This is a genomic window from Carnobacterium inhibens subsp. inhibens DSM 13024 (assembly GCF_000746825.1).
Lineage (GTDB): Bacteria > Bacillota > Bacilli > Lactobacillales > Carnobacteriaceae > Carnobacterium_B > Carnobacterium_B inhibens.
In genome coordinates this window covers 2,200,857-2,258,527 of record NZ_JQIV01000006.1, presented here as the reverse complement: position 1 = coordinate 2,258,527, position 57,671 = coordinate 2,200,857, and the positions used below count along the sequence as shown (strand labels likewise).

Sequence of the window (57,671 nt, the reverse complement as noted above, 5' to 3'; positions counted from 1 at the left end):
ATTCCGAGGCTAGCCCTAAAGCTATTTCGGAGAGAACCAGCTATCTCCAAGTTCGATTGGAATTTCTCCGCTACCCACACCTCATCCCCGCATTTTTCAACATACGTGGGTTCGGTCCTCCAGTGCGTATTACCGCACCTTCAACCTGGACATGGGTAGATCACTTGGTTTCGGGTCTACGACCACATACTCATTCGCCCTATTCAGACTCGCTTTCGCTACGGCTCCGTCTCATCAACTTAACCTCGCATGGGATCGTAACTCGCCGGTTCATTCTACAAAAGGCACGCTATCACCCATTAACGGGCTTTAACTATTTGTAGGCACACGGTTTCAGGGGCTATTTCACTCCTCTTCCGAGGTTCTTTTCACCTTTCCCTCACGGTACTGGTTCACTATCGGTCACTAGGGAGTATTTAGCCTTGGGAGATGGTCCTCCCGGATTCCGACGGAATTTCTCGTGTTCCGCCGTACTCAGGATACTGATCAGAGTGGATGTGGTTTCGGATACAGGGCTTTTACCTTCTTCGGCAGACCTTTCCAGGTCGCTTCTCCTACCAAATCCATTTATGACTCTATGTGTTCAGTCCTACAACCCCAGAAAGCAAGCTTTCTGGTTTGGGCTATTCCCGTTTCGCTCGCCGCTACTCAGGGAATCGATTTTTCTTTCTCTTCCTGCAGGTACTTAGATGTTTCAGTTCTCTGCGTCTACCTCTACTAACCTATGTATTCAGTTAGCAGTAACATCCTATCAAAGATGCTGGGTTCCCCCATTCGGAAATCTTTGGATCAAAGCTTACTTACAGCTCCCCAAAGCATATCGGCGTTAGTCCCGTCCTTCATCGGCTCCTAGTGCCAAGGCATTCACCGTGCGCCCTTATTAACTTAACCTATGGTTAATCGTTAATGTTCAATACTCATCTTACGATGAGAACCTTAAAAAACTCATTTTTAAAACTTTTCGGTGTGTTTCTGGTTTCTTACTTGAATTACAATTTTTTAACTTTATCCAGTTTTCAAAGAACAACATCTATCTATTGAGAAGATTAGACCTCTCAAAACTAAACAAAGTAAGTACGAATGTGTGGGTTTCCGTTATATTCCTTAGAAAGGAGGTGATCCAGCCGCACCTTCCGATACGGCTACCTTGTTACGACTTCACCCCAATTATCTGTCCCACCTTAGGCGGCTGGCTCCCAAAAGGGTTACCTCACCGACTTCGGGTGTTACAAACTCTCGTGGTGTGACGGGCGGTGTGTACAAGACCCGGGAACGTATTCACCGCGGCGTGCTGATCCGCGATTACTAGCGATTCCGGCTTCATGCAGGCGAGTTGCAGCCTGCAATCCGAACTGAGAATGGCTTTAAGAGATTAGCTTGGCCTCGCGACCTTGCGACTCGTTGTACCATCCATTGTAGCACGTGTGTAGCCCAGGTCATAAGGGGCATGATGATTTGACGTCATCCCCACCTTCCTCCGGTTTATCACCGGCAGTCTCACTAGAGTGCCCAACTGAATGCTGGCAACTAATAATAGGGGTTGCGCTCGTTGCGGGACTTAACCCAACATCTCACGACACGAGCTGACGACAACCATGCACCACCTGTCACTTTGTCCCCGAAGGGAAAGCTCTATCTCTAGAGTGGTCAAAGGATGTCAAGACCTGGTAAGGTTCTTCGCGTTGCTTCGAATTAAACCACATGCTCCACCGCTTGTGCGGGTCCCCGTCAATTCCTTTGAGTTTCAACCTTGCGGTCGTACTCCCCAGGCGGAGTGCTTAATGCGTTAGCTGCAGCACTGAAGGGCGGAAACCCTCCAACACTTAGCACTCATCGTTTACGGCGTGGACTACCAGGGTATCTAATCCTGTTTGCTCCCCACGCTTTCGAGCCTCAGCGTCAGTTACAGACCAGAGAGTCGCCTTCGCCACTGGTGTTCCTCCACATATCTACGCATTTCACCGCTACACGTGGAATTCCACTCTCCTCTTCTGCACTCAAGTTCTCCAGTTTCCAATGACCCTCCCCGGTTGAGCCGGGGGCTTTCACATCAGACTTAAAGAACCGCCTGCGCTCGCTTTACGCCCAATAAATCCGGACAACGCTTGCCACCTACGTATTACCGCGGCTGCTGGCACGTAGTTAGCCGTGGCTTTCTGGTTAGATACCGTCAGGGGATGAGCAGTTACTCTCATCCTTGTTCTTCTCTAACAACAGAGTTTTACGATCCGAAAACCTTCTTCACTCACGCGGCATTGCTCCGTCAGACTTTCGTCCATTGCGGAAGATTCCCTACTGCTGCCTCCCGTAGGAGTCTGGGCCGTGTCTCAGTCCCAGTGTGGCCGATCACCCTCTCAGGTCGGCTACGTATCATCGCCTTGGTGAGCCATTACCTCACCAACTAGCTAATACGCCGCGGGTCCATCCATAAGCGGTAGCCGAAGCCACCTTTTTTCCATCTGTCAGGAGACAATTGGAAATATGCGGTATTAGCATCCGTTTCCGGATGTTATCCCCCTCTTATGGGCAGGTTACCCACGTGTTACTCACCCGTCCGCCACTCTTTTGTCTCGGTGGGTGCAAGCACCCGGTGAAACAAAAGCGTTCGACTTGCATGTATTAGGCATGCCGCCAGCGTTCGTCCTGAGCCAGGATCAAACTCTCATATAAAATGATGCTTGAAGCTCATTATTGATTGCTAGCGAATAATTATTCACTATATTTGTTACTGTTGACTCAGCACTGCTGAGTCACCCTCACATTTGGTTCGTCTTACTTTGTTTAGTTTTCAAAGGTCTAAAGCTTGTTGTTTTGTTTCTGACAACTTCTAAATTATAGCAGTTGTTTTTCAACTTGTCAACAACTTTTTAAATAAATATTTTTTTATTTGAATATTTATCCATTTGCCAGCTCAGTTATTTCATGAGGACTTTAGTAGAATAACATATTTCTTTACATTCTGTCAACATTATTTTTATAATAACATTTTCGAACTACTAGGTCTATCACGTATCTCTCTTAGCGACATCAATTACTATAACAAGTTTTTTAAGACTGGTCAATAAAAAGATTTCCTTTTTTTTACTTTTTTTCAAAAAACGTATATTTTATCATTTTATTGCATTTTAATTTGCCTTACATAAATCAAAGGTATACAAAATTAAGTATATTTTAAAAAATGGCTTTAGGATTGTTCGCTTTTTCCGAAAATCATTTTATTACATATTGATACAAATTAAAGTCATTTATTTGTTCTCCTGCATTAACATCTTTTACACAATCAATAAAATCAAATTTTTCTTGTTGATACATTTGATTTAAAAATCTATTTTCAGCAATGCAATCTAACCGAAGTGCTTTTTTTCGTTCTTGTTTCGCATATTCTTTTGCTGCATTGATCATCAAATGCGGAATACCCATTCCTGATTTATTTCTTTTTATATTTAATCGATGAAGGTAATAAAAATCATTACTTGAATCTGCTCCCCATAACGTAACATCCCACTTACTTTGGCAATCCCATAAAATGAACATCCCTGCTAGTTCATTATCAACTGTTCCATAGAAGACCTCTCCTCTTAAAATTGCACTTGCTGTATCGTGGTTATCTTTGCCATCTAATATTCCGTTCCATTGTAAAGAACCTTTAGCTTTTAACCATAATGCCGTTTCTTTAAGTAGCCCTTCAATCATTTCGAAATCTTCAGGCTTTGCTTGATGTAATATAAAATTTTTGTTCATATTATTCTCCTTTCTTCTATATAAGAGTAAATCACAACTATTTTTTGATTATTAGAATACTTTACTATAGACAAACTCTACTATTCAACATCTTTTTCACTTTTTCTATTTATATGTTGGCTTATTTAACAAAAAAAATAACTAGGCAAAACTATATGCCTGCTCAAATAAACTATTAAAAAAATGTTCGATGTGTCTTTTACAAATAATACTTGCTTTCTTAATAAGTCAGCTAATAAATAGCATAACGCTAAAAGTACACCCAAATATAAGAAGCTTAAAAAAAACTCCTAAACCACTGATCAGAATAAAAGAACTCGCGAGAGATTTAAAAATTAGATTAAGTGCAGGAAAGTTTAACCTGGTTTGGATCATAATTTTTATAGACAGTTCAATAAGCTTACAATAATCCGAATAAAATAGCAGCTAACTTTTATAATTAATCCGACTTCAATTTCTACTTTTCTTTATATTCTATACTAACTTAAAGAAATCATTTATTCTAACCCATTTAACTAGCTTCACTAAATTAATTTCCCTAGTTAATATTACGTACAAAAAAAGCTTTAATATCTTTCTTCTATATTAACGATAGAAAAAGATACTAAAGCTTTTAACTGGTAACTATTTTTTATATGATGCTAGATTACAGACGTGCATTTAATTCTTTACCTAATTCTTCAAAGCCAGGTTTTCCTAATAAAGCAAACATATTTTTCTTGTATGCTTCAACACCTGGTTGGTCAAATGGATTAACACCATTTAAGTAACCAGATAAACCGATTGCGATTTCAAAGAAGTACATCATGTAGCCTAAAGTATAAGCATCTTGTTGAGGAATCGTTACAATTAGATTAGGTACATCTCCATCAGTATGAGCCAATAGAGTTCCTTGGAATGCTTTAGTATTTACGTAGTCTATTCCTTTTCCTTCTAAATAGCCTAAGCCGTCCAAATCTGCTTCAGTAGCCGGAATAGCAATATCAAATTTTGGTTTATCTACTTTAATAACCGTTTCAAAGATATTACGTTGTCCTTCTTGGATGTATTGACCCATTGAGTGAAGATCAGTAGAGAAGTTTACACTTGAAGGATAGATTCCTTTTTGGTCTTTACCTTCAGATTCTCCAGCTAATTGTTTCCACCACTCAGAGAAGTATTGTAATGATGGTTCATAATTAACTAAAATTTCAGTATCTTTCCCTTTACGGTAGAAGACGTTACGCAATACTGCATATTGGTAAGCTTCATTTTCTTCAATTTTATCATTTGATAATGCAACTGACGCATCTGCAGCACCTATCATCAATTGATCAATGTCTGCTCCGCTTGCTGCGATTGGCAATAAACCTACTGCTGTTAATACAGAGAATCGTCCGCCAACGTCATCAGGAATGATGAATGATTCATAGCCTTGTGCATTTGCTTCTTGTTTTAAAGCTCCGCGTTCTTTATCTGTAGTAGCATAAATACGTGATTTAGCTTCTTCTGCACCATATTTCTTTTCTAATAATTCTTTAAATACTCTAAAAGCAATAGCTGGCTCAGTAGTCGTACCTGATTTAGAGATAATGTTTACTGAGAAATCACGGTCTCCAATTACTTGGATCAAATCATGCAAGTAACTTGAACTGATGCTATTTCCAGCAAACAGAATTTGTGGCGCTTTACGCGTTTCTTTATCTAGTAAGTTAACAAAAGAATGATTTAAGAAATCAATGGCAGCTTTTGCTCCTAAATAAGATCCACCAATTCCGATAACAACAAGAATTTCTGAATCATTTTGAATTTTTTTAGCTGCTTCTTTGATGCGAGCAAATTCTTCTTTATCATAATTTTTTGGTAAGTCGATCCAACCTAGGTAATCACTACCTGCTCCAGTCCCTTTGCGCAACATTTCATCAGCAGTAGTTACCTGTTGTTGTAAGTTCGCGATTTCATGTGGTTGTACAAATTTCTCAACATTTGAATAATCAAATTTAATATGACCCACTTAAATCCCTCCAATTAATTGTCTTAGAGAATAAAAGTACTATTCCCATACCTTTTAACTTTAGTTGTTTTACTGAAAAAAAGCAAGAAAAAAACGGCATTTCCTATATGAGAAATACCGCTAAAGGTTAATATTATTTAAATTGTGGAACTCCTGAGATTTCCCAATTTTCTAAGGTTTTTGTAAGATCATCAGAATGTAGCCAAGATAAAGAATGTTTGTTGTTTTCAGTCAAAAGACTATGGTCTATTTCTTCATTATATAATTCGAAAACAAACAACGGGATACGTTTATCATTAACTACTGCATTTGTCAGTTCGTATAAATTCAAATCAGAGGCATCAATGGGTAAAATTAACTTTAACTGGTCTATTATACAAGCTAACCCTGTTTTAGCATCACTGATTTCTGTGGTAGGGAAAGAGTGCAACTCAGCTTCTTCTTTTACCAAGAATACATATTTTCCTTCTGGTCCTTTTGCCATTATCGTCCCAGCTACCCATCTTTTTTCTATCATTAGTTTACACCTCTACCTATAGTTTTAAGCTCATTTATTTTGTTTACAATAGGTCAATCATTACCTTAATACACTAATTTCTTTTTTTCATCTTCTTTTGCTTCTTCAATCCATTTAGGCATTGCTTCCTTTATTGTAGCGAAACCAATTTTATCGGATTTTTCATGGTGTTGACGTCTTTTCTTAGGATGATATTGATAGGTCGTACTTTCCTCTAACGCTCTTAGAGATAAACTGATTTTTTTTGTGTATTCATCAATGTCTAATACCATCACTTCAATATCGCTGCCTACTTCTAATACTTCACTTAAGTCTTTAACAAAACCGTGTTTGCATTCTGAGATATGGATAAGTCCTTGTGTTTCATTGTCAAGAGAGACGAATGCTCCATAAGGTTGAATTCCAGTAACTGTTCCTTTGATTACCATACCAATTTTGTACTCCACCCCTATCACCTCACTTATACGTTTTAAAAAAACTTTTTATTTATGTTTTTATTCTAGCACAAATAATATTAACGTGTGTTCAGAATACGTTTTCATTTTAACGTTACCTTAATTTTTTTATGTATTTAGTATAGATAGAGCGAATATTAGATATCTATTAATTTTATCAGTATACTAAATTAAAAGGCATTGACTATCTATTTGAACGGAGGAACAGCTAAATGAAATGGAATTTTGATGATATTATTGATCGAAATGGACAACATAGTATTAAATGGGATTATGCTAAAAAATTATTTGAAAACGAGGATGTTTTACCTATGTGGGTAGCCGATATGGACTTTGCCAATCCCCCCACAGTTGTCGATGAATTGAAAAAATTAGTAGAACAACAGATTTTAGGTTACTCTTTTCCATCTGATTCACTTTACAAATCTATTATTGACTGGCAAAAAGAACGCCACAATTTGCATTTGAAGCCTCAAGATATTTTATTTTCACCTGGCGTTGTTCCAAGTATTGCACTCATTATTCAAACATTCACTAAAGAACAGGATGCTGTGTCGATTCACGATCCCGTCTACAACCCATTTGAGCAAATGGTAACGTTGAATAACCGCAGAGCCATTCGTTCTCCACTGCTCATTGAGGATAATTTATTTAAAATGGATTTTGCAGCTATTGAACAACAGTTTAAGCAAGAAAAGGTCCGTTTAGTTATTTTAAGTAACCCTCATAACCCTGGTGGCCGTGTCTGGACAAAGGAAGAATTGATTCAATTGGCTACCTTATGTCAAAAGTATCATGTTATTTTGTGTAGTGATGAAATACATGGAGATCTTGTTTACAAATCTGAGAATTTCGTTTCTGTTGCGGCTATCGATGAACACTACCAAGACTTCGTTATTACACTTACAGCAGCCACTAAGACTTTCAACTTAGCTGGCATTAAAAATTCAATGATATTCGTTCAAAACGAAACATTGCGCAATGCTATAAAACACGTTCAAGCAAAAACAGAACAAAATAGCATCAATACATTTGGATACATTGCTACAGAAGCTGCTTTTAAAACTGGCGGTCCTTGGTTAGAAGATCTCTTAGCCTATTTAAAAATTAATTTAGAAACTATTTGTACTTTTTTTGATACAGAATTGCCTCAAGTCCATTATATGAGACCACAAGGCACTTACTTATTCTGGTTTGATTGCTCTACTTTAGGTATTCCAGATGAACAATTAATCCATCACTTTGCACAGGTGGGAAAAATTGGATTAAATGCTGGTTCAGCATATGGCCCTAAAGGAACCCAATACATGCGGTTAAATTTTGCTGCTCCTCATGCAACTGTTATAGAAGGATTGAACCGTATCAAGATTGCTTTTGACCATTCAAATAGATAAAAAAAAGAAGTTGAGAATACTATTCTCAACTTCTTTTTTTTTAACTTATTACAATGCTTTCAATAACGATATCATTTACAGGTTTATCTTGAGGTCCGCGTTTAACATTTTGGATGCTGTCTACAACGTTCATGCCTTCAACTACATGACCAAAAACAGTATGACGGTTATCTAACCATGGTGTTCCACCATTCTCTTTATAAGCTTCAACAACTTCTGCTGGGTATCCGGCAGCTTCCAATTGGCCTACCATGTTTGGTGGTGTTTGAGAAGCTGATACAATAAAGAATTGACTTCCATTTGTATGAGGACCTGCATTAGCCATTGAAAGAGCACCTTTAAGATTGAAAGCTTTATCTGAGAATTCATCTTCAAAAGAAGTTCCCCAAACACTTTCTCCACCCATACCGGTTCCAGTTGGGTCTCCCCCTTGAATCATGAAATCAGGAATAACACGGTGAAAAATGATTCCATTGTAGTAGCCGCTCTCTGCTAACTTAACAAAGTTTTCTACAGCTTTAGGAGCAATTTCTGGGAATAATTTAACTTTCAACTCACCCATAGTTGTTTTAATAGTTGCAGTTTTTTCATTGCTTGCTACTTCGGTTGATAATTGTGGAAATTCAGACATTTTATCGTCCTCCTATTTTTTATATTTTCTTCTCTATCATACCGAAATCTTACTTGTATTGCTATTTTTTTTAGCTAATTTATACTGGAGCGCAAAAAAATAGATGACCGATGTATTTTTTTATCTCTTGTGAATACGTTTTTTACCAAAGTAAGAGGGGTTTCATGTTATGATATGAAAAAAGACTATTGATTTTTTTAAAGGATGGGACACTATGCTTATTTTATCGAATTATCCGCTTGTTGCAGCATTTGCAGCAATTACATTTGCACAATTTATTAAAGTACCAGTAGCTTTTCTATTAAGAAGAAAGACAACATGGGCGTTAGCTACTTCTACTGGCGGGATGCCTAGTTCCCATTCAGCAGCAGTATCAGCATTGATTACAGCCTTAGCTCTAGAATACGGAGTTGCTTCTCCATTTGTAGCTATAGCAAGTACTTTTGGAGCCATTGTTATGTTTGATTCTATGGGTGTACGTCGACAAAGTGGAGAACAGGGAATCTTGTTAAATCAATTGATGGTTGATTTTCATACGTTGAGTAAAAAAGTAGTGAAACTTTCTCATGAATCAATGTCACTTGTAGATGAGAAAAAAGAGCGTCACTTAAAGGAATATCTAGGACATAAGCCTATCGAAGTCTTTTTTGGGATTCTGACAGGTATTGGAGTGGCTTTTATTACACGAGCTATACTGACCTACTTTTCATTTTTATAATTTTCACTAGTCCTTTACTTGCCTTGAAAAAGGAGTTGGTTAGAGGACTATTTTTTATTGAAATCTATGATTACCCTTGTCTTATATGCTATACTTTAAGACAATTTGATTGATAAAATTGTACTCTTGGAGGAATTCAGTTTTGAATACGACTAAAGAAGTCTTTGACATTACGATTATTGGTGGCGGTCCTGTTGGCATGTTTGCTGCTTTTTATGGAGGTATGCGAAATGCAAAAGTTAAGATTATTGAAAGTTTACCACAATTAGGCGGACAATTAAGTATGTTATATCCTGAAAAAGATATTTATGATATTGCGGCTCTTCCAGTAGTAAAAGGACAAGAATTGATTGATAATCTTTCTGTTCAAATGTCGCGTTTTGACCCAACTATCTGTTTAGAAGAAGAAGTCACACAAGTCATTAAAAATGCTGATGAATTATTTGAGATGACCACAAAAAAAGGGATTCACTATTCAAAAGCTATTATTATAACCGCCGGAAATGGAGCCTTTCAACCAAGAAGATTAGAGTTGGAACACGCTGCTGATTACGAAGGCAAAACGCTTCATTACTATGTCAACAATATTGAACAATTTAAAGACCGTACTGTGGCTATTTGCGGCGGTGGCGATTCTGCTGTGGATTGGGCATTGACGCTTGAACCCATTGCAAAAAAAGTTTACCTTATTCATCGTCGGAATAAGTTTAGAGCGATGGAACACAGTGTTTCTTTATTAGAACAATCTAGCGTTGAAGTGATTACCCCTTATATTCCGGTTGAGTTAAAGGGTGATCATCCTCAAATCCAATCTGTCCACTTGAAAGAAGTCCGAGGTGACGATGAAAAAGAACTTAAAATTGACAATTTCTTAATCAATTATGGTTTTACTTCATCTATTGGACCAATGAAAAATTGGGGGTTTGATGTTAAACGAAACGAGATTCCAGTAAACACTAAAATGGAAACTAGTGTTTCTGGTATATATGCCGCTGGCGATATCTGTACTTATGAAGGAAAAATTAAATTGATTGCGACAGGATTTGGTGAAGCTCCTACGGCTATCAATAATGCAATGAGTTACATCAATCCTGATGAACGTGTTCAACCAATGCACAGTACCAGCCTTTTTTAGTTTTTATTTTTCTTTAGCTGAAAAAGGCAACTTTTCATAGTAGACTTGGATGGTTATTATAAGTCATTTCTTCTCCTTTCTAGTATAATTAACTTATACTTAAAACGGAGGGATAGAAATGGTAAAAGATACAAATGAGTTACATGAAAAAGCTTTAGCCTTATTAAACCAACGTGGAGTCCAATTAGATGATATTGCTGAATTGGTGATGTTTTTACAACAATCTTATATCGATGATTTAACTTATGAAGTTTGTTTAGAAAACGTAAAAGCTGTTTTGAAAAAAAGAGAAGTTCAAAATACGATTCTGACTGGAATCCAGTTAGATATTTTAGCTGAAAATAAAGAATTAATGAACCCTTTATTGGATATCATCGTTGAGGATGAGGGTCTATATGGAATAGATGAGATCATGGCTCTTTCAATTGTTAACGTCTATGGTTCTATCGGCTTTACAAACTACGGATACATCGACAAAATCAAACCTGGTATTTTAAAAAAATTAAATAGTCACAATGATAATGAAGTTCATACATTTTTAGATGATATCGTTGGAGCTATTGCGGCTGCAGCAGCTAGTCGTTTAGCGCATGCTCATCCAACGAAAAGCGACATTACAAAATAAAACTACTTTTAAAGTAAACAAGAACGCACTGACAACTATTAGATGTCAGTGCGTTCTTGTTTAATTAAAGGCCTTTTTTTTAGTATAGAAATACCCAAAAATAAGTTGAAGTTCAATCAGGACAAAAGCCAAAATAAAACAGTGCATGAAGAATGTTTCAGGCAAAGCTAAAATAATGGGATCTGTAGAAGGATTAAACAACCAAGCATCATTATTAAAAAACAATTTATGAAATGCTACAAATAACTGATCAAAACTCACAGCTATCATAAAAAACACCACTAAAGGAACCATTATTCCAACTTGGAATGGACGAACCAACTTCCAAAAAAGCTGATTTTTCTTAATGTAACGAATATAGAAAAACGAACCTACAGCAGTAATCACCATGGTGACATAATCCACCATGAACAATCTCTTAACTTCATAAAAGTGAAACAACCCGCTTTGGGAACTTGGAAAATCTGGAAAATTTAATTCTGACACCCATGGCAAGTTTAAATAGTTAAGCAGCACACGATAGTTTTCCATTAATGCTTCTTTAGGTAACCCTACTTTTTGTGGAATATTTAAGTAATCTATATCAAATGCGTATAATGGCGTCAAATTAATTGTCAACGCTATAGCAAACGATAGAATAAATAAAAACAAGCCAATCATTCCTATAAGGTGAATGCCTTTTTCTTTCACTAAAACACCCACTCATCCAGTGAATTCAATAAATAGGTAGGTTGTTCTTCCACAAGTGTTAAGTCCTCTTTTGTTGTAAATCCTGTTAATACTAATAAAGTATCCACGTCGTTATTGATGCCAGCTAAAATATCCGTTTCATAATTATCGCCTACCATAATGACTTCTTCTTTTGTTAACCCAATTGTTTTAATGGCTTCTTCCATAATAATAGCTTCAGGTTTACCGATAAACGTCGGTTGAACTCTTGTTGATGCAATCAATAAAGCCACTAATGAACCGGCACCAGGTACCATCCCTTTATCACTTGGTAAATTTGTATCTTTATTTGTTGCAATAAAACGAGCTCCTTTATGAATGGCTAAAGTTGCTATTTCAAAATCATGATAGGTAACTTGACGATCGATTCCTACAACCACATAATCTGGATTCTCTTCATCTTCAACAAACCCTGCGTTTTTCAATGCAGTTCTGATACCTGTTTCGCCTATTATATAAACCTTTTTTCCTCCGCCTAATGAAGTTAAGTAATCAGCTGTTGCCAACGAACTAGTGTACACTTCTTCTGCTGACGTTTGGACATCAAAGTTTTGAATCAAATTATCCGCTACTTCTTTTTGTGTTTTAGAAGAATTATTGGTAACAAATAAATAAGGAATCTTATTTTCTTGTAATCTTTTAATGAACCGTGAAGCTGCAGGAATCGGTTCTTTCCCTCGATACATCGTACCGTCTAAATCAATTAAATATCCTTTATACTTCATCTAGTTAACCCAACCTTTATTGTCATTAGTTTATTTCGGAACAACTTTTCTTCTGATGCTGTATTGTCGTTTTCCTTTAGCATCTTTAACAGTCTCAACCGTTTCTTTAGAAACACTTTTTTCAACTGTTTTTTCAACTGGTAAAACTTCTTTTTTAACAAAGTCTTTTTTTGGTTTCATTCGATCTGACGATCTCTTTTTATTAGATGCATTCGTTTGTTTTGCATTTGTCTCTTTTGATTGGACTTGTTTGACTACTTTTTCATTTGTCAAACTTTTACTTTTTTGTGTTCTGCGTTTTTTTGGTTTATTGGGCTTAGTGCGTTCCTTTTTGTCATCCATTCGTTGCAAGACAAAATAAGGACAACCAAAATTACAATACTCATACAAATAATCTTGAAGGTTCCCAATTCGTTGATCTTGAGGGACTTTGCGATTTCGGTTGTCATAGAAACCTTTTAAACGAATTTGTTCAAATCCCCAATCCGCAACAATATAATCGTACTTATTTAAAATTTCACTGTATCGCTCACCCAATCGTTCTGCATCAAACGCATCTCGGTAATCTTTCACGATTTCAAACTTTTTGTCTTCAATCCTGATCGTTGTAGCATCAATTCTTTGGACGATTGGCTCTTCAGTTGTCGTAATCAATTGAGTGACTTCTTTTTCTAAAGAAAGATTCATCTTCTCTTCAGTCTCATGCTTTTCTTCTACTGGAACAGTCTGTGATTCTTTTACTTGTTTTTTTGGCCTTGGCTTTGTTTGGCGATTCTTTGACGAAAAAGTCTTTTTAGATAAATTCGAAGCTTTCGTCCGTTCTTTAGTTGTTTCTTTTTCGCTTGTCATTTCGTTCACCTGCTTTCTTTCCATTCATTCTGTTACGTTATCTGCGGGATAATGTTTCTTCAAATATTGTCCTAAGACATTTCGGATAAAATAAGGAAACAACACTTCATTTTCCCCTTTGATCTCAATAGTTGGGAAAAACGGAATAAACATAAAATGATCTACCGTAGCAAATGTGTAGTGCTTTGTTTTTTCTACTGGCTTTCCTAACCAAGTAACTTCACCGGTCATTTTATCATACGCTACTCCATTGTAACAGATTTCACCAAATATTTTCCCTCTAAATCCAATTCCTTTAATCGGAAAATTCCGTAAAAACAAACGATTTTTTTCCATCTCATAAATGACTCGGATCAGATTTTCTCCATCTAATGTGCATCTTAAGATACGCATTGGATGCGGCAAAACCTGATGTAGCTCATCTTTTGTCACCGTTCCTTCAATCAAAGGCTGCATAAACAAACCTGCATTTAAAATTGCCGCGTCTGTATTAGCATATTCTTTAAGGGCTTTTAATCCAACATCAACAAGTTCAGAACTCCCTTGCCAACTAACAGGATAATTAGAAGGAATTGAGGCAACAATCTGCTCATTCAACAATTGATGTCCTTTTATTTCGTAGCCTTCAATCAGTTGTTCCTCATTCAGAGGTGCTTTTATCGTTACCGTTTCCTTAACGGTCGCGGTAGCTTTTTTAATTCGATTATCCTCTATCTCTAATTCAATGTGACCAACATATTGCCCATATTTTCCAGCTGCAGCAAGCAATGTATTTCTAACGACTTTTCCATGTGGCAGTAAATGATGCGTGTGTGATCCGATGATAACGGAGATCATTGGATACAATTCAGCAATTCGCTGATCTTCACCAATTCCTAAATGAGACAGCAATATAACGGAATCAACTAGAGGAGTTAGCAATTCTAAAATGTCTCCAATCACTTCATCCGGATTTTTCACGTTCCATCCAATTGGTTTATAGCTCGTAGGAAAAGGAGCGGTCAGTCCAAATAAACCAATCTTATAACCGGATGCTGTCTGAACGATGTGGAAGACTTTTGCCCATTCTGGGGGGAGTCCTGTATTCTCATCAACTAAATTTGAAATAACAACAGGAAAATTAGCCTCATCGTATAAATGGTTCAGCTGATTTTTAGAACTTCCAATTCCTTCATTATTCCCAATCGTAACGGCATCATACCTTACTTCATTTAGTAATTGGATGTTTGCTTTTCCATCGGTAGCTTCTGTCAAAGGATGGACTCGATCACAGGCGTCTCCAATATCAAATGAAAATACTGCTTCATTTTCTTTTTCCAATCGTCTAGACTCGTCACGTAAGTAAGCAGAAATTCTCGGCCAATTTTCAAAGTGAGAATGAATATCGTTTGTATGAAAAATGTGGATACGTTCCATTTGCTTCATCCTTTATTTCTGAAATTTATACTGCTTATATTATACCAATCTTCAAAAAAAATATCTTGTGTATCTAAAGAAGATACACTGATTAATTAAATTATCCTACAATTGTTCTAGATAAGCTTTTGTTTCGCTTGAAAAAGCGAAACAATTTGCAAAGCTTCTTCTTTAATGATAAAATTCTCAGGGCTACCATGATTGTAAAATTTCGCATAAAAGATTGGCTATCTTCCTATCATATGAATTTATCAAAAAAAGCAAAGTCTTCTGACTTTACTTTTTCAAAACTATTCTTCATAATTATGAAGACTTCTATTATATCCCTACTTCTTTATACCTAAAGTTTTTTTTCATTTTAATTGAATGCTTTCTGGACGTGCATTCTTTCTAATAGAACCGTTGGTTTATAAAAACAGAATATTCTATATAACTACTGCAAGCATTAGAAAATTCTCTACTCGTTCTAAGCTTTTTTTAGTGCTCAAAAACAAACTTTTGTTATTCCGTCAGGAAGTATGAAAGAGGACCTTCCTCTTTCATACTTCTTAATTTAATTACTTAAAGAACAACATAGAAAATAAGGAGTGTGTCTAAATGATTGAATTTAAAAATATCGAAAAGTATTACGGTGAATTTCACGCTTTGAAAAATATCAATCTTACCTTTAATCAAGGTGAAGTTGTGGTTGTCATCGGACCTTCTGGTTCTGGTAAGAGTACAATGCTGCGTTGCATCAATGGATTAGAAGATATCTCTGAAGGAGAACTACTGATCAAAGGTAAAAATCTTCATGGTAAGAATACAAATATTAATGAGATTCGTAAAAATGTCGGGATGGTTTTCCAACATTTCAACCTCTACCCACATAAAACGGTTTTAGAAAACATTATGTTGGCACCTATGAAGGTCTTAAAACAGTCTAAAGAAGAAGCTCAACAAAACGCTGAGAAATTTTTAGATAAAGTTAACATGTTAGACAAAAAAGATTCTTATCCTTCTAATTTATCAGGTGGACAACAACAGCGTGTTGCGATTGCAAGAGGTTTAGCTATGGGGCCAAGTGTTTTATTATTTGATGAGCCTACCAGTGCACTAGATCCTGAAACGATTGAAGATGTACTTGACGTTATGAAAAAATTAGCTAAAGAAGGTATGACGATGATCGTCGTTACCCATGAAATGGGATTCGCGCGTGAAGTTGCAGACCGTGTTATTTTTATGGCAGACGGAGAAGTCCTTGAAGACCGTGAAACAGTTTCGTTCTTTGAAAATCCAAAAGATGAACGTGCAAAACAGTTCTTAAGCAAAATTATCAATCATTAATTTTATAGGAGGATTTTTCAGATGAAAAAATCAAACAAACCATCTCTTTTTCTTCTCTTACTCCTGCCTGTTTTATTTCTTGCTGCTTGTGGTTCTAAAAGTGCAGCTGAAATAGATATAACAGAACGGATAAAAGAAAATCCGACCCTAACTTGGGGCGTAAAAGTCGATACCAATCTTTTTGGTCTTTACGATATTCAATCTAGTGAGATCAGAGGTTTCGATATCGATATTGCCAAAGCTATCACTAAAGAAATTACTGGAAACGCTGATAATGCAGAATTTGTTGAAGTAACTTCTAAAACACGGATTCCTTTATTAAAAAACGGAAACATCGATGCTATTATAGCAACGATGACCATCACAGAAGAACGAAAACAACAAGTAAACTTTACAGATGTTTACTTTGATGCTGGTCAAGCCTTGTTGGTTCCAAATGACAGTTCTATCCAAAATTTAGAGGATCTATCTGCTGAAACAACTGTATTGGCCGTTAAAGGCTCAACTTCAGCACAAAATATTCGTGAGTTGTCTCCTGAGGCAAATGTATTAGAATTAGAAAATTATTCTGAAGCCTTTACTGCTTTACAATCTGGCCAAGGAGATGCTGTTACAACAGATAATGCTATTTTATTAGGGATTATCGCGGATAACCCTGGCTACCGGTTAGCCGGAGGAAACTTTACTCAAGAACCTTATGGTATTGCAATAAATAAAGGACAAGATATTTTCTTACAAGAAGTCAATAAGGCCTTGGATACCATCAAAGCTAACGGCGTATACGATGAAATTTACGCTAAATGGATCCCTGAATTGGACTAATCATTTTCAAATTACACCCTATAAGCAGGAATTTACTGCTAAGAAATAATAAAGCGAGGTGCACCTATGCTAACGATCTTAACAACCTACTCCGATGTTTTAATCGATGGGTTTCTAAATACACTGTATTCAAGTATCATTGCCTTATTTTTCAGTCTGATCATTGGGACATTAATGGCAATCTTTCAATTATCTAAAACAAAATGGATCAAAGGTTTGGCAAATGCTTATGTTGAGTTCTTTAAGAATATTCCTCTTTTGATCATTGTGATGTTCTTTTATGTAGTCGTGCCTTTATATTGGTTCTCTATTGATGGTTTTGTAGCTGGTACGATTGGTTTAACAATCTACACTTCTGCATTTATTGCAGAAACGGTTCGTGCCGGAATCATGGGCGTGCCAAAAGGTCAAACAGAAGCTGGACTTTCAACAGGGTTGACTCAAAATGAAACGATGCGTTATATTATTTTACCGCAAGCCTTCAAAATCGTTATCCCGCCGCTTGGCAATCAATTTATTAATTTAGTAAAGAACTCATCTGTTCTAGCAATGGTTACAGGTCTAGACTTGATGTATCAAGGTGATCTGATCGCCAGTGAGACATTTAATACGTTTGACTCGTATATTTTAATTGGTTTAATTTACCTCATCATTACATTACCTTTAACTTACTTGATGAGTTATATCGAACGCCGCTTAAATGTAACATCTTAAAAGGAGGAGAAATCATTTGACTATTATAGAAGCTTTTTCATGGATGAACATCCGCTTCTTACTGGATGGACTTCTCGTTACAGTAGAAGTAGCCTTACTTTCCATTATTTTCAGTTTCATTATTGGAGCTATTTTAGGATTGCTTCGCTATATGAAAATTCCCGTTTTTTCGAAAATCGTCGGGGCTATCATTGACTTAATACGTAATTTACCATTATTATTAATTATCTTTTTTACTTATTTCGCCTTACCACAAATTGGTATTCGTTTAGATATCTTTTGGTCAGCCGTAGCTGCTATGACGATTTTTGAATCTGCTATGCTTTCAGAAATCATTCGTGCTGGTTTAAATTCTGTTCCTTCTGGACAGATGGAAGCTGGTCGTTCAACTGGATTAACTTATCTACAAACCTTGTGGATTATCATTATTCCACAAGCCTTTAAAGCTATGGTACCACCTATTGTCAGCCAATTAGTATCATTGATCAAAGATACTTCATTAGCAACCATTATTTCTTTGCCTGAGTTGACACATAACGCTAGAATTATTTATGGTCAAAATACCACCTATGTGATTCCAATGTTCATCGCTTTAGCGTTCTTCTACTTCATTGTTTGTTACGCATTATCAAAAGTAGCCAAACGTTTTGAAGCAAAATTATCCTAACCAAATAGCCGCTCACTAGCAATAATTTTAGTGGACGGCTATTTTTTTGTCTTATTTTCGGTTACGATAGAAGAAAGTTGTTTATGTTAGAAGACAGAAAGGACTATTTTCATGACTCCCTTTACAAACCGTGTTATCAAAATCATCCAATCGATTCCAAGTGGAAAAGTTATGACATATGGTCAAATAGCTGGATTAGCTGGAAATCCCCGCGGAGCAAGACAAGTAGTTCGTATCTTGCATTCAATGAGCCAGAACTATAACTTGCCTTGGCATCGAATAATCAATGCTAAAGGTGAAGTTGTTATAAAAGATGCTGAAGGAGCTTTTACTCAAAAAGACCGTTTATTATCAGAGGGTATCGCTTTAACAAAAGCTGGCAAAGTTGATTTAGCCTTTTACCGCTATACTCCGCAAATCGATTGGGACCTAGAAGACCAATAAAAAACGGATTCAACTTATACTCTTTTCTAGTTGAATCCGTTTTTTTATTTTAAATTATCAGTCTTAACAACTTTTGTACATAAAAACAGTTTTATTAGACATTTTAAACCCTAGCTTCTGATAGAAGACGTGTGCGGGTACCATTTTATCTGTTAGTAACGTAATATCTTCAAGGTCATTTTCTTTGCAGTAGACTTCTAAGTGACGCATCATTTCTTTTCCAATACCTTTTTGTTGATAACTTGGATGAATAAAAAATTCATCCACATAAACTTCCTCTCCAGACCAAAATGTGCGCTCAACACCGAATAAGACTCCCACAATAGTCGTTTTGTCCACAAAAACATAGCCAAATGAACGCATTCGGTGGATAAGCTCGGTTAAATGATTGCCAGCGGTCATTTTTGTCCACTTTTCATTCCAAGGCTCTCGGTTATACACAGTTATCAACAGTTCCGTACAAGCTTCTAAATCTGATTCTGTAAACTTTCTAATGGCCATCACGTTTCTCCTTTTTAAATTTGAGTTTCTTCAATAATGAGCATTTCATTCTCATCGAATTTCCAACTAGGTCCGTAAGCAACTTCCCAATAATAACCTTCTATATCTTGAAAATACCCACTATATCCTCCCCAACTTGTTCTCACCGGATCTTTTACGATTTCTCCACCATTCTTCTTTACGCGAGCCATCATATCATCTACTTCATTTTTTGATTTCACATTACACGCTAAAGTTATCCCATTAAATCCACGTTCTTGGATCATCGGAGGCGCTGCTTCATTAATATCCTTTGCTAATTCTTCGATTGGAAATAATTCTAACTTACTTCCTTGATTATTGAAAAAAACGATAGCTGGTTGTTCCGTCTTTTCGAACGTTTGAAAGCCGATACGCTTATAAAAATCTAAAGCAGCCTTCATATCTCTTACCCCTAGACAAATTAAATTGATTCGGTTCATTTAAACGTCTCCTTTTTTCTTTTATTTCCCTATTTAGTTGTTTATATAGATGACGAAAAGCTTATTTAAGCCTGATCACTTAAATAAGCTTTTCAATTATAAAGACTCAATTATAAATTGATCTTCTTTTGTCAATTCAAAATCAAACAATTCTAAATTTGACGCTTGTCGTTCTACGTTATGAGACTTTGGAATAACCACTACACCTCTTTGGATTTGATAGCGCAACAAAACTTGTCCCCAGTTTTTTCCATAATTCTCAGCAATTTTATTCAACTTATCGATTTGTTCTTGGGTTACTTTACTTAATGGTCCCCAAGCTTCTGGGACAATGTCATTTTTAAGCAGATAGTCAATCAATTCATGGTTCCAAGTATGTGGATTAGATTGAATTTGGTTTACTACTGGTTGAATACGAGCAAAGTTATGCACAGTTTCCAACAGTTCAATGGTAAAATTCGATACACCTATCGATTTAATTTTCCCGTTGTCCACAAAAGATTCTAATACTTGCCAAGTCTGTTTCAATTTTGCTTCATCTTCAATGGGTTGATGGATCAAATAGAGATCAATAAAATCTGTTTTTAGATTTTTCAAACTGTTTAGTACGGTTTGTTCTACTAGTTCTTTTGAACCAATATAAGCATCATCAGCAGGAATTTTTGTAGTGATATAAAATTCTTCACGAGGAATGCCACTTTCAAAAATTGTCTTTCCAACTCCCGCTTCATTTCGGTAAGAAATAGCCGTATCAACCAGTCGGTATCCAGCTTGAATAGCTGACTTCAATGCACTAAAGTCTCCATTCAATTCTCCATTGTATTGATTGCCTTCTTTTCCATAGGTGTTCGTTCCTGTTCCGACTACGGGTATTTCTATTCCATTAGCTAATGTGATGGTTTGCATTGGCTCATTCCCCTTTACTATTTCGTTGAATTCTTTTTCTATTCTCATACTAAGGATTTTTATAGTTCTAAGTCAAGTTTTAACAATTTTTCCCCACTAAATAATTTCTAAATAAAATTTAGCAGCTGAAATGTTTAGAACAAAAAAACATCCTGCCTCTTTGTTAGATAGAGACAAGATGTTTATAAACGATTTAGTTAATTTATTCAGCTACAGTTGTTTCTCCAGTTACAGTACCTGCATCTAATACTGCAGAATCCATTAATTCTTGAGAATCGAATGTAACATTTCCTTCAACTGTTGATTCAGCAAGTTCGAATCCTTCAGCTTTTACTACAACATCTCCAACAAATGTTCCATTTTGGATTTTAAAGTTTGGAGATTCAACAGTCATAGTTGGTGCTGTTAAGGTAAATTCATCTGTTACATTATGGTCATCATCTTGTGAGTACAAAGCTAATTTACGGTAAATATCTCCGCTTTCTTCACCTTTGTCATGGAAAGTTCCTGTTACAACAAGATCTTCAGATAACGTTACATCTTCTGTGATTGCATAGATCCAAGTACCATCTGCACTAAGTCCTGCCATTACATCTGCTGGATCATTACTAATAGATGCTGTTGTTACAACTTCTGTGCTTTCAGCAACTGAAGAAGCTGTTGATTCTTTGTCAGCTGTATCTTCATTATTTCCACAACCTGCTGCAAAAATGACAATTGATGCACAAGCTCCTAAAAATAGCGCTCTTTTTTTGTTTGATTTAATCATAATATATCCTTACCTCCAAATTTTTTTATGCGTTTCCAAAGCTACCAACACCATTTATTAAGAAGAATTGATCCGCCTTAACAACTACAAATATAGTGTACAACATCTTTGTGAATTATTCAACTTGTTTTGTTAAAAAATTGAAAAATAATCATTTTGTGACCAAAATTTGTATGAATAATTATTTTCCTCGTTGATATTTTTAAATTTCATTAATAAATCTAAGCTATTCAAGACTTAATTTCTTTTCCATCATTAAATTGAGTATCTTTTTCAATTTCTCCATTTCGATGGTAACGAACCCACTTACCGTCTTTACTATCATTGTTTAAGTGGCCCACTTGCCATAATTCTCCAGTTTTTCGGTAGAAACTCCACTCCCCTTGCATCTTCCCATCAAATGGACCCGTTGCTTTAACTTTCCCATTTTCGAAATAATGAGTACGTATCCCATCTTCAGTCAGTTGTTTTAGTTGACCGTTCTTATAATACCCTTCCATATTACCCCTCCTTGTGAATTAGTTTCAAATTCTCTTTAATAAGTACCTTTTAAATTAAAATGGCACTTACTTTCTTCATTTCTACTGTTGTTCTTGTTCAAAAATAAACGGACTATAAACTATTTCAATTTTTTTATCTAAGGTGAACGATAGGCTGTCTACAAAATGAGGCAATGAATGGATTCGAATGGCATCTTCTGATAAATCAATAACGATAGGTTCAATATTTCCAAAGTTTTTTGACTTGAGAATAACAGCAACTTTACCATCTTTATTATCCAGTATATCTACCTTATCACACAAATTTATTTTCCATCCTTTAGTTAGTTCATAAGTAGTTGTTCGTTCTTCTTTTTTCTTGGTCACTATACACTTCACTCCTCTAAAAGCCTTTTCATTTAGTATAGCTTAAATATTAATTAATCCCAATAATAAGTTACTCTTAAAATGATTGGTCCATCAAAAAGGCCCAAAGGTTAATTACATCTCACTTTTGGGCTTTTAGCTTATTTATTTATGAAATATATTCCAACACAAAATCTTGAACTTTTTTCTTATAGTCTTCTTTATTCTGTTCATATGATTCTGCATGATCAGCATTCGGTGCAATATATAGTTCTTTAGGTGATGGATTAGCTTCATACACATCATACACCATTTCTGTTGGTACAAATTTGTCATTTTCACCATGAATAAACAACATAGGAACGGTATTTTTTTTAATTTGTCCTACTGTATCAGCTTCTCCAAACCAGTAACCCGAACGAATCTTTGTTACTAAACTGGTTACAGGAATCAAAGGAAATTCTGGCAAATCGTACATATCTTTTAATTGATACGCCAATTCTCCATTTAGAGAGCTGTATCCACAATCTTCCACGATCACCTTAACATTATCTGGCAACTCTTCTCCACTGACATTCATGACCGTAGCTCCGCCCATACTGATTCCAAATAATGCCAATTCAGCATCTGTACCGACCTTATCAAGCATCAGTTGAATCCACTGCAAATAATCATTTCGCTCGTGCCAGCCAAAACCAATATAATCCCCTTCACTTGTTCCGTGTCCACGGGCATCCGGTACTAATACATTAAACCCCATATCATGATACAGTTTAACATACGGTGCCATTTGTTCTAGGTTTCCTGCATATCCATGGGCCAATATAGCTACTTTTTCAGAATTAGGATCGCCTTCAATATAAATTCCAGAAAGCTTTAAACCATCCTCAGATTCAATAGATACTTCTTCACGCTCTATCTTATCGTACCATTTCTTTTCTTCCAGCCATGGATCTTCTGGATCATAATCTCCGTCTACATCAGCTGCTTCAATAAAATCCTTTTGGTTGATGGCTACAGCTACATCATAGAAATAATTTCCTGCGAAACCCAAACCAATCACAACTAAAATTACTAAAACTCCTAAACTTATCCAAATTTTTCTTTTCATTTACTCACACTCCACTTTTTTGTTGATCGAACCATATAACCATTCAGTTTATTCTACCCTTTTCTTCTATCAATGTGTACAACAAAGACAAAAAATAAAAAGACACGCATTATTCGAACTGTTATACTCAAAATTGCTTACTAATCTTCTAAATAATTAAGCAGTTTAAGGGTTGTATTTCGATTCCTTATGGTTACCTTTTTATAGAATGTTTGGTGGGCCAGCTTCGAATAATACGTTTTACTGTAATTATTTTTAAAAGCAGAGGACCAAAAGATAGCATGTTTTCCTATATAGACTTTTTCATAAGTAGTATCAATAGCCGATAATAGTTCAACAATTTCTTTCTTATTTGCTGAAGGCAACAAAAATAACGCATTGTGTTTGTAATCTGCATCTTCTCCCCACCATGTTGGTATACCTGCTAATTCCATTTGGTATTTCTTACCAGAAATAATCACGATATCAACTGGAAAAGCAAAGTAACTCGCTAAGATATTTTGGCATTTCACCAAAATATCTTGTTCCGTTCCTTCTGCACTATCAACAATCAAATTGCCACTGTTAATGTGTGATCTGACATTTGTAAAACCAGTATCAATTAGATACTGCTTTAAAACACTCATTGGCACTCTATTTTTCCCACCAACGTTGACTCCTCGTAATAAGATAATAAATTGCATACTGCCAACTCCTTTTTCTGTTTAAACACTTAGTTAATAACAGATGGCTTTTTCGTAATCATTACCTTTTTTATGGTGTTCCCCATAAAAAATCAGCAACCGCTTTATCTACTTGGCTATTTTCATGCAGCTGACTATGAGAAGCTTGTGATCCAGTAACGATTTCCTCACTATAATTCATTTCATTTATTTGCATTAAGTGCCCTATGGATAATCCACTTCTAAGAGAAACAGTTCCATCTCCATCTGACCCATCTTGCACATCTCCAACGATATTCAACAATGGTGTCTCTTTGGGATACTGTTGGATGCCAGCAGCAAAATCACTATATCGCTGACTGATGACTAATGGACCATCCTGGATCAATGCATCAAGTGACTGCTCTTCATTACCTGTTACAAAATCATTAAATGGTGCTCCAATTGCAACAAATCGATTCACTATTGGCAGTGAATCGTCATCTCCGTATGTGACTAGATAGCGAAAACTGCTCACTCCACCCATTGAGTGACCAACTAGATTTACTTCTTCGATCTGATACGTTTGTTTTAAGTAGACTAAAACAGCTTTGATCCAATCTGCTTGATTCCATTCATTATTTTTATTGTCTGTAAATAGCACCTGAATCAATGGATTATCAGATTGGTTATCCCAAGTACCTGTATCCAAAACACTGCCATCCGGTTGAACCGTTACCGTTAAACTTTTTTTCCCCCAACCGCTTGTTTCAAAACGAGACAGCATACCACTAAAACTTCCTTCAGTTCCACCATAACCATGAATAAAGAGTGTTGGAATGGTCGTTTGATTTGTAGTTAATGGATCCGTTACGTCACTGCTGGAAGTACTAGGTTCACTAGGACTATTTGACTTCGATTCACTAGTTGGATCACTTTCTTTAACAGTTCCAGCTGTTTTTTCATTTCCACACCCTACACTTACTAAACTAAGCACTAGGATTAGGAAAGAAAAAAAGAACGTCTTTTTCATAGCTCTTTACTCCTCACTATTTTTTACTATACTACCAAAAATAATCTAATTTCCTTGAATTGGTCCTATTTTATTATTTTTATAATGTATCAAGATTAAAATCTTTCTTCATTATAATTCTTATCGCTTCCTTTTACTATTACCAATCATTGCAAAAAAAATAAACCCCTACTATTTCCATAGAACAGTAGGGGTTTATTTTTCACTCTCTTAGAAAGTCAATTAGTTATCCAGCTCAACCTTATATTTTTCAATTTCCGGTTGGTTTGCCCATACGAAATGTCCCTCTTTTATTTCTACAAAAGAAGGCTTTTCTACAGAATAATCGTGGGTGGATTCATCATAAACAATCAAAACTTTTTCTTTTTCTATTTGAGGATCTGGTATAGGTACTGCAGACAACAGAGATTGAGTATAAGGATGTATCGGATTTGTAAATAACTCTTCTGCTTCTGCTAATTCCACAATTACTCCATGATGGATGACCGCTATTCGGTCAGAAATAAAACGTACAACCGATAGATCATGAGCAATAAACAAATAAGTAAGATTTTTTTCAATTTGCATCTTTTTTAACAAATTAAGTACTTGAGCTCGAATGGATACGTCTAATGCAGAAATAGGCTCATCGGCCACTACTAATGTTGGATCCATAACTAAGGCTCTGGCAATTCCGATACGCTGACGCTGTCCACCTGAAAATTCATGAGGATAGCGAGTTAAATGTTCCGGCAGCAACCCTACTTCTAAAATGATCTCTTCTACTTTTCTGATTCGGTCTGCTTCATTTTCATAAAGATGAAAATTATGCAGCCCTTCTGAAATAATATAATCGATCGTAGAACGTTCATTTAACGACGCAGACGGGTCTTGAAAAATCATTTGAATACTTCGTATGATGTTCGCATTTTCTTTACGGGACAATTTTTTATTGATTTTTTTTCCTTCAAAAAGAATATCTCCATTCGTTGTTTCATTGATTCGAATAATGGACCTTCCAATAGTTGTTTTTCCTGAACCAGATTCTCCAACTAAGGATAATGTTTCTCCTTTATAGATATCAAAGTTCACATGATTAACCGCTACAAATTTATTTTTTCCTTCTCCAAAAGTCACTTCAAGATCTCTTACAGACAACAAAACTTCCTCTTTTGTCTTTACCTTTGTCTCATTCAAGAACTGCTCCTCCTTCCTTATTACTGCCATAGCCTGTATTTCTCACCATTGCTTTCATCTTTTCATTCAGGTTCTGAATAGCTTCCGGCATTTCTACTTTAGGTGAACGAGGGTCCAGCAACCATGTTTTAGCATAATGTTCATCATTCACTTTAAAGAAAGGCGGTTCCTCTTCAAAATCGATCTGCATAGCATAAACATTTCGTGGTGCAAATGCATCTCCTACTATTTCTTTATACAGCGACGGTGGTGTCCCAGGGATCATGCTAAGCGACTCTCCTTTAATACCTAATTGGGGCATAGAAGAAAGTAAACTCCATGTATAAGGATGTTTTGAATTATAAAAGATATCTTCAGCTGTTCCATATTCTATAACTTGCCCCGCATACATAACCGCTACTCGATCTGCAACTGAAGCTACTACTCCTAAATCATGAGTGATGTATATCGTTGCGAAAGAAAATTCTTCTTGCAAGCTTTTGATTAACGTCAATATTTGAGCTTGAATCGTTACATCAAGCGCTGTAGTAGGCTCATCACAAATCAAAATTTTAGGACGGCAAGCCAACGCAATAGCAATGACGATTCGTTGTCTCATACCACCAGAATATTGGAAAGGATATTCATTAAACCGTTCTTTTGCATTGGGGATTCCCGTTTTTTCCATTAATTCAATGGCTAGTTTTTTTGCTTCTCCATTACTCTTTTTTTGATGTTTGATGATCACTTCTGTAATTTGGGAACCGATTGTCCGGATAGGATTAAGGGAAGTCATCGGATCTTGAAAGACAGTTGCTATTTCAGCTCCTCTTATTCCTTCCCATTCACGGTCATTTTTTAGTTCTAATAAATTTTTCTCATTGTATTCAATTTCTCCATTTGCAACAAAACCGTTAGAATCCAACATACCAGTAAACGTCTTTGTTAGTACTGATTTCCCAGAACCTGACTCTCCAACTATCGCTAACGTTTCATTCTCGTATAAATCAAGTGAGATATTGCGAATAGCGGTTAGTACTCGATCGCGAACATTAAATTTAACAGTAATATTTTTTGCTGAAAGGACACTTTTTTCTTTTGACATTTTTCTACACCTCACATGTGTGTTCTAGGATCGGATGCGTCAGCTAATGTTTGACCGACAATATAAAGTGAAACGGTAACAAGAGCTAATACGATAACTGGTATCCAAAATAAATAAGGAAAATTGTTCATATTTACAGTATATTTTGAGATGATTCGTCCTAGAGAAGGAATATCAGAACTTAAACCCACTCCTAAAAAGGATAAGAATACTTCATAGGAGATGAAACTTGGCAAAGCACGTGATACATCCGTTACAATAACTGAAATAAGATATGGTAATATATTTTTTAAAATCATTCGATGCAAAGGTGTCCCTAAGCATTTAGATGCTAGATTATATTCACGGTCTCTCATGATCATGACTTGAACACGAATAAAATGAGCTGTCCCTATCCAACTTGTCGCACACATTGCAAACAGTAAATTCCAAAATCCACTACCAAATGCATACGATAAGACGATAACAATCAGCAAAGTCGGAACATTAGAAACCACGTTATAGATCTCAATCATAACACGGTCTACCGCTTTTGAGCTTCCCCAGACGGCTCCTACGACAACGCCCACAACTGTTGTAATGAGGGTTGCCAGTAAGCCAATTGAAATAGAAGTCCTGGCCCCTGCCCAAACAGCATCAAATAGAGATTGTCCATTTGAATCCGTTCCAAACCAATTTCCTTTAGAAGGCCAGTTGTAACGATTGGAAAAGTCATTGATGCCTTCCACATCCATAAAATCATACTGACTGATTAGTGGATGAATAAAAGAAAAGCCTAAAATGATAAGCAATACGATAAGCATGCTAATAGCAACTTTACTGCTGAAAAATTTTCTGCCTACTGATTTCCAATACGAATATTTTGGTGCATCGATTCTTTCAGACTTTAAAGAATCCAACGCTACAAATTGAAACTTGTCTGTATTTGTATTTTGTACCATCTTAATGGCCTCCTTTTTTCGATAATAAGCTGATTCTAGGGTCAATAATGGTCAACATGATATCCCCTAACAGGACAGCTAGAATCGATAAAGTAGTAAACACAAATAATAAACCAATAACCATAGGATTATTATGTGCAATGATCGCATCTGGCAACATTTTACCCATACCTGGAACTGCAAAAATCGTTTCTGTGATCGTTGCACCTTGGATGGTCAAAATAATGGTTCCCGGAATTCCACTCACGATTGGAATCATCGCATTTTTAAAGATATGTTTCTGTGAAATTTCTTTTTCAGATAATCCTTTAGCTTTTGCAAATTTCACGTAATCAGCAGATGCCTGATCAATCATAAATCTTCTGATCCAAATAATCAGTCCTGAAATGGATAACAGTCCTAAAATGACGGTTGGAAGAATATACGATTGAATACTTGCTGCACCTAGTGTCGGGAATGAATCTGGTAACCCGAAGAATGTACTTCCAATAAAGCGGAAGAAATAAATAAAAGCCAAACTTGGTACGGAGATAAGAATCGTAACTAATCCTACCCCAAATCGGTCAATGAGTTTTCCTTTATGGCGTGCCATCAGTACAGCCAATGAAATACCGATCGTATAAGAAATAACAACGGAAATCAAACCAGTGATCATAGAGATTTTGATCATTGACGGATCCTGATAGTTATCTTTAGATTTAACGTAACTATCGTTATAGCGTTCAGTTTCCAAACGGTCCAATGAATCTGGTGTTTTGTACTTTCTTGAATGCAGATCTGCTGGTGACTTTTCAGTCAATCCAGTTTCATAGGTGACTTCTTCTGGTTTTACCTTTCCTTGACCGCTAGAGATGACATCGGTCACACTTCTACCACTATATGTTGGATATGAAGTTCCTAGATTTAATTTGACAAAGTTCTGGTGAATAAAAGGGAAAGAAGAATCAAAGTAAATCAAATATTTAGATCTCGTTCCAGAACCTGTTAATGTTAAGCCAGCCGATTCAGTGTATTCAAACTTTAGATATCTAGGCAGATCAGGATTCTTTGGATCTTGTACCGCCCATGGATGGTCAATTTGAATCAATTTTGAATAAAATCGCCCAACTCTTTGCAAAATTGGAATTTCCCTTACAGCGTAGTAAGTTTTGGATATCGGCATTTGTTCCAGTTTCCAGCCTTTACTCCTATTTTGTTCTTGCCATTCCTCAAAAACTTGACTATTTTCTTCGTTCATAAGGGCAGCGTACTCGTCATCATCTTTAGCTATTTCCGAAATAATATCACTGCTTTTATAATAATCAATGTACCCCATACGTTTGTATGTACTATTTTCATAATCGACTCTTTCATCTGGACTTCCTTTTAAACGACTGTACACAGGATCACTTTGGAAAATCGTATATCTCGGCACTAAAGAAAAAATCATGATATAACCAATAGTCGTTACCAAAAAAATACTGATGATTGAACGAATAATTCTATAGAAAATGTATTTTTTCACTTTATTTCCTCCAGACCTATAACAAAAAAGGATTAGTTTTTATGCTAATCCTCTTCAGCATTCCTATTCATTTTATTCATAGATTTTTTTATTTTTCTTGATTCCGCTCATCATTCCATTTATCAAGAGCTTCTTGATATTGGTCTGTTGTTACAATGTCTTCTTGCAACTGAACATATTTCAATTTGTCAGCAGCAATTCCTGACCAGCTATATGGAGCGCTAAATGGAACAACCGTCGTTACACGCGGCAGGCCACCACCAGCATAGATTGGAACTTGAAGAGCATTGTTCAATAACCAAGCTTCAGCTTTAGCATAAGCTGCGTAACGTTCATTTTCATCTAAAACTTTACTCGCTTCATCTAATAAAGCATCGTATTCATCAAGGTTAACGGCTTCTTTTGCACTAGCAGTTACATCTTCACCTTCAACAAGTTCACTACCATCAAGTCCAAGAGTTGTAAGCATATCTCCAGTTCTTGAGTTGTAAATGTTCAAGTAAGTTGATGGATCTTGATAGTCAGGGCCCCAACCAGAAGCTGTAGAGATGTCAAAGTCACTAGCTATACCAGTTGTTGCTTGGTATGTTGCAGCCAAGTAAGCATCATCATTAAGCAATTGGATATCAACAACTACATTGTCAGTTCCTAAAGTATTTTCAATTGAGTTCTTCAATGATTTTGCACTATTCACATTGATTTCGCTTGTTTCCATAATTGGAATATCCAAATGGATTGGGAACGAAACATTTTCAGCAGCCAAAGCCTCTTTGGCTTTTTCTAAATGCTCAGCCGCTTTATCTTTATCAAAATACTCATCATGTCCATCAGCTAAATCAATATCTGCCCACGTTTCAGCATCAAGAGCTTGAAGTTCAGCTTCAACAGTATCTCCGTAATCTTTGCCGTCAATTGCTACAAACGTAGGAGGAACTAGTGTATTTCTTAAAGCTTCGCTTGATGTTTCTTCTCCCACACTTTGTGCATTATAAGAGGCACGATCAAAAGCAAATTGAATAGCTAGTCTAAAGTCACGATTTAAGATAGCAGCTTTTGTAGAAGATTTCTCTTTATCAGTCGTCTTACTTGTTGCGTTGTAAGATTCCCGATTCAAGTTAAATGACATATTGTAAGTCGTACCATTTGTTTGAGAGAAAGTTACACCATCTGGATACGTTTCTTGAACTTCTGCATAACCTGCTGAGTTAGGATAAACTCTAGCTAAACTCAAATTGCCTTCTTGGAAAGAAGTAAATAAACCATCTGGGTCACTTCCGTCATTATACGTATATTTCACATCATCAAGATGTACATTTTCGCTGTCCCAATACATTTCGTTCTTTTCATATTCGATAACTGATTTCGCTGTGTTATTGGTTAAAATGAATGCTCCATTATAGAGAATTGAATCTGGAGAAACAGAACCAAAATTTTCACCTTGAGAATTCAAAAATTCTTCATTAACAGGATAAAGAATACCGTAAGTAGTTTTTGAATTCCAATAGGATTCTGGAGTGTTTAATGTATACTCAACTGTGTAGTCATCGATTGCTTTAACTCCTACTGTACTGAAATCAGTAGTTTTCCCACTAGCATAATCTGCCAATCCTTTTACACTATCAGCTACTATGTAAAGTGTTTCTGAGTTAATATCGGCTGCATGTTTTAATCCTGTTACAAAGTCGTGAGCTGTAACTTCTGCATATTCTGTTCCAGAATTCGTTACCCACTTAGCACCTTCACGAAGTTTATAAGTATAGGTTAATCCATCCTCACTAACTTCCCAGTCTTCTGCAAGAGCTGGAATTAAGTTTCCTAATGAATCATTTTCAAGTAAACCATCCACAAAGTTTGTATAATGTACACTGTTGGTCTGACGACTCGAAAAAAGATAATCTAAGGTCGCAATATCAGTAGAGTAAATGTAGTTATAAGTTCCTCCTTCAACTACTGTAGTTGAATCAGTGCTAGCTTTGCTTTCATCATTAGCCCCCGCACATCCCGCCAATGCAAATGAAGTTGCTAGAAATAATAGTATTGTTTTTTTCAAATTTACTCCTCCTTTTTAATAAACTTCTAGATATTTTTTTGTTTAAAAGATTATTATTATGTGTTTAACCTACTGTTTTCAAAATAAAATCTAACAATTTTTTATACAGATAATGAGAACGATTAAAGATCTTAAATTTAGTATTAATTATTCCCCTTCTTTCTTCTTCTTTTTTATGTTTATAAAGTATTTATATACTTTCTCTAAACATGAAGTATAATCTATAAACGGAAAATGATAATCCTCATAGTTTTCTAATTATCCAAAACTCGTAGGGGGAAATAATGAATGCATTAGTACCATAGGAAAACCACTTTCCTGATTATAGTTAGAGTATGCTTTTTAAAAAACACTCTATATGTTTTAACTATTTCATCATAATAATCTAATTGTTTTATAATGTCAATAGCATATATGTAATTTATGTAAAAGTTCTGATAATTGTATACAATGATTATTTAATTTATTCCACCTCTTATAAAACACAAAAAAAACCTAAACATTATAAGTCTAGGTTTTCTCCTTTTTAAAAAATTAAGCCATTTAACGGCTCCCTCATTGAAGGGGCAAAAGCTACTCCCTTATGAGACCATTTTTGAAATAATCATACCAATCTTTTATCCTTTACAATTATTCTTGTTCAGATTTTAAATATCGGTATAAATTAAAGCCAAAACATCCAAACGCACCTATTAAATGCCTTTATGAATTGTGTCATCTCTTCGTCATCAATACTGACAGTTGCTCTGCGATATATTCAGAGCTGTGATGTTTGCCATCACGTATCCACCACATTAATATACCTAGGATCGAAGCCGCGATGATATCTTCTGAAATGATCACATCTTTTGTTGTCATTTTTTGCATACCACGCCTCACTTGCACTAATTCTATAATAAAATTATGGAGCTTCTTTTGAAAACCCTGTTCCTCAAAAAGCACGGATAAATACTTTCGATGTTGATAAAAGTAATCCAAAAAGATAAGCAGCTGTTCATCTACAGCCATTTTTTCTAAAGACAAGATTAAAGACAATTGATCAGACAAATCGTCAAAAATATCATATACGACTTGTTTCAATAAATCATGCATATCTAGATAATGTAAATAGAATGTAGCACGATTCAATTCTGCTTTTTCTGTTACTTTTTTAACGGTTAACTGTTGTATATCTTGCGATTCTACTAATAGCGCTATCAATGACTCTTTCAAAATACGTTTGGAGCGAACAGCACGCGGATCCTCTTTTTTAGCAGACATTTTAATCCTTCTTTCGTCTATTAAATATTAGCCTTTAAATATTTAGTGAATGTATCGGAAGGATCAAAAGCAAAATTAGATATCGTCAGTGTCACTCTTTCAACACTTGGATTTGGTCTAGTATTATTCGGATTTAGCAGTGCAGGTAATCGTGTTTGGGGTGATACACTAGTTTTAGCCTCTATTATCATAGGAGTTATATCATTAGTGTTATTTTCAGTACGTCAATTACGTTCAAGAGATCCATTCTTAAATCTACGTGTTTTTAAAAATAAAATCTTTACGATGACATCTTTCATCAACATTATTGTAACTATGATGTTATATGCAGATATGATTTTATTGCCAATGTATTTACAAACCGTACGCGGTTTTTCTGCGTTTGATTCAGGGTTATTATTGCTGCCTGGAGCCCTTATTAATGCCATTTTGTCTCCAGTTGTCGGAAAATTATATGACCGATATGGTGCGAAGCCATTATTCATTATTGGATTGCTTTTTGTTATTCCTTCAATGTGGGTCGTTACTAGTTTAACAGCTTCAACAACCTTTACATTCTTGATGATTCGTACGATTTTCTTACGTATTGGTTTAAGTTTTATTACAATGCCACTGAACACGGCAGGGTTAAATGTTTTACAAAAAGATCTTATTAATCATGGTACGGCTGTTAACAACACCGTTCGTCAAATTGCAGGAGCGATTGGTACAGCTGTTGTAATAACGATTTACTCTTCAAAAGCAACCCTTTACGCAGGTAATTTAGCAGCACAAGGTATAACAGAAAACATCAAGTCTTTAACATCCATTTTTGCTGCAAGTAAAGCCTACTACTTTATGACGATTTTAGCAGTTCTTGCATTGTTTCTTACTTTCTTGACACCATTGAAGAAACCTACTCCAGTCATTGAACAAATAGAAGACTTAGAGTATTAGTAAGTTGTTCTATTTTATGACTAACCCTAAGTAAAAGAAGAGCTGCTAGTTGAATACACTAGCGGCTCTTCTTTTACTGTATCAATTTTGATAGAGATAACGTTACTTTTTCTTTTTACCCACTGATTTAAACGCACGTTTCATAACCTCAAAAAAACTTAAAGACTTTACCATATATTGTGGATCAACATATTCTCGTATAGCTCTGAGAACTTCCTTAGGTTTCTTAGAAGAAAAGGTAAAAGTTCCTGATTTTTTCGTTTTAATCGCATACCGTGGAATCCATTTTCCTCTAAACATTACTGAAGCAATTACACTTTCTACTTCTTCCCAAGGAATTTGAATGAATTTACGTGGGTCACGGGAATTAAAAAATTCAAAACCTTGATCGCCAATCATAATTTTTCCGTAATCCGTCAATCCTGTAAAAGCGGTGGCATCTATTACCAAGTCTACCTTTTTATTAATTGATTCAACCATTCTATCCGCTCCATTTCATTTTATCCTGCTTAATTATTATAGATTGTTTCAAGTTCTTAGGTCAATAAAAACAGTAAAGATATGACCTAAAATTTTTTTATATATGAACTATTATTAGTTCACCAATTAAAAAAACTTTTTTACTTTTTTTATAAAAGCCATATCACACATTCAACTACATTTTAAAGAATAAACAATTAAATGAACGGATATACATCTCCAGCATGCTAAGCAACATACAATAACCTTCCAAAATATTGATTCTCACTAAAATTTTTTTTAATTAATAACTACTTTAGATCATTAAGACTTTTAAAGAATAATCAACTAAATACTCATAATAAAAGCCATAATATCGCTGTCTTTAACAAGTTGTATTTCACTATCTGTAGAGAGTTCACTAGCAATACATATAAAATTTTCCCTAAGTTGATAATATTCAAAATTGATGGCAGGGTTCCTTCTATCAAAGATTTCATCATTAATATAGAACAAATCTGTATAGGGAGCAGAATACCAATCCTCATTTAACAATTTACTTAAGGATTCTTTTACTGTCCAAAATATAGTTCTTAAAAATGGTTTTAACATAATCTGACATTGTTCACTCGACGAGCACACTATATCTATAATTTCTTGGTCAATTTGAAAACAAGACTCGCTATCAATCCCAACATTCTGATTTGAAGTTACAATAGCAACTAAATTATTTGTATGAGTAATAGAAAAATAGTCAGATTCAATAGAATCAGAAATAAAAGGTTTTCCATTTTCCCCCTGAAATATTTCACCAACGGGATGACCCTTTTCCATACAAAGCAAAATATAGGCCATTGCCACATTATACCGATCTTTTTTCTGATGAAATTGTATTGCATATTTATATCGAAGTGGAGCAAATTTTTGAACAAACTCTAAGACCGGTTGATATAACATGTCATTTGAAAAATGAATCATAACTTTCTTCATTTTTTTTTAACTTCTTCAGATGTAAGACGAAGCTGTTTTTTTATGAATAAACACGTCTCTTTTTCTATAAATAAATAATCATGTCCTGAATATACATCTTTAATTGAAACATCCTCAAAGATAGATTTGATTTGATAATCAGTCAAAGGTTTTTCTTCAACCATACTTCGAATAAAAACAGTAGGTACCAAAGTTTTTTTAACTTCATAATTAAATAAATCTTCAAAGACTCTATTGTTATTTTTAATCAAATGTTCAGTGGTAATATTTTTTTTACCAATTCCTTCAAAAATATGAGTTTCATTGAAGTATTTTCTATAATATCCATTTCTTTCTCTTTCTTGAGCTAACTCAAAATCAGACTGTTCCAAATAGAAAGGCGAATCAATAATAGTTAACTCATTAATGAATTTACTACTTTTCTTATTTTGTAATTGATAACAAATCTCACTTGCTATCACACCACCATAACTCCAACCCATAAGATTAAATGTTGAAATTTCTTTTTCGGGAGCAAAATCTTCAATAAGCTGTATGTAATACGCTGCTATATTTTCAACTCCATTAATTCTTTCACCAGTAGTAAGAAGATTATGTGGCTCAATAACATATATTGGAAATTTTGGTGAGTCTATATCACTAAATAATGGCTTATATACATCACTTCCAGTATTTCCAGAATGAATCACAAAAAGTGCAGGAGTATCTTTCATGCATTCATCTCTCATAACAAAACTATAAATTGGTTGAAATTGATTGTCTTGCTCTAAGAAGTTTGCCATATCATTAAGCTTCGTGTGTAAATGTAAATCAACAAAATTTATTTTTTTATTCAAATCTTGTAATATTTTCACACCTAGTTCCATTATTTGAAGAGAAGTTGCACCAAGTTTCTTAAAATCACTATCATGTCTTATATTTTTTATTTCAATATTTAAAATTTCACTCCAAGTATTTTTTAGATATTGTTCATTTTCTTTTTGTACACTAGTGATTATACGATTATCTTCTAACTTATTTTGATGTTCCCATAATTCAAGTAATTTTGTTTCATCTGTTTTACCATTACTATTCAATGGAAATTTTTCTAGTTGTATCATCCGAGATGGAACCATAACCGATGGTAAAAGATTTTTTATTTTTTGTAGAATAATTTCATCATTAACTATTTCTTTACTAGTGAACCAACAACAAATTTGATTTTTATTAATCGTTAAATGACTCTGTTTTAGATTTGGAATAAGCTCGCGAATAACTTTTTCTATTTCTGTCAAATCGATACGTACACCATTAATTTTATATTGGCGGTCACGTCTTCCATGATATTCTATATTACCATTCGGTAATATAGATGCAAAATCTCCCGTACGGTATCCTCGTATATTCTTTCCTAAATATTGAAAGTCAATAAATACTTCCTTTGTTGCTTCTTTGTTTAAAAAATATCCAATTGCAACTTGTGGACCAGAAATAAATAATTCACCAACTTGTCCGTCCAAAAGAACTTGGTGGTTATCACCCAAAATAAAGGCATTCATATTTCCTACTGGTTTTCCTAAGGTAATTTCTTGTTTTATTGGATCAATTTCACAGATAGTTGTAGCTCCACACTCTGTATTTCCATAGATATTGAAAATCTTATAAGTTACGTGCTTTAGATCAATATTTGGAAATCGTTGTCCAGATAAAGTTAAGAGACGTAGACTAGGAATATTCATTGTCCGAATCACAAGTTCACCAATTGTAGCAGTTGCATTCATAAATGTTATTTTATTTTCATTTAGATAGTTTTCCAATGAAACCAAATCGTGACGTAAATTTTCAGTAAGAATATACAAAGTTCCTCCGGAGTATAGTGTAGAGAAAAGTTCAATATAGCTGATTGCAAATGAATAGGGGGTGAAACATGCAACACGATCCTGCTCATTTAGTTGAAAAGATTTTTTCTGCCATACAACCGTATTCTCTACATTTTGTCGAGGTATTTCGACAGCTTTTGGTATCCCAGTTGAACCGGAAGTAAAATAAATGGCCCATGCATCTGAGGAAACATCTCTATCCTGCTCAATTTCTGTAAATACGTATTTTCCCTCATGTAATGAGATTATCATTTGAGCTTTTGCCAACTCTACCATTTGTTGCAATCTAAGTTTCGGTTGTGTAACGTCTTGAGGTATGAATGTGATATTCTCTTTAGTTAATGCAAGTACAATAATTGGAAAATAAACACTTCGAGGAATTTGCAAAACAACAACTTTCCCTTTTAATTTATGGTGATGTATTAATCCAACAACTTCGTCAATTGCAATTTTCAACTCAGAGTATGTCAATTGAATATGTTCATCCACTAAAGCATTTTCATGAGGATCTGTTTCTGCAAAGCTTAAAATTCTTGTCAAAACATCCATGTTTTTCATAATCAAATTTGTATATTTAGATTTAAATATACTTCTCCTTATATTTAAATTTGTGGGTAGCTCCCACATAAGCCTCAAATTATTTAATACACTTGAGATAGTACTATAGGTTAGTTTTTTCTCCATCACTCTTTATAAGAGATTGTTTGGTAATGAAATCTTTAGCCGCAGCTATTTATTATTTTGATGTAACATTAATGATTGATACAAGTAAAGTTAAAAATTTTTTGCCGGAAAAAATCAGTTAGAACCTTTATTTTCCATACGTTTTCATTTTATATTATTTTCCAATTACTTTTTCAATTGATACTCAATATAATTTATCTTTCAATAGATTAAACTCTTGATAGTTACTCTTTTTCCATCAAAAATACTAGAGTAAAACAAAATTGAATTAGACCTACCATACATATATAATTTGTCCTATCACTCAGGTTTATCTTTTTTCTAGCGATTGATAAGCGTTCGCAACCACTTGGCATAATTCTTCTCCGTAGTCGTATTTTTGTCGATGATGTAAAATTGCATTCAACAATTCTAAGTTTACTATATCAAATTCGTTTTTTGCAAAATAGCAGCTTAACTTGGGAAGTAAAGATTCCGGTGTTTCTCCATTCGTATCAATTCCGATGATTTTTGCTACTTCACTCTGTTGTTCATCAAATATCGTATTAGTAGCATTAGAAAGCACGGCTGCTAAAAATGCGTTATCCGCGTTTATATTTTTATTTTTTGCTAACTCATAAGCCTTAAACCCCATCTGGAAAGCATACTGGAATTGTGAAACAATTTCATTTAAATAATACTTTTCCCTTACCTCAGAACTTATTACTGCATTAATATTTTGCCTAGTTATAACAGGAAATTTTTTTTTCTGAATATAAAAACTATAACTACGTTTCAAAAACGGGTGAACTACGTAGAGATCAGAATCCCAAAGCCACTCAAGAAAATATTTACATCCTTCATCTAAAGAAGAATTTAAAGCACTAAGGAGGCCTTCTAAATATGGTGGATCACCATTACGATCCCAATGAATTTTATCAGCAAGGAAAACAATTTTCACAAGCGGAGATGCTTCATCTATACAAGTTGTATGATAAAGAATCGCATCTAATATATCTGTATTTTCAATGTCAAATAAAGCTTGTGCAAAATAAGCTCCTTGTTTTGCATGAATAAGCATTGGAATCTGATATTCTTCATCAGTTAACGCTATCCCAAAAGATTCTGCTACAGATATTCTATCAGAAGTTGGGATTGCACCACCTAAATCATGGAGACTGCCTGCAATAAAGGCAGTCTCTGGATTAATATTATTTTTTAATGCAAGTTCAAATGCCACTTTTCCTACTCCAAAAGCATGTAAGAAATTTTCAGTTACTGGTGTTAAGAATCCACGTTCTTTCATAGATTCTTCAATTCTTCAGTTAATAGCCCATACTTTTCATATCTTACTTGTTTTTCAATTCGATTGTCATCATCAACTAATACAACATAAGGCTTTACTTTTTTAGCTTCATTAATTTCCAATTGTCCATAACTCATAATAATGATTTTATCACCAACAGAAGAACAACGAGCAGTAGCACCATTCAAGCAAATCATACCTGAATTACGTGGTCCAGCAATAACATAAGTTTCAAATCGTTTTCCATTATTAATGTCAGCAATTTGAACTTTTTCATATTCAATAATGCCACTTGCTTCCATCAACGATTCATCGATCGTAATACTTCCTACATAATTTAATTCTGCTTGTGTAACTGTTGCACGATGGATTTTTCCTTTTAGCATTTCAATTAACATACAATTCCTCCTAAATTAATTCTTCAATTTTTATATCGATATTATTAATCAATTTCTTCAATATTTTTTCATAAATATCAGCGAAATATTGAACTCTTTCAGTTTGGAATAATGATTTAGAATAGTTAAAGTCAATATTTTGTCCCCAAACAAAAATTGTTAGATCACTAAATGCATCTTTTTCAGAAAGTTGATTCATTTCAGATATTTCATCAAACAAGTTCGATTGTTTTAGTGCTTCACCTTTAAATCCTTGAATACCGAAATAGAGTGTATTTCCTTTTAATTTGATGCCAATTTCTTTGATTACCTGTTCTAATGGAATATCTTGATTACTTTGAGCAGCAATAATTTTCGCATTTAGTTTCTCAACAAATTTTACAAATGTTTGATTTCCATCAATTGTCATTGTCAGTAAGAATTGATTAATAAATAGACCAATTAGATTTTCCGTCCCTGAAATATTTCGATTAACTGTAGGAATAGCAATTGAAATATTCTTTTGTTGGCTTACATGTGCAACCATTAGATAATACGTACTTAATAACACATTGTGTAACGTTAATCCTCTCTCTTTAACAATTCGAATCATTTTTTCATAAACGTCATCATTAAGATGAAGATAAATATCTCCACCTTTTTTAGTATCCACACCCAAATTTTCATCTTTAGATAGGTATATTCCTTCAAACTTTCCAAATTCTTTTCGCCAATATTCTAGCTGAGGCTCTTTCTTATCTCCAGATAAAAAATCGTGTTGACACTTCGAAAAATCTTTATATTGATACGGTAATTCAGGTAAACCCTTTTCAAAATAAAAATCTTCTATATCTTCTAAAAATAACGATGTGGACCACCCATCAAAAGCAATATGGTCTATAACACAAGTAAATTCTCCTTCATAGATATTTACCTTAATTGGTATTTCCTTCTTTAAATCAAAACTATATGAAAAATAGTTAGTTCGATCGATTTTATTACTTGTTACTACTAATTGAGTATCATCTACAATTTGGTATTTATCGTAAAGCTTTGTGCGTAGTACTTCATGTCGATTAACAGTAGAAATCACTGCTTGCTTCAATCGTTCGGCTTCTATCCCTTCTTTCAAACGGAAAAACATTTTAATATTACTATATGAATTTAATGGTGTTTCCATATACTTCTGCTGTGCAAAAGATAATTTTTGTTCTGAACATTCAAAAAAATCTTGTTTGCTAACCGTTAACTTATTCAGCTCATTATAATTTACTTTGTTTTGAAGAACTTGAGCAATTTCTTGCGTTGTTTTTACATCAAATATTTCCTTGATAGTTATTTTCTTATCAAATTCCTTTTTTAATATATTCACAAGTTTAATAACCTTAATTGAATCGCCACCAATCGCAAAAAAGCTTTCTAATACTGATACTTCATTAGTATTTATTTCAAGTAATTTACATATAGTTTGAAGTACAAGTTGCTCTACTTCATTTCTTGGTGCTATATACTCAACACCATTTTTATATGAAATAATTGGAAGCGTTCTTCGGTCAATTTTTCCATTAATTGTTAATGGAAACTCCTTCACGTGTTGATACCCCGCTGGCATCATGTAATCTGTTAGATATCGCGATAACACCTTTTCGATTTCAACACGTGGTATTTCTTTATCGCTTTGATAATAAACACCTAAATACTTGCTTCCTTCTTCTCCGAGCGCTAAAGCTAATACTTGCTTCACGCCATTTACTTTAAGCATAGCATTTTCAATTTCACCTAATTCGATACGAAATCCTCGAATTTTCACTTGAAAATCATTTCTACCAATTAATTCAAATTCACCATTTAGTAATACACGAACAACATCCCCCGTTTTATAAATACGGCTATATTCAGTAAGTCCCCAAATATTGTAAGGGTTTTTTACAAATGTGCTTTCAGTTAGATCTTCTTGTCCGTAATATCCACGTGATAGCTGTGGTCCACCAACATACAATTCACCTATCGCTCCATTTGGAAGAAGTCGCATTTTATCGTCTAAAATAAAATGTGAATAACTTTGAAACGGATTTCCAATATTTGAATAATTATCGTCTACCTTTTTCAATGAGGTCCAAACAGTTCCTTCCGTTGGACCATATATATTGATTAGATTAATGTTTCCAAAACGTTTTACAAAGGAATCATTCATCTTTTCACCACCAACTAAAATTGTAGTTAACGAAGTCGAAAGGATTTCTTTATCGTTATCTTGGAATAAATAACTAATTTTCCCAGGAGTTGATTGTAGAGTCGTAACATAATGATTTTTCATGAAATTCGGAAATTCCTCTGGTGTTCCTGTAAATAAGTTTACAGGTTTCCCTCGCAATAATTGTCCAAATACTTCTGTTCCAAAAATATCAAAAACATATTCCGAAATACATGCAAAATCAATCTTATCTGTTCCAGTTCGTTGTATTGAAATAAGAACATTTTCTAGATAGCAGATGAAGTTACGATGTTCAACCATCACTCCTTTAGGATGTCCTGTAGTTCCTGAAGTAAAAATAATATATGCTAAATCATCCGATTGAACAGAAATATTAAGATTAGTAACATTCTGAGAAAACTCTTGATTCATAAATTTTTCATCAATGAGCAGTTTCGATTTCACTTGTTCTTTAATATAATTGATTCTTTCATGCGGAAAATTTGGTGACATAGGTACATAAACTGCTCCAGCTTTTAATATTCCAAGAATAGCAACAATCATCTTCTCTGATTTCGATAGTAAGAGAGAGATTCGATCTCCTGACTTAATATCAAAATTTTCCATAAGCGTATATGCTACTTGATTAGCCTTTGAGTTCAATTCGGCAAAGGAATAATTAACATTAGTAGATTTTAAAGCTATTTCATCTGGATAAAGACGCACTTGTTTCTCAAATTCTTCTACAATCGTTGTATTAGGATATTCAGACACCCCAAAATCTGGGACAGAATCAACATAGTTAAATTCTTCTACGTCCTGAACCACCTGGTCAACCAAGTACTTCATAAAATTAAACATCTGATCAATAGTTTCTTCTGAAAATAATTCACCAGCATATTTCATGTGGAAGCTTAAAGATTTTTTACTTTCGTGTAAAACAATAGTTAAGGGATAATCTAATTTTTCTTGACCGGTCAGATTGGTAATTTTCAGGTTCTCTTCATTATTATCTTCTTCAGGTAACGGATAATTCTCATAAATGAATAGTGTATCAAAAAGGCGCATACCATTTGATTGCAACCTTGCAAGGCTAACATTATTATTCATCATACATTCATTATTAATATTTTGTAGATGTAAAAGCTGAGTTAAAATAGGATCATTTGTATGCACAAATTGTATAGGTAAAGTTCGGATATATAAACCAACACTTTCTTCTATACCTTCTATAGGCATACTTCGACCTGCATTTACGACACCGATAGTTGTTTCTTTTATTCCACCATATACACTCAACAATTTATGCCAAGCATATTGAGCTATAATATTTAGTGTTAAACCTTTATTTCTTGCTATATCAATAAGCTTAGTATATTCGTCACCTTGAATCTCATAAACTTTGTCTTTCGGTTCTTCTATTCTATTTAGATTTTCAAGTTTTGTTGTTCGACTTTCTTTTTTAAATAACCCACCTAAATCAGGATGAGCTACTTCTCCAAGATAATTTTTCCAGTAATTATTCGAATCATTTTTTGTTTGTTCAAGATATTTTTGAGATTTTATATATGCTTTATCTTCATTAATATAAATTCGCTCACCTTTACATAACTTGGCATAAACTTCATGAACAAAATTAAGCATTACTGGATTTGACCATCCATCCAAAATAGCATGATGATTAGTAAGGATACAAGTATAATGATTTTCATTATGTTTAATAAGACGTACTCTAAACAAGCTGCCAGCATTCAAATCGAACGATATCGTCCTTTCAAATTTAACAACCTCATCCACAGAAGTATCTTCCAGAATTCCAAAATCTAATTTTCCTTTTTTAGGAATTATTTGAAGAATTTCTCCATAATCGGTATTTAAAGACAACCGCAAGCTAGGATACTTACTTTGCGCAATTGACCATGCTTTCCGATAATTTTCAACGTTGATCATTTGTTCATAATCAAAAATAAATGAACAAATATATGCATCATCATTTGTATCATTATTTAAGGCATGAGAAACGAAGCCTTCTTGTAAAGTATTTGCTGGAAGAACTATTTCTAATTCTTGATTTTTTTGTAACTCATCAAGTTGTTGTTGTGAGACTACTTGATCAATATCGTCACTTGTTAAGTAGGTTCTTCTATAAGAGGAAAGTTCTGTTATAATATTTTCTAGCTCTGTTTGGTATAGTTCAGCAAATTTTTCTATTCCATTAAGTTTTCCACTTAATTCAAAAGTTAATTTCTTTTTAAATATACCTCCGTTAACAGTCAAATAGTCATTAAAAGCAAAATCAGTTGTTTCTCCTAAATCGCTATGAACAATTGACCACTCTTTGAGTGCACCATTATCCATTTGCCCTAAATAATTGAACATAACTCGTGGCAAATCTTTGGAATGAATACCAAATTTGGTACCATAACCAATTCCATAATCTTTCACCACATTAGTATAATGCTTTGTTTCTAAGATATCAGTTGAGATGGTTTGAGGATAAATAGCTGTGAACCAACCAACTGTTTGCTGAATATTTATATTTTCGCTTACTTCAGCACGACCATGTGATTCTAATTTAATGTAACTAATCTTTTGGTTATAGATTGATTTCAATGCGCGTGCAAAAGCGGTAAGTAAAACATCGTTTACTTGTGTATTATAAACTTGATTCACTTGGGTAAGTAACTTATTCGTAAATTCCCTATCAATGGAAATATTGACTTTCTTGTATTTATCTGATAATTCAAATAATTGGTTGTAGTTATTAAAATCCACAAAAACAAAGTCAGTATTCCTTTTTTGAATCTCTTCAGACCATTGGCGATAACTAGTTCCTTTTTCAGGAAATATATCCCCTTCGTAAAATCTTTTTAAATCTGAAGCAATGATCTGCCAAGAAACACTATCCATAATAAGGTGATGACAAATTACTGCTAAAATATTTTCGCTTCTCTTTATCACAAAGCGATAAAGTTTACCGTCAAGATTAAAGCTTTGTTGTATTGCTGAAAATTCTTCAGGAGTTTCAGCGAAAACTAGTTCAATTTCTTCAATCTTAGGTGTATAATATTGTTTTATTTCTCTAAAAGATATTCGAAATGCATCATGATAGTTGATTAAATTAATTAGAGCCTTTTTTAATCTGTTTAAGTCAATACCTTCTGGTAAAGAAATTGCAAATGCTTGATTAAAGTAGCCAGAATTATATTCTTCAAAGAACCACTCTTGAATTGGAAGTAACCTCACTTCACCAGTTAATTCACCTTGCTCATTTATTATTTCCATTTTTTTACTTTTACCAATAAGTAGTGAAATGTTACGAACAGTTTTTGCATCAAAAATTTGTTTAATTGTAATTGTTTGGTTTAATTTTTGTTTGATTCGATTACTTAATTGCATGGCTTTAATTGAATCTCCACCTAAATAGAAGAAACTTTCTAAAACATTAACATTACTACTTTTCAGGCCTAAAATTTCTGAAACAATTTCTTGAATTTTCACTTCAACTTCATTTTCTGGTTGAACAAATTCTTCTATTTTAATTTTTGGTACTGGGAAGGCTCTCCTATTCAATTTACCATTAATTGTTAATGGAAATTTTTCCATAAAAACAAAGTTACTTGGAACCATATATCCTGGTAGTTTTTCTTCAAGTTTTTCCTTTAGAGAATCTTCGCTTAGTGGTTGATCTCCAAGATAGTAGGCTACTAAACGTTCCTCAACTTTTAATACTACAACTTGTTGAACACCACCAATTTCTGAAAGTTTTGACTCGATTTCTCCTAGTTCAATTCTTAACCCATGGATTTTTACTTGAAAGTCATTACGACCAAGATATTCAATTTCTCCCGTATCTAATAAACGTACAAGATCACCAGTTTTGTAGACACGCCCTAATTTTGAATGAGTAAGAAATTTCTCAACCGTTAACTCCGGCTGATTGATATAACCTCGAGCTAATTGAACTCCACCAATTGCAAGTTCCCCTATAGCAAATTTCGGCAATAACTGATTAGATTTACTCAAAACATAGCACTTTGTATTCGCAATAGGCTTTCCTATAAGGATTTTTTCTACGGAGGAATTACAATCAAATGAAGTGACATCTATACTCGCCTCAGTTGGTCCATATAAATTATAAATTTGTGCATTTGGTACAAGTTTCTTAAACTTCTTCACACTACTTATATTTAAAGCTTCACCAGAACAAAACACATATTTTAAAGAGGAAATATCAAGTTTTTTTGAATTAGGTTCTCCTTGATATATTTCTAAAGTATCTAGAAATACATCAAGCATACTTGGCACGAAATGTACTACGGTAATGCATTTTTCTTTGATTTCATTTGAAAGATAAATGGAATCTTTATGTCCGTTCTCTATGGCATATACAATACTTGCTCCTGTTAATAATGGCCATACTTGCTCCCAAACAGACACATCGAATACATAGTTTGTCTTTTGATACACTTTATCCATATCCCCTATTGGATATGCTCCATTCATCCATTGAACACGATTACTTAAACTAGCATGCTCAATCATCACCCCTTTAGGTTTACCAGTTGTTCCTGATGTGAAAATGATATAAGCTATATCTTTCATCGAAGGTGTAATATTAGGATTTTTTTCACTTCCTTCATTGTAACCAGCAAAGGTCTCATCAATAATAAATTTCGCATTAATTTGATCAATGATATACTGTTTACGTTCCTCAGGAAACTCTGGCGAAATTGGAACATATGCACAACCAGCCTTTAAAATACCCCAAATAGCTATAGCCATTTTCTCACTACGTTCAAGAATCATTGGTATTTTATCTCCCTGATTAGCCCCATGTGTTAATAGATAATTGGCAAATCGATTGGTACGTTTGTTAAATTCATTATAAGTTAGCCTAGTATTTTTATATTCAATAGCAATTTGATTAGGTGTACGCGACACTTGCTCATTAAATAAATCAACAACGGTGCCATCTGGATAGTTTGATATTTCTCCTTTTGCAAAACTATCAGAAACGCCTAATTCACTTACAGATAAATTGTCGTTTTCAATAATTGCTTCCAGTATTGACACATAAGTCTTAACCATTGATTGAACTGTTGATTCATTAAAAAGATCTGTGCAGTAATTAAAATTAATAAAACCATTCTCAACTAAAACTGATAGATCATATTTTGCTGAATTAGAAAAAATATCTGTATTGCATCCGGCAAACAAGTCATTGTTAGTAAGTTCATCCATTGAAAAATCTTGAACACTAAACAATACTTGGAATATTGGATTTCGAGATGTGTCTTGAGAAATGCTTAATTTTTTTACAATTTGTTCGAAAGAAATATCTTGATTATTTTGAGCATCTATAATTGTTTTATGATTTTGTTGAAGCAGTATAGTAAATGATGATTTTTCATCTACTACGGTCCTTACTGGAAGAGTATTGATGAAAAAGCCGATTAAATCTTCTGTTCCCTTATTATGTCTGTTTGCAAACGGTGTCCCTACAACAATATCTTGTTGATAACTAAATCGCGCAAGCATAATATCTAACACACTTAGCATAATAGTGTATAAACTAGTTTGATTTTTTTTTGCGATTTTTTCTAAAGATTCTTTCCACTCACCTTTAAAATCGATACAAATATCCGATCCGCTATATGTGAACTCTTTTGGTCGTTCGTAGTCAACCGGTAGATTGAGTGGTTCATAAGAGTCAAGGGTTTCTTTCCAATAGTTAGATTGTAATTCTAATAAATCTTTAGATAAATAATTTCTTTGCCAATATGAAAAATCTTTATACTGAACATTTAACGAAGGTAGTTCTTCTCCATTATATAGCATATTTAGTTCTCGTAATAAAAGTTCTGTTGACCATCCATCAAAGGCGATATGGTGGATATTTAGGACTAATTGATTGTCATATATGTTCACTCGAATTGGAATTTCATGTTCTAAATCAAAAGGCTTACTAAAAAATTCATTGACATCAAAAGGACTATGCGTAATTTTGATCTTTTCTGATAATATAACTTGGTGTTCATTTTTAATAATTGTACGTAGTATTTCATGTCTCTCCACGATTTGCAGTATTGATTGCTCGATTCTTTCTATTGAAATACCTTCAGCTAATTGTAGAATTAATGGAATATTATAAGCATTAAGACCTTTTTCAAATTGGTCAATAAACCACAAGCGTTCTTGGGCAAAGGACAATACTTGGTCTTCAACATTTTCAAAATTCGCTTTCTTTAGTTTTAAAGTTCTAGATTGTAATTTTGCTAGTGCACGAATATTTTTTGCTTCAAAAATTTGTTTTACTTGTAGATTTATTTTTTTTGCTAGTTTTAATGCTAGAATTGAATTTCCTCCAAGAGCATAGAAATCATCCAGTACAGAAACCTGACTAAGATTCAACAAATCACAAAAAGCTTTTGAAATTTCTTTTTCCCGTTTTGTTGATGGCTCAACATATTCATTATACTCAATTATGGGATCAGGCAATTTATGAAAATCAACTTTCCCATTGATAGTTAATGGGATTTCGTCTATCTGCACATATCCACTTGGGACCATATAAGATGGCAATATACCTTCAAGCGAATACTGTAAATCTCCTGTATAATAAGCAATGATATTATTGCCCTTAACAACTGCTAAACATTGCGAAACTGTTTCTTGTTCCAGTAACTTAGCTTCAATTTCGCCAAGTTCAATTCGGAAACCACGAACCTTTACTTGGAAATCGTTCCGACCAATATAAATCAAATCTCCAGTTTGAAGACGTTTTACTAAATCTCCTGTTTTATAAAGCCGTCCATACTGTGGATGCCAAATAAATGCCTTATTTGTTTTTTCATTATCACCAACGTAACCTCGTGCAAGACCTGCGCCTCCTACATATAATTCTCCAATTGCATTAGTTGGGACTTGATGATTTTCAGAATCTAAAACATAGGTTACTACATTCTTTAAGGCCTTTCCAATATTATTAGAATTCATATTTTGATTGTAAAATTTTACAGTAGCACAAACTGTAACTTCAGTTGGACCATAAGCATTTACCATAATTACTTTATTAGCTGTATATGATTGATAAATTTCCTGTGGAGTTGATTCACCTGCAACAATTAAAGTTTTAAGAGGTAGCAAATCTTCAGCACTTAAAATGGCAGGTGGCAATGTTGCAAGTGTAATTTGATTATCAATTATTATTTGCTTCAATAAATTGTAATCAGTACGTGCTTCTTCATTTAATAAATACGAAGTTGCACCTGCAAGTAATGTGTAGAATAATTCAAACACAGAAGCATCAAACACAAAATTTGCAAAGTGAATTGCACGAGTACTTTCATTAACGTCATATAGTTTTATTTGATTATAAATTGTATTGATTACACCTCTATGTTCAATCATTACTCCTTTGGGAAGCCCTGTTGTACCAGAAGTGAAAATGATATATGCCAAATTATTTTCTAGTATTGATACACTCGGATTATTTATATTTTTAGAGTTGACAATAAAATTGTCAGTAATAATCAATGGTGCATTAACTTTTTCAATAATATATTTTATCCTTTCTTGAGGATATTCTAGACTCATCGGTACATAGCTTGCGCCTGTTTTTAATATACCTAAAATTGCTATTACATATTTTTCACTTCGTTCCATCAATATTGGAATGTGCATTTCTGGTTTTATACCATAATTGTCAATCAATGTATGAGCAAATTGATTTGCTTTTTGATTTAAAGACTCATACGTCAAGATTTTGCCTTCATATACAATAGCCGAATTTTTCGGATAATTTGTTACTACAGTCTCAAAAAATTTATGAATCGAAAGATTAGGAAAATTTTCTTTTTGGGTATTGACAATCATAGAATTAAGTTCTATCTGCGAAATTAACTTTTCCGGTTCTTCAGCTATTTGTTTTAAGATTTTTTCATAAGTTTCAGCAATACCTTGAATTGTTTCTTCCTTAAATAATTTTGTAGCAAATGTAAAATTGACAATATTTTCTCGATGCATAACAGAAATATCAAATTTAGTACTGTTGAGATGAAGATCATTATTTACAGAAGTAAAAAGATCTATTTCTTTGATATTTTCAATGTCTTGAAAGCCAAACATAATCTGAAAAATCGGATTTCGTGATAAATCTTTTTCAACTTTCAGTTTATTTACTAAACGTTCAAATGGTAAATCTTGATATTTTTGAGCTGCTGTTATTTGTTCACTATTTGTCTCTAAGAATTCAGCAAAACTTTCATTAGGATTAACCTGTGAGCGTAATGCTAGTGTATTTACAAAAAGCCCTATCATATTCTCTGTTCCCTTAATGTGACGATTGGCTATCGGTGTTCCTAAAACAATATCTTTTTGGTTACTATAAGCAGACAAAAGAAGCATGAATGCACTAAGTGTTACACAATAAAGGCTTGTATCATGATTTCGGGCAACTTTATTTAGTTTTTCTATTAAATTTTTATCTAACTTATAGTTTAATTCTTGTCCATCATAATTAAATTGTTGAGGTCTTGAGAAATCAGTTGGAAAATCTAACGTTTCATATCCATCAAGTTTCTCCAACCAATATTTCTCTTGTTCATTCAAAGTAGCTTCATCTTGTGCTGTAATTTGCCACTTAGCAAAATCTTTATACTGAATTTCTAAAGGAGCTAGGTTTTCTCCATTATATAGTCGAGTAATTTCTTCTAGTAAAATGTTTGTTGACCATCCATCAAAAGCAATGTGATGAACATTTATTGCAATCATATTTCTGAAGATATTGACACGAATTGGAATCTCTTTTTCAAGATCAAATGAATATGAGAAAAATTCATTAAATTCAATTTCATTATGCGTTATTTTTATATTCTTATTTAGCAATTCTTGATGGAAATCCACGATAATAGTACGCAATATTTCGTGACGATTGACAACTTTTTGAATTGCTTCTTCAAGCTTTTGATAATTAATATCTTTACTAAGTGTGCCTAATATTGGAATGTTATACGCTTGTGTGCCCTCTTCTAATTGGTCAATAAAGAAAAGACGTTCTTGAGCATATGAGAGGTTTTGGTCCTTTATATTTTCGAAAATCTGTTTTTCAACATGACGAATTTCTTCGTTAACTTTTGCAAGATTTTGTATTGTTTTTCTTTCAAAGATATCTTTTACTGATAAATTTATCAAGTTTGCAAGAGAAATTGCAACTATTGAGTTCCCACCAAGTCGAAAGAAATTGGCTTTTATTGACACTTTATTTAGCCCTAAAACTTGACAAAAAGCTGATTCAATTTCTTTTTCTCGTTTAGTTTTTGGTGCAACATATTCATCTGTGTATACTGGTTCCGGTAAAGTTTGAACATCTAATTTTCCATTTATTGTTAGAGGAAATTCCTTTAGATGTACATAGAAGGTTGGGATCATGTATTCTGGTAATATTTTCGATAGCTGATCAAATAGGAACTCTGAATCAAATTTATTTTGCGCAACATAGTAAGCACCTAAATTATCTTGTTTAGCAATAACTGCTACTTGATCAATACCTTCAATTGACTGAAAACTTTTTTCAATTTCGCTTAGTTCGACACGAAAACCTCGAATTTTCACTTGAAAATCTTTTCTACCAAGATATTCATATGTGCCATTATTTAGAACCCTCACTAGGTCTCCTGTATCGTATAACTGACCTTTTCCAAATGGATTATCTATATAACGTTTTGTAGTTTCTTCTGGTTGATTTATATACCCACGTGTTACTTGATTCTCACCAATAAAAAGGGTTCCTATAGCGCCTTTAGGTAAAAGATGGTGATTATTATCAAGTACATAAGGATTAACTCCACCAATTGGTTTACCAATAGAAAGATCTGTTACATCATTATTTACAAAGCAAAGAACGGTAGTTTCAGTTGGTCCATAACAATTATTTAGTTGGATGGATGAATCAGCATATTTTTCAATTACTTCCATTGTAATAGCTTCGCCACCACAATGGAGTACTTGCATCGTAGGAACGCTTTTTAAATTTAACTTCGCTGCAAGAGAGGGTGTCATACCAATAGCATTTACTTTATAACGTATTAAAGTTTGAATCAATAAATCTATATCATAAATCAAATCGGTATCTAAAATTACCACGCTCTCTCCCATGGTAAACGGACGAATTAAATCATGAATTGAAGCATCAAAAACATATTCAAAAAATGCTCCATTAACCATTCCAGTTTGCATTCCAGACTTTTCCATTTTCGCAACTTGGATAACAAAATTACCTAAGTTTTTATGTGTAACCATGACCCCTTTAGGCGTTCCGCTAGTACCTGAAGTAAAAATAATATATGCTAATTGATTAAGTTCAATTTTATTTTCTGGGTTGCTCACTTCACTCGAAAATGATTGATTCATGAAATTATCATCAATCACAAAATTTGAATCACAAACATCTATAATATAGTCAATTCTTTCTTGAGGATATTTTAGGCTTACTGGAACATAAGCTGCGCCTGCCTTTAAAACTGCGAGAATCGCTATAACCGTTTTATGTGTTCGATGTAGTAGTAGTGGTATTTTCTGTTCTGGTTGCACTTTCATTTCTTCAATTAAGAAATTTGCAACTTTGTTTACTTCCTCATTCAATGCTGAATAACTCAAAATAACGTTTTCAAATCTTAGAGCCAAATCGTCAGGTCTTAATTTAACTTGTTTTTCAAATAATTCAATTACATTCTCATGTACTAATGTAGAGGTTACTTCTAAAAGGTTAGTTTTTTCCCCCTTAGCAAATATAGAAATATCAGATAATTTTTCTTCAGGATTATTGATGTAATTTTCAGTAGTAGACATGAATCGATTCACTAGTTTCTCAATTGTTTGAGTTTCAAACAACGAATTATCATAATTCAGAAAAAGATCCATACCTAGTTCAGAATCTTCAATTTCAAAAGTTAAACTAAATTTAGCTGCATCCGATTTAAAAGAATTTTTTTTTGCTTTACCATCAAAATAACTATCTTTTTCAATATTTTGATATACGTACATACAGTCAAAAAAAGGGTTTCCTAAATCACTTGTTGCTTGCAAGTCTTTTATAATCTCTTCAAATTGATAATTTTGATTTGACAATGCAGTCAATACATCTTCATTGATTTGATTAAGAAATTTTGATGCTTTCAAATTCGAATATGGACGAAGTCGAATAGGTAGAGTATTGACAAACATTCCCAACATCTTATCAGTTGCTTCATGTACACGACCATTAGAAACTGTGCCTAAGATGAAATCCTCAGAGTTATACATTTTTGATAGTAATAGACTTATTGTAGCGAAAATAATCATATACTCACTTACCTTATTTTCTTTCGCAAAAGCACGTATTTTTTTAACAAGATCACTTTCAAAAGAAACTTTTAATGTACTTCCACTAGCGTTATGGTTTCTCATTTTTTTATAGTCAGTTACTAATTCTAGTCGCTGATACCCTAATAAATAGTCAGTCCACCATTTCTTTTCTTTTTTCAAATTAAGTTGTGCAAACCAAGAACTATAATCTCTATAATGAAAATTATTACTTTCTAGCTTGTCGCCTCTATAAAGTTGATTGAGTTCTTGATAAAATATTTTTTCACTTGTTCCATCTGTAATTATATGGTGTTTATCAATAAATAGTGAATCATTTTGTTCTCCACATAATAAGTAAACTCTCATTGTTTGCCCTTTTTTCAAGTTCATTGGCTTTACTAAATTTGAAATTTCTTTTGTATATGGTATTATTTGAAAATCCAATTGCCCTTCAGGCATAACTTCCTGAATATACTGACCATCTATATTTGAGAATTTAGTTCGTAAAGATTCATGACGTCTAATCATTTGTTCCAAAGCATTCTGCATTTTGAGAGCATCCACTTTACTTAAAAAATCAATGACAGTCTGTTCGTTATAAGAAATATCTTCTTTATTCAATTCATTAAAAACATACATTCTTTTTTGAACTGGACTCATTGAATAAAAACTTTTGTTTAGAATAGGAACTAACTGAATCTCATCTATTTCATCAAGATTTTCTACTAAATTTACTAAATCTTTAATTTGTTGACTAGAAAAGATTTCTTTTGCTGTTAACTTTTTCTGTATTTTGTTAAAAATAATATTTGACAATTGCATTGCTTTTAACGAATTACCTCCTAAATGAAAAAAGTTATCTAATATACTTACATTATCTATTCCCAATAGGCTTTCTATTGATTCAATAATAACTTTTTCAGTATTAGTAATGGGCGCTATATACTCTTCTGTTTGTAAATTAACCTCAGGTAATCTCTTTCTATCAAGTTTTCCATTGACATTCAGCGGAAGTTGTTCCATCCAGATATAGATATGAGGCTGCATATATTCGGAAAGGTTTTTAGTTATATAACTCTTAATGTATACTTCTTCAAGTTTTTTATGGCTTACATAATAAGCAACAATAAATTGATCATTAATTCCCACAACGACTGCTTTCTGAACCTCAGGAATAGAAACAATTTGTACTTCAATCTCTCCAGGTTCAGTTCGAATCCCATTAATATTTAATTGAAAATCATTACGCCCAACAAATTCAAACTCTCTATTATTTAAATTTTTAACTAAATCACCGGTTCTACACAAAATTCCCTCTCCAAATGGATTAGAGATAAAATGTTTCTTTGTTTCATCTTCAAGCTTAAGATAACCCAACGATAATTGATCACCTGCCATATGAATTTCACCAATTTGGCCAATTCCTACTTCACTTAAATTTTCATCTAAAACATATGCATTCATATTTTCTAGATTAGATCCAATGTTATTGATATCTTTAATTGAGTCTATTGTCTTAGCAGTACCAGCATGAAATTCAGATTGACCATATACATTAATTAATTTAACGTTATTGTTATAAGTGTTGTAAAAGAGACTTTCAGGTATCTTCTCTCCAGCTACAGCAACTGTTTTTACAGATTCAATTTTTTTGAAGTCTAAGCTGTCTGCTAGGGATGGTGTACATTGAAAGTAATTAATATTTTTTCTATTTATATAATCTGTAAATTTCTGGATATTTTCAAGACAATTAGGTTCTGAAATTATTAACTTATGTCCATGTAAAATAGTGCTATATATTTGTGTTGTAGCTACTGAGAATACATAGTTAACTAGAAACAATGTATTATAAATTATTGTTGAATCAAAATTAAGATATTTCCAATAAGAATTGATATGATTAAAAACTCCTTTGTGTGTATGAAGTACTCCCTTAGGATTTCCTGTCGTTCCTGAAGTATACACAATATAAGCTAAATCATCTTGGCTAATAGAAATATTTAAATTTTGTTGATGTTTTTTAAACTTTTGTGTAATAAATTCATCATCAATAAGTAATTTTGCTTCAGTTTGTTCTTGAACAAACGAAATACGTGATTTTGGATATTGTTTTGACAAAGCCGTATAACATGCTCCAGCTTTTAAAACACCCAACATTGCAATAATTATTTTTTCATTACGGTCTAATAGCAAGGGAATTATGTCCCCATTTTTAATACCACATTTATCCACAAGGTAATACGCCAAAGAATTAGATTTGCAATTAAGCTCATAATATGTAAGTGATTCTTCTCCGAACTCTACTGCCACTTGATTAGGTGTTTTTATTACTTGTTCTTCAAAAGCAGCCACTATATTTTTTACCATAAATTTAACATCCTCTTTCCATATTTAGATGAAATACGATTAAAATAGATAATAAACATTTACATAAGTTATCAAAAACGAGTTCTATCCTTATTAGAATTCCATAAAAAGCCTGAACTAAATTAGCCCAGGCAATATCATTTATCCTATTTAATAAATATTACATCAAGTTAAGCAAGTGGAAGACAATACCCACTACGAATAACCCAAGAATGATAACGATTGGAGAAACTTTCTTCTTAAGCAACCACATACAGAAAAGTGTCAATAGTAATGCTGCTAAACCAGGAATTAAGCTGTTTAAGTTATCCTGTAATGTTGTTACATTAACATCATTCAAAGATAGGCCAGAAGCTTGTTGTTCCAAAGCAGATTTGACTCCTTCAGCACCAGCAGGTAATTTATCCCATTCGATATAAGCACCCTCGTCAAGCTGTACAGAAGATACCGTTGGTGTGAAGCTAATAGATACCCAGCGATTAACTAATGAACCAAGAATGAACATACCTAGAATTGAAGCACCTTTTGTAATATCTTGTAGTAACCCTCCTGATAAGTCATCAGTAATTTTAGAACCAGCTTTATAACCGAATTCTTGTGTATACCACATAAACGCCATACGAATAAGATTCCATCCAACGAAATAGATGATTGGTCCTAAAATATTACCACTCATAGCTAGAGAAGCTGCTAAAGCTCCAAGGATTGGTTTAATAGTAAACCAGAAGACAGGATCTCCGATACCTGCTAGAGGACCCATCATACCAACTTTAACCCCTTGAATAGCAACATCATCAACTGGAACACCATTTGCACGTTCTTCTTCAAGCGCTAAAGTAACCCCGATGATAGGTGAAGCTACATATGGGTGCGTATTGAAGAATTCCAAATGACGTTCAAGTGCAGCTGCACGATCTTCTTTAGTTTTATATAATTTTTTTATTGCTGGGATCATTGTAAATGCCCAACCACCATTTTGCATACGTTCATAGTTCCAAGAACCTTGAAGAAAAGTTGAACGCATCCAAACAGAAATACGATCTTTTTTAGATAATTTAATTCTTTCTGTCATTTTATTGTCAGCCTCCTTCTTAGTAAGTATCAATTAAATCGCCTAATGGATCACCTGTGTTTGAGCCTCCACCATTACTTGAACCTCCACCTTGTTTAGATAGAGTTAAGTATATAAGAGCAAGCGCAACACCAATAGCACCAAGGCCGATAAGTGTAATTTCTGAAATAGTAGCTAATACAAAACCTAATGCAAAGAATGGCCATACTTCACGTGTTGCCATCATATTGATAACCATTGCATAACCAACAGCAACAACCATACCACCACCGATAGCTAAACCAGCTGTTAACCATGTTGGCATAGCTTCTAGTAATCCTCTAACAGGGCCTTCGCCAATAGCCAAAATTAATGCAGCGGGAATTGCAATACGTATACCTTGCATACAGATTGCAATGATGTGCCACATTTCTACTTTTCTGAAGTTTCCTTCTTTTGCAGCAGCATCCATAAAGTGTACAAACGCTGTTGCAATTGTACGAACAATAATTGTTAATAATAATCCAGCAACTGCAAGTGGAACAGCAATCGCAATCGCAGAAGCTACACCAGCTTCGCCTTGACCACCTAAAACTAAAATAATTGCAGATGCAATAGATGCTAATGCAGCATCTGGAGCAACAGCGGCACCAATATTCGCCCATCCAAGCGCGATCATTTGAAGTGTACCACCTAAAATAAGACATGGTAATAAGTTTCCTGTAACTAAGCCAATTAACGTACAAGCAATTACTGGTTGATGAAAGTGGAATTGGTCTAAAATACCTTCCATACCAGCTACAAATGCTACGATAACGACTAAAATCATTTGAATAATGTTTAATTCCATGATTATTAACCCTCCGTTTTCTACTGATAATTAAATCATTTTTATTTTTTCAACTCTTCTTGAGCTTTCTTGATAATTCCATCCATATTT

At 33.9% G+C, this 57,671-nt stretch carries 43 protein-coding genes and 2 rRNA genes (2 of these 45 cut by a window edge); 10 read left to right on the top strand and 35 right to left on the bottom strand.

Going from position 1 to position 57,671, the window contains the following annotated elements:
* The 6 genes from BR65_RS11855 to BR65_RS11830 form a co-directional block, all read right to left on the bottom strand.
* Positions 1-891 (bottom strand): 23S ribosomal RNA (locus tag BR65_RS11855); it reaches 2,030 nt to the left of the window's first position.
* A gap of 217 nt (positions 892-1,108) precedes the next feature.
* Positions 1,109-2,670 (bottom strand): 16S ribosomal RNA (locus BR65_RS11850).
* Together the 16S and 23S rRNA genes form the textbook arrangement of a ribosomal RNA operon.
* Before the next feature lie 540 nt (positions 2,671-3,210).
* Positions 3,211-3,741, bottom strand: coding sequence for a GNAT family N-acetyltransferase (locus tag BR65_RS11845; RefSeq protein ID WP_023177030.1), 531 nt, complete (start codon positions 3,739-3,741; stop codon positions 3,211-3,213).
* A 646-nt stretch (positions 3,742-4,387) separates the two neighbouring features.
* Positions 4,388-5,734, bottom strand: coding sequence for a glucose-6-phosphate isomerase (locus tag BR65_RS11840; RefSeq protein WP_023177029.1), 1,347 nt, complete (start codon positions 5,732-5,734; stop codon positions 4,388-4,390).
* A 133-nt stretch (positions 5,735-5,867) separates the two neighbouring features.
* On the bottom strand, positions 5,868-6,251 hold the full coding sequence (locus tag BR65_RS11835) for a hypothetical protein (RefSeq protein WP_023177028.1): 384 nt from the start codon (positions 6,249-6,251) through the stop codon (positions 5,868-5,870).
* A gap of 65 nt (positions 6,252-6,316) precedes the next feature.
* A complete protein-coding gene (locus BR65_RS11830) occupies positions 6,317-6,697 on the bottom strand; it encodes a CvfD/Ygs/GSP13 family RNA-binding post-transcriptional regulator (protein WP_023177027.1) in 381 nt (126 codons plus the stop codon).
* A 221-nt stretch (positions 6,698-6,918) separates the two neighbouring features.
* Here BR65_RS11830 and BR65_RS11825 point away from each other — a divergent pair, with 221 nt between their 5' ends.
* A complete protein-coding gene (locus BR65_RS11825; protein WP_034538359.1) occupies positions 6,919-8,100 on the top strand; it encodes a MalY/PatB family protein in 1,182 nt (393 codons plus the stop codon).
* Positions 8,101-8,140: 40 nt separating this feature from the next.
* Here the strand turns inward: BR65_RS11825 and BR65_RS11820 are convergent, their stop codons facing one another.
* Entirely contained in the window at positions 8,141-8,731 is a 591-nt protein-coding gene (locus tag BR65_RS11820; RefSeq protein WP_034538357.1) for a peptidylprolyl isomerase, read from the bottom strand.
* Between the two features lie 214 nt (positions 8,732-8,945).
* Between BR65_RS11820 and BR65_RS11815 the strand changes: the two genes are divergently transcribed.
* The 3 genes from BR65_RS11815 to BR65_RS11805 all read left to right on the top strand — a co-directional run bounded on the left by BR65_RS11815 (position 8,946) and on the right by BR65_RS11805 (position 11,209).
* A complete protein-coding gene (locus BR65_RS11815) occupies positions 8,946-9,449 on the top strand; it encodes a divergent PAP2 family protein (protein WP_023177024.1) in 504 nt (167 codons plus the stop codon).
* 142 nt (positions 9,450-9,591) lie between these two features.
* A complete protein-coding gene (locus tag BR65_RS11810) occupies positions 9,592-10,584 on the top strand; it encodes an NAD(P)/FAD-dependent oxidoreductase (protein WP_034538354.1) in 993 nt (330 codons plus the stop codon).
* 118 nt (positions 10,585-10,702) lie between these two features.
* Complete coding sequence (locus BR65_RS11805; protein WP_023177022.1) at positions 10,703-11,209, top strand: phosphatidylglycerophosphatase A family protein; 507 nt, start codon at positions 10,703-10,705, stop codon at positions 11,207-11,209.
* A 60-nt stretch (positions 11,210-11,269) separates the two neighbouring features.
* On the opposite strand, the gene BR65_RS11800 is transcribed toward BR65_RS11805, so the two are convergent.
* Genes BR65_RS11800 through BR65_RS11785 form a run of 4 tightly spaced genes read right to left on the bottom strand, consistent with a single transcriptional unit; the run spans position 11,270 to position 14,928 of the window.
* Positions 11,270-11,869: a TIGR01906 family membrane protein gene (locus BR65_RS11800; protein WP_043945564.1), complete on the bottom strand. Its 600-nt coding sequence runs from the start codon at positions 11,867-11,869 to the stop codon at positions 11,270-11,272.
* Positions 11,870-11,898: 29 nt separating this feature from the next.
* Entirely contained in the window at positions 11,899-12,663 is a 765-nt protein-coding gene (locus BR65_RS11795) for a TIGR01457 family HAD-type hydrolase (protein WP_023177020.1), read from the bottom strand.
* A 30-nt stretch (positions 12,664-12,693) separates the two neighbouring features.
* Positions 12,694-13,512 carry a YutD family protein gene (locus tag BR65_RS11790; protein WP_034538353.1) on the bottom strand — a complete coding sequence of 273 codons (819 nt, stop codon included), beginning with the start codon at positions 13,510-13,512 and terminating at the stop codon, positions 12,694-12,696.
* A gap of 24 nt (positions 13,513-13,536) precedes the next feature.
* Complete coding sequence (locus tag BR65_RS11785) at positions 13,537-14,928, bottom strand: bifunctional metallophosphatase/5'-nucleotidase (RefSeq protein WP_034538351.1); 1,392 nt, start codon at positions 14,926-14,928, stop codon at positions 13,537-13,539.
* A gap of 597 nt (positions 14,929-15,525) precedes the next feature.
* Here BR65_RS11785 and BR65_RS11780 point away from each other — a divergent pair.
* The 5 genes from BR65_RS11780 (at position 15,526) to BR65_RS11760 (ending at position 18,901) form a co-directional block, all read left to right on the top strand.
* A complete protein-coding gene (locus BR65_RS11780; protein ID WP_034538350.1) occupies positions 15,526-16,254 on the top strand; it encodes an amino acid ABC transporter ATP-binding protein in 729 nt (242 codons plus the stop codon).
* 21 nt (positions 16,255-16,275) lie between these two features.
* Positions 16,276-17,076, top strand: a complete 801-nt coding sequence (locus BR65_RS11775; RefSeq protein ID WP_034538348.1) for a transporter substrate-binding domain-containing protein — start codon at positions 16,276-16,278, stop codon at positions 17,074-17,076.
* Between the two features lie 66 nt (positions 17,077-17,142).
* Positions 17,143-17,790, top strand: coding sequence for an amino acid ABC transporter permease (locus BR65_RS11770; protein WP_034538346.1), 648 nt, complete (start codon positions 17,143-17,145; stop codon positions 17,788-17,790).
* A 43-nt stretch (positions 17,791-17,833) separates the two neighbouring features.
* On the top strand, positions 17,834-18,457 hold the full coding sequence (locus tag BR65_RS11765; RefSeq protein WP_034538824.1) for an amino acid ABC transporter permease: 624 nt from the start codon (positions 17,834-17,836) through the stop codon (positions 18,455-18,457).
* 111 nt (positions 18,458-18,568) lie between these two features.
* Positions 18,569-18,901 carry an MGMT family protein gene (locus BR65_RS11760; RefSeq protein WP_034538344.1) on the top strand — a complete coding sequence of 111 codons (333 nt, stop codon included), beginning with the start codon at positions 18,569-18,571 and terminating at the stop codon, positions 18,899-18,901.
* 63 nt (positions 18,902-18,964) lie between these two features.
* On the opposite strand, the gene BR65_RS11755 is transcribed toward BR65_RS11760, so the two are convergent.
* From BR65_RS11755 to BR65_RS11685, 15 genes are all read right to left on the bottom strand, one after another.
* Positions 18,965-19,402: a GNAT family N-acetyltransferase gene (locus BR65_RS11755; RefSeq protein WP_034538343.1), complete on the bottom strand. Its 438-nt coding sequence runs from the start codon at positions 19,400-19,402 to the stop codon at positions 18,965-18,967.
* 14 nt (positions 19,403-19,416) lie between these two features.
* Complete coding sequence (locus BR65_RS11750; RefSeq protein ID WP_023177011.1) at positions 19,417-19,863, bottom strand: VOC family protein; 447 nt, start codon at positions 19,861-19,863, stop codon at positions 19,417-19,419.
* Between the two features lie 96 nt (positions 19,864-19,959).
* Positions 19,960-20,769 (bottom strand): aldo/keto reductase family protein, encoded by an 810-nt coding sequence (locus BR65_RS11745; protein WP_034538342.1) that lies wholly within the window; start codon positions 20,767-20,769, stop codon positions 19,960-19,962.
* Positions 20,770-20,971: 202 nt separating this feature from the next.
* Positions 20,972-21,538 (bottom strand): hypothetical protein, encoded by a 567-nt coding sequence (locus BR65_RS11740; RefSeq protein WP_023177009.1) that lies wholly within the window; start codon positions 21,536-21,538, stop codon positions 20,972-20,974.
* Between the two features lie 230 nt (positions 21,539-21,768).
* Positions 21,769-22,038, bottom strand: a complete 270-nt coding sequence (locus BR65_RS11735; RefSeq protein ID WP_051932769.1) for a toxin-antitoxin system YwqK family antitoxin — start codon at positions 22,036-22,038, stop codon at positions 21,769-21,771.
* An 81-nt stretch (positions 22,039-22,119) separates the two neighbouring features.
* On the bottom strand, positions 22,120-22,404 hold the full coding sequence (locus BR65_RS11730) for a hypothetical protein (RefSeq protein WP_034538341.1): 285 nt from the start codon (positions 22,402-22,404) through the stop codon (positions 22,120-22,122).
* A 148-nt stretch (positions 22,405-22,552) separates the two neighbouring features.
* A complete protein-coding gene (locus BR65_RS11725) occupies positions 22,553-23,494 on the bottom strand; it encodes an alpha/beta hydrolase (protein ID WP_023177006.1) in 942 nt (313 codons plus the stop codon).
* A 140-nt stretch (positions 23,495-23,634) separates the two neighbouring features.
* Positions 23,635-24,177 carry a DUF1697 domain-containing protein gene (locus BR65_RS11720; RefSeq protein WP_034538339.1) on the bottom strand — a complete coding sequence of 181 codons (543 nt, stop codon included), beginning with the start codon at positions 24,175-24,177 and terminating at the stop codon, positions 23,635-23,637.
* 70 nt (positions 24,178-24,247) lie between these two features.
* Positions 24,248-25,168: an alpha/beta fold hydrolase gene (locus BR65_RS11715; RefSeq protein WP_034538338.1), complete on the bottom strand. Its 921-nt coding sequence runs from the start codon at positions 25,166-25,168 to the stop codon at positions 24,248-24,250.
* Positions 25,169-25,390: 222 nt separating this feature from the next.
* On the bottom strand, positions 25,391-26,344 hold the full coding sequence (locus BR65_RS11710; protein WP_023177003.1) for an ATP-binding cassette domain-containing protein: 954 nt from the start codon (positions 26,342-26,344) through the stop codon (positions 25,391-25,393).
* Positions 26,337-27,428 (bottom strand): ABC transporter ATP-binding protein, encoded by a 1,092-nt coding sequence (locus BR65_RS11705; protein ID WP_023177002.1) that lies wholly within the window; start codon positions 27,426-27,428, stop codon positions 26,337-26,339. Before BR65_RS11705 ends, BR65_RS11710 begins: the two co-directional genes overlap by 8 nt.
* Before the next feature lie 11 nt (positions 27,429-27,439).
* The gene (gene oppC, locus BR65_RS11700; RefSeq protein WP_156098868.1) at positions 27,440-28,369 is read right to left on the bottom strand and encodes an oligopeptide ABC transporter permease OppC; all 930 of its coding nucleotides are present in this window, start codon (positions 28,367-28,369) and stop codon (positions 27,440-27,442) included.
* 1 nt (position 28,370) lies between these two features.
* Positions 28,371-29,873, bottom strand: a complete 1,503-nt coding sequence (locus BR65_RS11695) for an ABC transporter permease (protein WP_023177000.1) — start codon at positions 29,871-29,873, stop codon at positions 28,371-28,373.
* A gap of 88 nt (positions 29,874-29,961) precedes the next feature.
* On the bottom strand, positions 29,962-31,923 hold the full coding sequence (locus tag BR65_RS11690) for a peptide ABC transporter substrate-binding protein (protein WP_034538336.1): 1,962 nt from the start codon (positions 31,921-31,923) through the stop codon (positions 29,962-29,964).
* A gap of 714 nt (positions 31,924-32,637) precedes the next feature.
* The gene (locus BR65_RS11685; RefSeq protein ID WP_034538335.1) at positions 32,638-33,183 is read right to left on the bottom strand and encodes a TetR/AcrR family transcriptional regulator; all 546 of its coding nucleotides are present in this window, start codon (positions 33,181-33,183) and stop codon (positions 32,638-32,640) included.
* Between the two features lie 45 nt (positions 33,184-33,228).
* Between BR65_RS11685 and BR65_RS11680 the strand changes: the two genes are divergently transcribed.
* Complete coding sequence (locus tag BR65_RS11680) at positions 33,229-34,119, top strand: MFS transporter (RefSeq protein WP_211251492.1); 891 nt, start codon at positions 33,229-33,231, stop codon at positions 34,117-34,119.
* A gap of 102 nt (positions 34,120-34,221) precedes the next feature.
* Here the strand turns inward: BR65_RS11680 and BR65_RS11675 are convergent, their stop codons facing one another.
* The 9 genes from BR65_RS11675 to BR65_RS11635 form a co-directional block, all read right to left on the bottom strand.
* Complete coding sequence (locus BR65_RS11675; RefSeq protein ID WP_034538333.1) at positions 34,222-34,599, bottom strand: DUF956 family protein; 378 nt, start codon at positions 34,597-34,599, stop codon at positions 34,222-34,224.
* A 327-nt stretch (positions 34,600-34,926) separates the two neighbouring features.
* Positions 34,927-35,568 (bottom strand): 4'-phosphopantetheinyl transferase family protein, encoded by a 642-nt coding sequence (locus BR65_RS11670; RefSeq protein WP_034538332.1) that lies wholly within the window; start codon positions 35,566-35,568, stop codon positions 34,927-34,929.
* Entirely contained in the window at positions 35,565-38,111 is a 2,547-nt protein-coding gene (locus BR65_RS11665; protein WP_244877171.1) for an AMP-binding protein, read from the bottom strand. The genes BR65_RS11670 and BR65_RS11665 overlap by 4 nt, the downstream gene beginning before the upstream one ends.
* 310 nt (positions 38,112-38,421) lie before the next feature.
* Positions 38,422-39,396, bottom strand: coding sequence for a bis(5'-nucleosyl)-tetraphosphatase (symmetrical) YqeK (gene yqeK / locus BR65_RS13505; RefSeq protein WP_051932766.1), 975 nt, complete (start codon positions 39,394-39,396; stop codon positions 38,422-38,424).
* Positions 39,393-39,794, bottom strand: coding sequence for an aspartate 1-decarboxylase (gene panD / locus BR65_RS11655; protein ID WP_034538328.1), 402 nt, complete (start codon positions 39,792-39,794; stop codon positions 39,393-39,395). Before panD ends, yqeK begins: the two co-directional genes overlap by 4 nt.
* Before the next feature lie 10 nt (positions 39,795-39,804).
* Positions 39,805-55,680, bottom strand: a complete 15,876-nt coding sequence (locus BR65_RS11650; RefSeq protein ID WP_034538326.1) for a non-ribosomal peptide synthetase — start codon at positions 55,678-55,680, stop codon at positions 39,805-39,807.
* 160 nt (positions 55,681-55,840) lie between these two features.
* A complete protein-coding gene (locus tag BR65_RS11645; RefSeq protein WP_034538324.1) occupies positions 55,841-56,752 on the bottom strand; it encodes a PTS system mannose/fructose/sorbose family transporter subunit IID in 912 nt (303 codons plus the stop codon).
* 19 nt (positions 56,753-56,771) lie between these two features.
* Entirely contained in the window at positions 56,772-57,581 is an 810-nt protein-coding gene (locus BR65_RS11640; protein WP_034538322.1) for a PTS mannose/fructose/sorbose transporter subunit IIC, read from the bottom strand.
* Between the two features lie 41 nt (positions 57,582-57,622).
* Positions 57,623-57,671 carry the final stretch of a mannose/fructose/sorbose PTS transporter subunit IIA gene (locus BR65_RS11635; RefSeq protein WP_034538321.1) on the bottom strand. 914 nt of this gene lie beyond the right edge of the window, so the window shows 49 of its 963 coding nt (coding positions 915-963); its start codon lies beyond the right edge, outside the window; its stop codon occupies positions 57,623-57,625.

Bases quoted from the DNA above. Each gene is read 5' to 3' on its own strand.
- BR65_RS11800 (WP_043945564.1), bottom strand. From the start codon at position 11,869: ATGATTGGCTTGTTTTTATTTATTCTATCGTTTGCTATAGCGTTGACA.
- BR65_RS11740 (WP_023177009.1), bottom strand. From the start codon at position 21,538: ATGATTAAATCAAACAAAAAAAGAGCGCTATTTTTAGGAGCTTGTGCA.
- BR65_RS11735 (WP_051932769.1), bottom strand. From the start codon at position 22,038: ATGGAAGGGTATTATAAGAACGGTCAACTAAAACAACTGACTGAAGAT.
- BR65_RS11725 (WP_023177006.1), bottom strand. From the start codon at position 23,494: ATGAAAAGAAAAATTTGGATAAGTTTAGGAGTTTTAGTAATTTTAGTT.
- BR65_RS11645 (WP_034538324.1), bottom strand. From the start codon at position 56,752: ATGACAGAAAGAATTAAATTATCTAAAAAAGATCGTATTTCTGTTTGG.
- BR65_RS11745 (WP_034538342.1), bottom strand. From the start codon at position 20,769: ATGCAAACCATCACATTAGCTAATGGAATAGAAATACCCGTAGTCGGA.
- oppC (WP_156098868.1), bottom strand. From the start codon at position 28,369: ATGGTACAAAATACAAATACAGACAAGTTTCAATTTGTAGCGTTGGAT.
- BR65_RS11780 (WP_034538350.1), top strand. From the start codon at position 15,526: ATGATTGAATTTAAAAATATCGAAAAGTATTACGGTGAATTTCACGCT.
- BR65_RS11820 (WP_034538357.1), bottom strand. From the start codon at position 8,731: ATGTCTGAATTTCCACAATTATCAACCGAAGTAGCAAGCAATGAAAAA.
- BR65_RS11650 (WP_034538326.1), bottom strand. From the start codon at position 55,680: ATGGTAAAAAATATAGTGGCTGCTTTTGAAGAACAAGTAATAAAAACA.
- BR65_RS11705 (WP_023177002.1), bottom strand. From the start codon at position 27,428: ATGTCAAAAGAAAAAAGTGTCCTTTCAGCAAAAAATATTACTGTTAAA.
- BR65_RS11670 (WP_034538332.1), bottom strand. From the start codon at position 35,568: ATGAAGAAAGTTATGATTCATTTTTCAAATGACATGTTATATCAACCG.
- BR65_RS11775 (WP_034538348.1), top strand. From the start codon at position 16,276: ATGAAAAAATCAAACAAACCATCTCTTTTTCTTCTCTTACTCCTGCCT.
- BR65_RS11640 (WP_034538322.1), bottom strand. From the start codon at position 57,581: ATGGAATTAAACATTATTCAAATGATTTTAGTCGTTATCGTAGCATTT.
- BR65_RS11805 (WP_023177022.1), top strand. From the start codon at position 10,703: ATGGTAAAAGATACAAATGAGTTACATGAAAAAGCTTTAGCCTTATTA.
- BR65_RS11685 (WP_034538335.1), bottom strand. From the start codon at position 33,183: ATGTCTGCTAAAAAAGAGGATCCGCGTGCTGTTCGCTCCAAACGTATT.
- BR65_RS11665 (WP_244877171.1), bottom strand. From the start codon at position 38,111: ATGGAGAAAAAACTAACCTATAGTACTATCTCAAGTGTATTAAATAAT.
- BR65_RS11795 (WP_023177020.1), bottom strand. From the start codon at position 12,663: ATGAAGTATAAAGGATATTTAATTGATTTAGACGGTACGATGTATCGA.
- BR65_RS11825 (WP_034538359.1), top strand. From the start codon at position 6,919: ATGAAATGGAATTTTGATGATATTATTGATCGAAATGGACAACATAGT.
- BR65_RS11750 (WP_023177011.1), bottom strand. From the start codon at position 19,863: ATGAACCGAATCAATTTAATTTGTCTAGGGGTAAGAGATATGAAGGCT.
- BR65_RS11835 (WP_023177028.1), bottom strand. From the start codon at position 6,251: ATGATAGAAAAAAGATGGGTAGCTGGGACGATAATGGCAAAAGGACCA.
- BR65_RS11720 (WP_034538339.1), bottom strand. From the start codon at position 24,177: ATGCAATTTATTATCTTATTACGAGGAGTCAACGTTGGTGGGAAAAAT.
- BR65_RS11815 (WP_023177024.1), top strand. From the start codon at position 8,946: ATGCTTATTTTATCGAATTATCCGCTTGTTGCAGCATTTGCAGCAATT.
- BR65_RS11770 (WP_034538346.1), top strand. From the start codon at position 17,143: ATGCTAACGATCTTAACAACCTACTCCGATGTTTTAATCGATGGGTTT.
- yqeK (WP_051932766.1), bottom strand. From the start codon at position 39,396: ATGAAAGAACGTGGATTCTTAACACCAGTAACTGAAAATTTCTTACAT.
- BR65_RS11755 (WP_034538343.1), bottom strand. From the start codon at position 19,402: ATGGCCATTAGAAAGTTTACAGAATCAGATTTAGAAGCTTGTACGGAA.
- panD (WP_034538328.1), bottom strand. From the start codon at position 39,794: ATGTTAATTGAAATGCTAAAAGGAAAAATCCATCGTGCAACAGTTACA.
- BR65_RS11765 (WP_034538824.1), top strand. From the start codon at position 17,834: ATGAACATCCGCTTCTTACTGGATGGACTTCTCGTTACAGTAGAAGTA.
- BR65_RS11790 (WP_034538353.1), bottom strand. From the start codon at position 13,512: ATGACAAGCGAAAAAGAAACAACTAAAGAACGGACGAAAGCTTCGAAT.
- BR65_RS11845 (WP_023177030.1), bottom strand. From the start codon at position 3,741: ATGAACAAAAATTTTATATTACATCAAGCAAAGCCTGAAGATTTCGAA.
- BR65_RS11715 (WP_034538338.1), bottom strand. From the start codon at position 25,168: ATGAAAAAGACGTTCTTTTTTTCTTTCCTAATCCTAGTGCTTAGTTTA.
- BR65_RS11785 (WP_034538351.1), bottom strand. From the start codon at position 14,928: ATGGAACGTATCCACATTTTTCATACAAACGATATTCATTCTCACTTT.
- BR65_RS11760 (WP_034538344.1), top strand. From the start codon at position 18,569: ATGACTCCCTTTACAAACCGTGTTATCAAAATCATCCAATCGATTCCA.
- BR65_RS11675 (WP_034538333.1), bottom strand. From the start codon at position 34,599: ATGGTTGAATCAATTAATAAAAAGGTAGACTTGGTAATAGATGCCACC.